The sequence below is a fragment of the Azohydromonas lata NBRC 102462 genome (genome assembly GCF_001571085.1).
Taxonomy (GTDB): Bacteria; Pseudomonadota; Gammaproteobacteria; order Burkholderiales; family Burkholderiaceae_C; genus Azohydromonas; species Azohydromonas lata.
Window position 1 is genome coordinate 1 of record NZ_BCTC01000020.1, and the last position, 56,324, is coordinate 56,324.

51 protein-coding genes and 3 tRNA genes (1 of these 54 running past the window's edge) are annotated in these 56,324 nt (G+C 67.9%); 38 read left to right on the plus strand and 16 right to left on the minus strand.

The genetic code is table 11. The annotated features are described in order from the left end of the window. The 10 genes from ALA01S_RS33930 to ALA01S_RS09615 all read left to right on the plus strand — a co-directional run. A partial coding sequence (locus ALA01S_RS33930; RefSeq protein ID WP_373862986.1) for a hypothetical protein occupies positions 1–335 on the plus strand: 335 nt, incomplete at its 5' end. 125 nt (positions 336–460) lie between these two features. Further along, entirely contained in the window at positions 461–961 is a 501-nt protein-coding gene (locus ALA01S_RS09575) for a molybdenum cofactor biosynthesis protein MoaE (RefSeq protein ID WP_066335276.1), read from the plus strand. 18 nt (positions 962–979) lie between these two features. Next, positions 980–1,375, plus strand: coding sequence for a fluoride efflux transporter CrcB (gene crcB, locus ALA01S_RS09580; protein WP_066335278.1), 396 nt, complete (start codon positions 980–982; stop codon positions 1,373–1,375). A gap of 6 nt (positions 1,376–1,381) precedes the next feature. Then, on the plus strand, positions 1,382–2,008 hold the full coding sequence (locus ALA01S_RS09585; RefSeq protein ID WP_084267391.1) for a flavin reductase family protein: 627 nt from the start codon (positions 1,382–1,384) through the stop codon (positions 2,006–2,008). A gap of 43 nt (positions 2,009–2,051) precedes the next feature. Beyond that, positions 2,052–3,317 (plus strand): acyl-CoA dehydrogenase family protein, encoded by a 1,266-nt coding sequence (locus ALA01S_RS09590; protein ID WP_066335281.1) that lies wholly within the window; start codon positions 2,052–2,054, stop codon positions 3,315–3,317. Between the two features lie 135 nt (positions 3,318–3,452). Then, positions 3,453–6,047, plus strand: a complete 2,595-nt coding sequence (gene clpB, locus ALA01S_RS09595) for an ATP-dependent chaperone ClpB (protein WP_066335282.1) — start codon at positions 3,453–3,455, stop codon at positions 6,045–6,047. A 164-nt stretch (positions 6,048–6,211) separates the two neighbouring features. Further along, positions 6,212–7,819, plus strand: coding sequence for an L-aspartate oxidase (gene nadB, locus ALA01S_RS09600; RefSeq protein ID WP_066335284.1), 1,608 nt, complete (start codon positions 6,212–6,214; stop codon positions 7,817–7,819). 96 nt (positions 7,820–7,915) lie between these two features. Continuing rightward, on the plus strand, positions 7,916–8,491 hold the full coding sequence (locus ALA01S_RS09605; RefSeq protein ID WP_066335285.1) for a nucleoside/nucleotide kinase family protein: 576 nt from the start codon (positions 7,916–7,918) through the stop codon (positions 8,489–8,491). 286 nt (positions 8,492–8,777) lie between these two features. Continuing rightward, positions 8,778–9,089: a hypothetical protein gene (locus tag ALA01S_RS09610; RefSeq protein ID WP_066335288.1), complete on the plus strand. Its 312-nt coding sequence runs from the start codon at positions 8,778–8,780 to the stop codon at positions 9,087–9,089. Positions 9,090–9,226: 137 nt separating this feature from the next. Next, positions 9,227–10,789, plus strand: coding sequence for an extracellular catalytic domain type 2 short-chain-length polyhydroxyalkanoate depolymerase (locus tag ALA01S_RS09615; RefSeq protein WP_169805887.1), 1,563 nt, complete (start codon positions 9,227–9,229; stop codon positions 10,787–10,789). Between the two features lie 16 nt (positions 10,790–10,805). Here ALA01S_RS09615 and ALA01S_RS09620 read toward each other — a convergent pair whose 3' ends face one another. After that, complete coding sequence (locus ALA01S_RS09620) at positions 10,806–11,582, minus strand: two pore domain potassium channel family protein (protein WP_238455746.1); 777 nt, start codon at positions 11,580–11,582, stop codon at positions 10,806–10,808. Positions 11,583–11,598: 16 nt separating this feature from the next. After that, complete coding sequence (gene nadA, locus ALA01S_RS09625; RefSeq protein ID WP_066335290.1) at positions 11,599–12,711, minus strand: quinolinate synthase NadA; 1,113 nt, start codon at positions 12,709–12,711, stop codon at positions 11,599–11,601. 150 nt (positions 12,712–12,861) lie between these two features. Here nadA and ALA01S_RS09630 point away from each other — a divergent pair, with 150 nt between their 5' ends. Both ALA01S_RS09630 and ALA01S_RS09635 read left to right on the plus strand, forming a co-directional pair. Next, positions 12,862–14,145, plus strand: a complete 1,284-nt coding sequence (locus ALA01S_RS09630; RefSeq protein WP_066335292.1) for an MFS transporter — start codon at positions 12,862–12,864, stop codon at positions 14,143–14,145. Positions 14,146–14,235: 90 nt separating this feature from the next. Then, complete coding sequence (locus tag ALA01S_RS09635) at positions 14,236–15,966, plus strand: thiamine pyrophosphate-binding protein (RefSeq protein WP_066335297.1); 1,731 nt, start codon at positions 14,236–14,238, stop codon at positions 15,964–15,966. A gap of 109 nt (positions 15,967–16,075) precedes the next feature. Here ALA01S_RS09635 and ALA01S_RS09640 read toward each other — a convergent pair whose 3' ends face one another. Beyond that, the gene (locus ALA01S_RS09640; protein ID WP_066335298.1) at positions 16,076–16,432 is read right to left on the minus strand and encodes a hypothetical protein; all 357 of its coding nucleotides are present in this window, start codon (positions 16,430–16,432) and stop codon (positions 16,076–16,078) included. Positions 16,433–16,597: 165 nt separating this feature from the next. On the opposite strand from ALA01S_RS09640, the gene rraA reads away from it, so the two are divergent. The 4 genes from rraA (at position 16,598) to soxZ (ending at position 18,244) form a co-directional block, all read left to right on the plus strand. Next, positions 16,598–17,104 carry a ribonuclease E activity regulator RraA gene (rraA, locus tag ALA01S_RS09645; RefSeq protein ID WP_066335301.1) on the plus strand — a complete coding sequence of 169 codons (507 nt, stop codon included), beginning with the start codon at positions 16,598–16,600 and terminating at the stop codon, positions 17,102–17,104. A 103-nt stretch (positions 17,105–17,207) separates the two neighbouring features. After that, a tRNA-Pro gene (locus tag ALA01S_RS09650) sits at positions 17,208–17,284 on the plus strand. 118 nt (positions 17,285–17,402) lie between these two features. Further along, positions 17,403–17,921: a thiosulfate oxidation carrier protein SoxY gene (locus tag ALA01S_RS09655; RefSeq protein WP_066335302.1), complete on the plus strand. Its 519-nt coding sequence runs from the start codon at positions 17,403–17,405 to the stop codon at positions 17,919–17,921. A gap of 14 nt (positions 17,922–17,935) precedes the next feature. Then, positions 17,936–18,244 (plus strand): thiosulfate oxidation carrier complex protein SoxZ, encoded by a 309-nt coding sequence (soxZ, locus tag ALA01S_RS09660; RefSeq protein WP_066335307.1) that lies wholly within the window; start codon positions 17,936–17,938, stop codon positions 18,242–18,244. A 21-nt stretch (positions 18,245–18,265) separates the two neighbouring features. Here soxZ and ALA01S_RS09665 read toward each other — a convergent pair whose 3' ends face one another. The 3 genes from ALA01S_RS09665 to ALA01S_RS09675 form a co-directional block, all read right to left on the minus strand. Next, complete coding sequence (locus tag ALA01S_RS09665) at positions 18,266–19,879, minus strand: MFS transporter (protein ID WP_066335309.1); 1,614 nt, start codon at positions 19,877–19,879, stop codon at positions 18,266–18,268. A gap of 11 nt (positions 19,880–19,890) precedes the next feature. After that, a tRNA-Arg gene (locus ALA01S_RS09670) sits at positions 19,891–19,967 on the minus strand. Between the two features lie 72 nt (positions 19,968–20,039). Next, positions 20,040–20,732 carry a glutathione binding-like protein gene (locus tag ALA01S_RS09675; protein ID WP_066335312.1) on the minus strand — a complete coding sequence of 231 codons (693 nt, stop codon included), beginning with the start codon at positions 20,730–20,732 and terminating at the stop codon, positions 20,040–20,042. Between the two features lie 51 nt (positions 20,733–20,783). Here ALA01S_RS09675 and ALA01S_RS09680 point away from each other — a divergent pair, with 51 nt between their 5' ends. Together ALA01S_RS09680 and ALA01S_RS09685 are read left to right on the plus strand one after the other, a co-directional pair. Then, positions 20,784–21,518 (plus strand): hypothetical protein, encoded by a 735-nt coding sequence (locus ALA01S_RS09680; protein WP_066335314.1) that lies wholly within the window; start codon positions 20,784–20,786, stop codon positions 21,516–21,518. A gap of 85 nt (positions 21,519–21,603) precedes the next feature. Further along, positions 21,604–22,668, plus strand: a complete 1,065-nt coding sequence (locus ALA01S_RS09685; RefSeq protein ID WP_157118871.1) for a hypothetical protein — start codon at positions 21,604–21,606, stop codon at positions 22,666–22,668. A gap of 15 nt (positions 22,669–22,683) precedes the next feature. Here the strand turns inward: ALA01S_RS09685 and ALA01S_RS09690 are convergent, their stop codons facing one another. Genes ALA01S_RS09690 through lptF form a run of 5 tightly spaced genes read right to left on the minus strand, consistent with a single transcriptional unit; the run spans position 22,684 to position 27,470 of the window. Next, complete coding sequence (locus ALA01S_RS09690; protein WP_238455747.1) at positions 22,684–23,865, minus strand: pyridoxal phosphate-dependent aminotransferase; 1,182 nt, start codon at positions 23,863–23,865, stop codon at positions 22,684–22,686. A 58-nt stretch (positions 23,866–23,923) separates the two neighbouring features. Then, positions 23,924–24,868, minus strand: a complete 945-nt coding sequence (locus ALA01S_RS09695) for a CysB family HTH-type transcriptional regulator (RefSeq protein WP_066335319.1) — start codon at positions 24,866–24,868, stop codon at positions 23,924–23,926. A gap of 15 nt (positions 24,869–24,883) precedes the next feature. Continuing rightward, complete coding sequence (locus ALA01S_RS09700; RefSeq protein WP_066335321.1) at positions 24,884–25,264, minus strand: sirohydrochlorin chelatase; 381 nt, start codon at positions 25,262–25,264, stop codon at positions 24,884–24,886. Further along, on the minus strand, positions 25,261–26,376 hold the full coding sequence (gene lptG, locus ALA01S_RS09705; protein WP_066335325.1) for an LPS export ABC transporter permease LptG: 1,116 nt from the start codon (positions 26,374–26,376) through the stop codon (positions 25,261–25,263). Before lptG ends, ALA01S_RS09700 begins: the two co-directional genes overlap by 4 nt. Further along, positions 26,373–27,470 (minus strand): LPS export ABC transporter permease LptF, encoded by a 1,098-nt coding sequence (lptF, locus tag ALA01S_RS09710; protein ID WP_066335326.1) that lies wholly within the window; start codon positions 27,468–27,470, stop codon positions 26,373–26,375. Before lptF ends, lptG begins: the two co-directional genes overlap by 4 nt. 27 nt (positions 27,471–27,497) lie before the next feature. On the opposite strand from lptF, the gene ALA01S_RS09715 reads away from it, so the two are divergent. From ALA01S_RS09715 to ALA01S_RS09730, 4 genes are all read left to right on the plus strand, one after another. Then, complete coding sequence (locus tag ALA01S_RS09715) at positions 27,498–28,970, plus strand: leucyl aminopeptidase (RefSeq protein WP_066335327.1); 1,473 nt, start codon at positions 27,498–27,500, stop codon at positions 28,968–28,970. A gap of 74 nt (positions 28,971–29,044) precedes the next feature. After that, positions 29,045–29,485, plus strand: coding sequence for a DNA polymerase III subunit chi (locus tag ALA01S_RS09720; RefSeq protein ID WP_238455748.1), 441 nt, complete (start codon positions 29,045–29,047; stop codon positions 29,483–29,485). A 132-nt stretch (positions 29,486–29,617) separates the two neighbouring features. Beyond that, entirely contained in the window at positions 29,618–30,760 is a 1,143-nt protein-coding gene (locus tag ALA01S_RS09725) for a branched-chain amino acid ABC transporter substrate-binding protein (protein ID WP_066335329.1), read from the plus strand. Between the two features lie 137 nt (positions 30,761–30,897). Next, on the plus strand, positions 30,898–31,212 hold the full coding sequence (locus ALA01S_RS09730) for a hypothetical protein (RefSeq protein ID WP_066335331.1): 315 nt from the start codon (positions 30,898–30,900) through the stop codon (positions 31,210–31,212). Positions 31,213–31,323: 111 nt separating this feature from the next. Here ALA01S_RS09730 and ALA01S_RS09735 read toward each other — a convergent pair. Then, positions 31,324–31,414 (minus strand) — tRNA-Ser (locus ALA01S_RS09735). A gap of 304 nt (positions 31,415–31,718) precedes the next feature. Between ALA01S_RS09735 and ALA01S_RS09740 the strand changes: the two genes are divergently transcribed. Continuing rightward, positions 31,719–33,980 (plus strand): arginine/lysine/ornithine decarboxylase, encoded by a 2,262-nt coding sequence (locus tag ALA01S_RS09740; RefSeq protein ID WP_066335332.1) that lies wholly within the window; start codon positions 31,719–31,721, stop codon positions 33,978–33,980. A 99-nt stretch (positions 33,981–34,079) separates the two neighbouring features. Here the strand turns inward: ALA01S_RS09740 and fabI are convergent, their stop codons facing one another. Then, positions 34,080–34,871 carry an enoyl-ACP reductase FabI gene (gene fabI / locus ALA01S_RS09745; protein ID WP_066335334.1) on the minus strand — a complete coding sequence of 264 codons (792 nt, stop codon included), beginning with the start codon at positions 34,869–34,871 and terminating at the stop codon, positions 34,080–34,082. Between the two features lie 232 nt (positions 34,872–35,103). Here fabI and rimP point away from each other — a divergent pair, with 232 nt between their 5' ends. The 12 genes from rimP (at position 35,104) to ALA01S_RS32745 (ending at position 49,150) form a co-directional block, all read left to right on the plus strand. Then, positions 35,104–35,778 (plus strand): ribosome maturation factor RimP, encoded by a 675-nt coding sequence (rimP, locus tag ALA01S_RS09750; RefSeq protein WP_066335416.1) that lies wholly within the window; start codon positions 35,104–35,106, stop codon positions 35,776–35,778. Continuing rightward, on the plus strand, positions 35,775–37,253 hold the full coding sequence (gene nusA, locus ALA01S_RS09755) for a transcription termination factor NusA (RefSeq protein WP_066335337.1): 1,479 nt from the start codon (positions 35,775–35,777) through the stop codon (positions 37,251–37,253). Before rimP ends, nusA begins: the two co-directional genes overlap by 4 nt. A gap of 59 nt (positions 37,254–37,312) precedes the next feature. Continuing rightward, positions 37,313–40,402, plus strand: a complete 3,090-nt coding sequence (gene infB / locus ALA01S_RS09760) for a translation initiation factor IF-2 (RefSeq protein ID WP_066335340.1) — start codon at positions 37,313–37,315, stop codon at positions 40,400–40,402. 71 nt (positions 40,403–40,473) lie between these two features. After that, a complete protein-coding gene (gene rbfA, locus ALA01S_RS09765; RefSeq protein ID WP_066335341.1) occupies positions 40,474–40,839 on the plus strand; it encodes a 30S ribosome-binding factor RbfA in 366 nt (121 codons plus the stop codon). A gap of 4 nt (positions 40,840–40,843) precedes the next feature. Further along, a complete protein-coding gene (truB, locus tag ALA01S_RS09770; protein ID WP_066335345.1) occupies positions 40,844–41,830 on the plus strand; it encodes a tRNA pseudouridine(55) synthase TruB in 987 nt (328 codons plus the stop codon). 13 nt (positions 41,831–41,843) lie between these two features. After that, positions 41,844–43,673 carry a translational GTPase TypA gene (gene typA / locus ALA01S_RS09775; RefSeq protein WP_066335346.1) on the plus strand — a complete coding sequence of 610 codons (1,830 nt, stop codon included), beginning with the start codon at positions 41,844–41,846 and terminating at the stop codon, positions 43,671–43,673. Positions 43,674–44,062: 389 nt separating this feature from the next. Next, positions 44,063–44,980: a DMT family transporter gene (locus ALA01S_RS09780; RefSeq protein WP_066335347.1), complete on the plus strand. Its 918-nt coding sequence runs from the start codon at positions 44,063–44,065 to the stop codon at positions 44,978–44,980. A 55-nt stretch (positions 44,981–45,035) separates the two neighbouring features. Then, positions 45,036–45,335, plus strand: a complete 300-nt coding sequence (locus tag ALA01S_RS09785) for a BrnT family toxin (protein WP_066335348.1) — start codon at positions 45,036–45,038, stop codon at positions 45,333–45,335. Beyond that, positions 45,289–45,582, plus strand: coding sequence for a BrnA antitoxin family protein (locus ALA01S_RS09790; protein ID WP_066335350.1), 294 nt, complete (start codon positions 45,289–45,291; stop codon positions 45,580–45,582). The genes ALA01S_RS09785 and ALA01S_RS09790 overlap by 47 nt, the downstream gene beginning before the upstream one ends. 129 nt (positions 45,583–45,711) lie before the next feature. Beyond that, the gene (dusA, locus tag ALA01S_RS09795; RefSeq protein WP_066335351.1) at positions 45,712–46,668 is read left to right on the plus strand and encodes a tRNA dihydrouridine(20/20a) synthase DusA; all 957 of its coding nucleotides are present in this window, start codon (positions 45,712–45,714) and stop codon (positions 46,666–46,668) included. Positions 46,669–46,941: 273 nt separating this feature from the next. Further along, complete coding sequence (locus ALA01S_RS09800) at positions 46,942–48,204, plus strand: phospholipase D-like domain-containing protein (RefSeq protein WP_066335353.1); 1,263 nt, start codon at positions 46,942–46,944, stop codon at positions 48,202–48,204. Between the two features lie 226 nt (positions 48,205–48,430). Further along, positions 48,431–49,150 (plus strand): hypothetical protein, encoded by a 720-nt coding sequence (locus ALA01S_RS32745; protein ID WP_157118872.1) that lies wholly within the window; start codon positions 48,431–48,433, stop codon positions 49,148–49,150. A gap of 41 nt (positions 49,151–49,191) precedes the next feature. Here the strand turns inward: ALA01S_RS32745 and ALA01S_RS09810 are convergent, their stop codons facing one another. Continuing rightward, positions 49,192–50,169 carry a DMT family transporter gene (locus ALA01S_RS09810; RefSeq protein WP_066335357.1) on the minus strand — a complete coding sequence of 326 codons (978 nt, stop codon included), beginning with the start codon at positions 50,167–50,169 and terminating at the stop codon, positions 49,192–49,194. 542 nt (positions 50,170–50,711) lie between these two features. Here ALA01S_RS09810 and ALA01S_RS09815 point away from each other — a divergent pair. The 3 genes from ALA01S_RS09815 to ALA01S_RS09825 are packed head-to-tail and all read left to right on the plus strand — an operon-like array spanning position 50,712 to position 54,336. Beyond that, the gene (locus tag ALA01S_RS09815; protein ID WP_238455750.1) at positions 50,712–51,125 is read left to right on the plus strand and encodes a carboxymuconolactone decarboxylase family protein; all 414 of its coding nucleotides are present in this window, start codon (positions 50,712–50,714) and stop codon (positions 51,123–51,125) included. Continuing rightward, positions 51,125–53,332, plus strand: a complete 2,208-nt coding sequence (locus ALA01S_RS09820) for a 4Fe-4S binding protein (protein ID WP_307189674.1) — start codon at positions 51,125–51,127, stop codon at positions 53,330–53,332. The genes ALA01S_RS09815 and ALA01S_RS09820 overlap by 1 nt, the downstream gene beginning before the upstream one ends. Positions 53,333–53,337: 5 nt before the next feature. Beyond that, complete coding sequence (locus ALA01S_RS09825) at positions 53,338–54,336, plus strand: FAD:protein FMN transferase (RefSeq protein WP_066335360.1); 999 nt, start codon at positions 53,338–53,340, stop codon at positions 54,334–54,336. Between the two features lie 82 nt (positions 54,337–54,418). On the opposite strand, the gene ALA01S_RS09830 is transcribed toward ALA01S_RS09825, so the two are convergent. Then, a complete protein-coding gene (locus ALA01S_RS09830; protein ID WP_066335362.1) occupies positions 54,419–55,765 on the minus strand; it encodes a glutamine synthetase family protein in 1,347 nt (448 codons plus the stop codon). Then, positions 55,762–56,324, minus strand: the 3' portion of a protein-coding gene (locus tag ALA01S_RS09835; RefSeq protein ID WP_066335364.1) for an aldehyde dehydrogenase. It continues 955 nt past the right edge of the window; the window shows 563 of its 1,518 coding nt (coding positions 956–1,518); its start codon lies off the right edge, out of view — the gene reads right to left on this strand; it ends in the stop codon at positions 55,762–55,764. The genes ALA01S_RS09830 and ALA01S_RS09835 overlap by 4 nt, the downstream gene beginning before the upstream one ends.

Here is a 56,324-nt window from a genome sequence, read left to right on the forward strand (position 1 = left end):
GTGCGGCGGGTGCGACGGCGCTCTCCGCGCCGCGCTCGGCCGCCGCCGTTGCGCAGGCAACCGCACCGGAGGGCGAGGGCCGGCAGGCCGCCGGTGCCCAGCCGCACCGCGTGCCGCCGCACCGTGAGCCGGAGGGGGGCCGTGGTGGCGACGCCGCCCCGGCGCAGGCCGGTGCCGCGCCGGACACGCTGCTGGCGAGCCTGCCGCCCACGCCGCTGGCGGCCTGCGTGTCGCAGGCGAAGTCGGCGCTGGAGCGCTGCATGCGCGAGCAGTGCGCCAAGGACGCCTGGCGCAGCCACGCGCTGTGCCGGCAGCCGCGGGAAGGCGTGGAGTAGGGAACTGGCCGCGCAACAACCGCCGCCAGGCGGCGGGCCAGGCCGCCGCCGCACTGTCGCCGCAGGGCTGCCGTTTGCCGCTTTTCGCCCAGTCACCCCCTAAAACGCGGTGCGACAATCCCGCCATGGCTTCCAACAGCAGCACCACGCCCCGCGTCCTGATCCAGGCCGAAGACTTCGACCTCGGCGCCGAGGTCCAGCGCCTGCGCGAGGGCGACCCCGGCGTGGGCGCGGTGGTCAGCTTCGTGGGCACGGTGCGCGAGGTCAGCGACGGCGCGGGCGTGAGCCTCATGGAGCTGGAGCACTACCCCGGCATGACCGAAAGCTCCATAGAAGCCATGGTCGATGAAGCCTTCAGGCGCTTCGACATCCGCGCCGCGCGCGTCATCCACCGCGTGGGCGCGCTTCAACCGCTGGACCAGATCGTGTTCGTGGCCGTCACGTCCGCCCACCGCGGCCAGGCCTTCCAGGCCTGCGAGTTCCTCATGGACTACCTCAAGACCCAGGCCCCGTTCTGGAAGAAGGAGCACACGCCCGCGGGCGCGCGCTGGGTCGATGCCCGCGTCAGCGACGACCAGGCGCTCGCGCGCTGGGGCATCAGCGCCGGCAACGCCGCGGCGGCCTGAGGCGGGGCCGGCGCACCGATGGTCTTCCCCGCGATCTCCCTGGCCCAAGTGCTGGCCGTCGCAGTCGGCGCGGCCGCGGGCGCGGTGGCGCGCTGGCTCACGTCGCTCTGGCTCAACAACGCCTGGTCCGGCTTCGCGCTGGGCACCCTGGCGGTGAACTGCTTGGGCGGGCTGCTCATAGGCGTGTCGCTGGCCGTGTTCGCCCGCGCGCCCAACGAGATGGCGCGGCTGCTGCTGGTCACCGGCTTCCTGGGCGGCTTCACCACGTTTTCCGCCTTCTCGGCCGAGTCGCTGTCGCTGCTGCTGGCCGGGCGGCTGGGCATGGCCGCCTTGCATTCCTTCGCCCATGTGATGGGCGCGCTGGCCTGCACGGCCCTGGGCCACGCGCTGGCGCGCTGGATGGTGAAGGCCTGAGATTCCATGACTGCATCCGCCAACTCCTCCACGACCCCGGTGGCCGACGCCGCCGTGGCGCCCGCTGTCCCGTCCGTGCCGGCCGCCGCCACCACTGCCGCCGAGCTGCCCGGCACGCCGCTGGCGGTTGAAATCGCCGGCGCCGTGGACATCACGCCGCAGGCGCTGCGCGGCGCGCTTGGGCGCTTCGCCACGGGCGTGGCCATCATCACCTGCGTCGATCCGGCCAACGGCGAGCGCGTGGGCCTCACCGCCAACTCCTTCAGCGCGCTGTCGCTGGAGCCGCCGCTGGTGCTGTGGTCGCTGCGCCAGGCCAGCGCCAGCCTCGCGGCCTTCCAGCACAGTGCCCACTTCGCCATCAACGTGCTGGCCGAGGCGCAGATCGACCTCTCGCGCCGCTTCTCCAGCGGCAAGGAGCCGGACAAGTTCGGCGCCGGCCAGTGGAGCGACGGCCTGGGCGGCGCGCCGGTGCTGGGCGGCAGCACGGCGGTGTTCGAGTGCGAGCGCGTGTCGGCCCAGGAGGCGGGCGACCATGTGCTCTTCGTCGGCCGCGTGCTGCGGCTGGCTGACGCGGTGCTGCCGCCGCTGCTGTTCCACGGCGGGCGCTACCACCTGTTGGGCGAGATTCTTTGATGCGGCGCCTCCTGCAGCAGGCGCGACGTGGAGGAGGTCGAAGATGGATACATCACGCAGCGCGGCTGATGACGCGCACATCGCGGGCGATGCCTCGCGCCTGACCCCGGCGCAGCGCGCCTGGGTGGCGCAGGCGGCCGAGCTGGGCCCGCGCTTCGCGGCCCGCGCGCCCGCGCACGACGCGCAGGCCAGCTTTCCGCGCGAGAACTTCCGCGACTTGCATGCGGCCGGGCTGCTCTCGCTGGCCGTGGACCCGCGCCACGGCGGCGCCGGGGCCGACCTGCTGGGTTGCGGCCTGGTCGCGGCCGAGCTGGGCCGCTGGTGCGGCGCCACGGCGCTGTGCTTCAGCTTGCACGTGAGCAACACGCTCTGGAGCGGGCTGGTGGGGGACTCCCTGTCCATGACCGGCGCCCAGCGCGCCGCGCACGAGGCGGCGCGCGCGCGGCACGAGTCGGCCATCGCCCGCGAGGGCCAGGTGTGGGCGCAGACCATTTCCGAAGGCGGCGCGGCCGACGCCGGCAAGGCGCCGTGGTCCACCGTGGCGCGGCGCGTGGAGGGCGGCTACGTGGTCAGCGGCCGCAAGGTGTTCGCCTCCATGGCCGGCGAGGCCGACGTGCACGGCCTGCTGTGCACGCTGCAGCGCCCGGCCGCGACGCAGGCCGATGCGCTCTTCCTGGCCGTGCCCAGCGACGCGCCGGGCTTGCGCGTGAGCGGCGAGTGGAACCCGCTGGGCATGCGCGGCACCGTCAGCCGCACGCTGGAGTTCCACGACGTGTTCGTCCCGGATGGCGACCGGGTGCTGCCCGAGGGCCTGTACTGCCAGGCCGCCGCCCGCTGGCCGGCGATGTTTTTGATGACCAGCCCGCCGTATCTCGGCCTGGCGCAGGCGGCGCACGACTTCACCGTGCGCTACCTGTGCGGCGAGGTGCCGGGGCTGCCGCCGGTGCAGCGGCGCATGTACCCCACCAAGCAGTTCGCCGTGGCGCAGATGCGGCTGAAGCTGGAGCAGATGCGCGCGCTGCTGCTGGCGTGCCTGGCCGAAGCCGGGCCGGACCCCGACCGCCACGCCCGGCTGCGCCTGCTCGCGGCGCAGCACACGGTGGTGGAGCAGTCGGCCGAGATCTGCCAGCTCGCGCTGCGCACCTGCGGCGGCCAGGCGCTCACCAAGAACCTGCCGCTGGAGCGGCTGCTGCGCGACGCGCGCTGCGGGGCCGTGATGCTGCCGTGGACGGCCGAGCTCTGCCTGGACCAGCTCGGCCGCGACAGCCTGTACTGGGCCGGCGAGGACGAGGAAGCGATAGACGGCTGAAGCCGGCAGGAAGGCCCCGGGCGGCACGCGCCGTGCCGCTGGTTCCATCGCAAACCGCGCTGCGTGAAACCCTGGCGCCGGCCTTGAAATCGCTCCACGCCGCCCAACCTCGTTGCGCAACGGAGGATTCATTCCATGCGAATCGACAAGCTCACCACCGCTTTCCAGCAAGCCCTGGCCGAGGCGCAGAGCCTGGCCGTCACCCAGGACAACCCCTACATCGAGCCCGCCCACCTGCTGGCGGCGATGCTGGCGCAGCCGGATGGCCCCAAGGCGCTGCTGGACCGCGCCGGCGCCAACACGGCCGGGCTCAAGACCGCCATGGACACCGCCATGCGCAACCTGCCCCAGGTGCAGGGCGGCGGCGGCCAGGTGCAGCCCGGGCGCGACCTCGTCTCGCTGCTGCAGTCCGCGGAGAAGGAAGCCAGCAAGCGCGGCGACCAGTTCATCGCCAGCGAAATGTTCCTGCTGGCGCTCTCGGACTCCAAGACGGACCTGGGCGCCATCGTTCGCGGCCATGGCCTCACGCGCAAGTCGCTGGAGGCCGCGATCGACGCCGTGCGCGGCGGCGCCAAGGTGGACTCCGCCGAGGCCGAAGGCCAGCGCGAGGCGCTCAAGAAATACACGCTGGACCTCACCGACCGCGCCCGCCAGGGCAAGCTCGACCCGGTGATCGGCCGCGACGACGAGATCCGCCGCGCCATCCAGGTGCTGCAGCGCCGCAGCAAGAACAACCCCGTGCTCATCGGCGAGCCCGGCGTGGGCAAGACGGCCATTGTGGAAGGGCTGGCGCAGCGCATCGTCAGCGGCGAGGTGCCGGACTCCCTGCGCGACAAGCGCGTGCTGGTGCTGGACATGGCCGGGCTGCTGGCCGGCGCCAAGTACCGCGGCGAGTTCGAGGAGCGCCTGAAGGCCGTGCTCAAGGAAGTCGCCGCCGACGAGGGCCGCATCATCCTGTTCATCGACGAGCTGCACACCATGGTGGGCGCGGGCAAGGCCGAGGGCGCCATCGACGCCGGCAACATGCTCAAGCCGGCGCTGGCCCGCGGCGAGCTGCACTGCATAGGCGCCACCACGCTGGACGAGTACCGCAAGTACATCGAGAAGGACGCCGCCCTGGAGCGCCGCTTCCAGAAGGTGCTGGTGGAGGAACCGTCGGTGGAGGCGACGATTGCCATCCTGCGCGGCCTGCAGGAGAAGTACGAGGTGCACCACGGCGTGGAGATCACCGACCCGGCCATCGTCGCCGCGGCCGAGCTCTCGCACCGCTACATCACCGACCGCTTCCTGCCGGACAAGGCCATCGACCTCATCGACGAGGCCGCGGCCAAGATCAAGATCGAGATCGACTCCAAGCCCGAGGCCATGGACCGGCTGGACCGCCGCCTCATCCAGCTCAAGATCGAGCGCGAGGCCGTCAAGAAGGAAAAGGACGAGGCCTCGCAGCGCCGCCTGGGCCTGATCGAGGACGAAATCCAGCGCCTGGAGCGCGAGTACGCCGACCTCGAAGAGCTGTGGAAGGCCGAGAAGGCCACCGCCCAGGGCTCGGCGCAGGTCAAGGAGGAGATCGACAAGATCCGCTTCCAGATCGAGGAGCTCAAGCGCAAGGGCGACTTCAACAAGGTGGCCGAGCTGCAGTACGGCAAGCTGCCGGAGCTGGAAAAGCGCTTGTCGGACGCGCAGGCCAAGGAGGCCGGCAAGGCCGCCGGCTCCGGCCCCAAGCTGCTGCGCACCATGGTGGGCGCCGAGGAGATCGCGGACGTGGTGGCCCGCGCCACGGGCATCCCCGTCTCCAAGCTCATGCAGGGCGAGCGCGACAAGCTGCTGCAGATGGAAGACAAGCTGCACGAGCGCGTGGTGGGCCAGGACGAGGCCATCCGCGCCGTGGCGGACGCCATCCGCCGCTCGCGCGCGGGCCTCTCGGACCCCAACCGGCCGCTGGGCAGCTTCCTCTTCCTGGGCCCCACCGGCGTGGGCAAGACCGAGCTGTGCAAGGCGCTGGCCACCTTCCTGTTCGACAGCGCCGACCACATGGTGCGCATCGACATGAGCGAGTTCATGGAGAAGCACTCCGTGAGCCGCCTCATCGGCGCGCCGCCGGGCTACGTGGGCTATGACGAGGGCGGCTACCTCACGGAGGCCGTGCGCCGCAAGCCGTACTCCGTGATCCTGCTGGACGAGGTGGAGAAGGCGCACCCGGACGTGTTCAACGTGCTGCTGCAGGTGCTCGACGATGGCCGCCTCACCGACGGCCAGGGCCGCACCGTGGACTTCAAGAACGCCGTGATCGTGATGACCAGCAACCTGGGCTCGCACCTGATCATGCAGATGGCGGGGCAGGACCCGGCGTTGATCCGCGAGGCGGTGTGGGCGGAGGTGAAGACGCACTTCCGGCCGGAGTTCCTCAACCGCATCGACGAGACGGTGGTGTTCCACGCGCTGGACCAGAAGCACATCGAGTCGATTGCGAAGATCCAGCTCAAGGCGCTGGAGCAGCGGCTGGAGCGGATGGACATGCGGCTGGACGTTTCGCCCGCGGCGCTGGGCGAGGTGGCCAAGGCGGGGTTCGATCCGGTGTTCGGCGCGCGGCCGCTCAAGCGCGCCATCCAGAGCCGCATCGAGAACCCGGTGGCCAAGCTCATCCTGGAAGGCCGCTTCGGCCCCAAGGACGTGATCCCGGTGGACGTGAACGAGGCGGGCGAGTTCAGCTTTGGGCGCACGGTGCACTGAGGCAGCGCGCCGACGCCGACAGGGAAGGGCCGGGCAACCGGCCCTTTTTCTTGCGCGGCGCTTGGCCCTCGCCTCTCCACGAAGCATTTGCTGTGGGTTGTGCTGACGGCCACCCCCGGGGCGCTTCGTAGAATCGACCCTCTTTGCAACACCCGCAGTGCGTGATGAACACCTCTTTCGATGCCCCGTCCGCTCCCGTCGTCATCGTGGGCGCCGGCCTGGCCGGGCTGGCGGTGGCGCTGCACCTGGCGCAAACGCGCCCGGTAGTGGTGCTGGCCAAGCGCGACATCCATGAAGCCGCCACCGCGTGGGCGCAGGGCGGCATCGTCGGCGTGCTGGGCAAGGACGACAGCATCGAGAGCCACGTGCACGACACCCAGGAAGCCGGCGCCGGCCTGGTGGACGAGCACACCGCCCGCTTCATCGCCGAGAACAGCGCCCGCGCCGTCGAATGGCTGGTCCAGCAGGGCGTGCCCTTCTCGCCGGACCCCGAAGGCCCGCTGGGCCTGCACCTCACGCGCGAAGGCGGCCACGCCGTGCGCCGCATCGCCCACGCGGCCGACGCCACGGGGCAGGCCATACACGACGCGCTGCTGGCCCAGATCCGCAAGCATCCCAACATCACCGTGCGCGAGCGCTGGATGGCGCTGGACCTCATCACCTCGCGCCACCTCAAGCGCGACGAGCCCGCCCGCTGCTACGGCATCTATGCCCTGGACATCGACACGCAGCGCGTGGAGACGCTGCAAGCCTCTGCCGTGGTGCTGGCCACCGGCGGCGTGGGCAAGGTCTACCGCTACACCAGCAACCCCGAGACGGCCACGGGCGACGGCATCGCCATGGCCTGGCGCGCGGGCTGCCGCGTGGGGAACATGGAGTTCATCCAGTTCCACCCGACCTGCCTGTACCACCCGCAGGACCGCACCTTCCTCATCACCGAGGCGCTGCGCGGGGAGGGCGGACACCTGAAGCTGCCCGACGGCACCCGCTTCATGGCGGCGCACGACCCGCGGCTGGAGCTGGCGCCGCGCGACGTGGTGGCCCGCGCCATCGACTTCGAGATGAAGAAGCACGGCCTGGACCACGTCTGGCTGGACGCCACGCACCTGGGCGAGAGCTTCCTCAAGGAGCACTTCCCGACCATCTACGCCCGGCTGCTGAGCCTGGGCATAGACATCACCCGGCAGCCCATCCCCGTGGTGCCCGCCGCGCACTACACCTGCGGCGGCGTGGTCACGGACCTGGACGGCCGCACCGACATGCCCGGCCTCTTCGCCGTGGGCGAGACCACCTACACCGGCCTGCACGGCGCCAATCGCCTGGCCAGCAACTCGCTGCTGGAGTGCGTGGTGGTGGGCCGCACCTGCGCCGAGCGCATCGAGCAGGACGCGCCGGAAACCCTGCCCGCGCTGCCCGCCTGGGACGAAAGCCAGGTGGAAAACGCCGACGAGCAGGTCGTCATCAGCCACAACTGGGATGAATTGCGCCTGGTGATGTGGAATTACGTGGGCATCGTCCGGACCAATAAGCGCCTGGAGCGCGCGCTGCACCGCATCCATTTGCTGCGCAGCGAAATCGACGAGTATTACGCCCATTTCCGCGTCACGCGCGACCTGCTCGAATTGCGCAACCTCGTGGAATGTGCCGAATTGATCGTGCGCTCGGCCCTCAAGCGCCACGAATCTCGCGGCCTGCATTTCTCGCGGGATTATCCCTATACCCTGCCGGTCAGTTTCCCGACGGTGCTGATTGGCGATCACCGCCGCAAGTGATCCTTATCAATCAGGCGGCCGGCCCAGGCGCTAAACTGGGCCGGTGATGCTGAAAACAGGCGGCAGGCCGCGGCCTGAAAGGGCCAGGAGATATTCATGAACATCATCATCGGTGGCGCGATGCGCACCGGCAAAACGCTGGTGGCGGATGCCTTGTCCCGCCGCACTGGTTTTCCCTATCTGGGTACGGACAGCCTCATTCTGGCGCTGCGCGACTGTTTCCCTGAAACGGCAGTGGCCCAAAAGGGCAAAAGCTTCGACGAGCTGTGCGAAGCTTTCATTCCCTTCCTGAACCGATACCTGCACCACGCCGGCGTGGCTGGCCGCGGCAGCCACATCGTCGAAGGGCATTTCATCAGGCCCAAGGACGTGTCCCAATTGGCGGCCAATACCTCGGCGGTATTCTTTGGTTATCCCGAGGCCGATCCACAGGAAAAGCTGCAGCAGCTCAAGACTTATGCTGCCGCGTCCTCGCAGGAAGGCGGGGAAGTTGACGAGGACGAAAAGCTGCTCAAGCAGATCAACCGGTGGATAGACTTGAGCCGGGATTTGCGCGATCAGTGCAATCAGTTTGACATTCTGTTCGTGGATACCAGCCACCAAGACGTCTCGCATTGCAATTCCAATATGGAGCTCCTGTATCGGGCTTTGGGTCTCAATATCAAGGCTTGAAAAAAATCCTCAAGTTTTTTCCATAAACTGCCGATATTGCCTGATGTAGTTCACGCAGTCGGCAGTACACGATGGCCCGAATTTTTGCAGTTGGCGCTATGTGCATCCAGCTTGTGCGCCCGGGCCTGGTGACGTTTCCAAAGGATGCCGTTCACGGCAGCCGCGCCGCGGACGTGAGCTTCGTGCTTTCGCCCAGCGGCAAACTGGTCAAGGTCAGGTTGCCTGCCAGGGTGCCTGAAGCGCCCGCAGCATCCGTGCACGGCCCAACGCATTGAGGAAACGTCCCGTGGAATTGCTGCTCATCATCGTGCTGGCCGGCCTGTGCTTCTGGCTGATGAAGCCGTTGCGCGATTGGTATGTCGTGGAGGTCAGCGCGCCGTCCGGCCACGGCGGCCTTCAATACGCCTTTAAAACACCCGACCAGGCGGAAACCGAGTTCGACCGCATGCGCCAGGAATTGAGAAATTCGGGTCGCAATGGGCAAATCTTCCTTTGGAAGGTGGAAGCGCGCAGCGGCATGCACGCCAGGAAAATTGATGGCGGCGGCAAAGAAGAGCAGTCCCGGCCGATTTTGTTGAAATTTGATGAAATTGCCTGAGGCGGCCAGTACCGGCTTCATGATTCAAGCGGAGCGAAATGGCGCTCCCCATTTCCTGTAAGCCCCCCGTCATTTGCATTGCCTAGTTTTGCCATGCCAACGCACAACGTGGTGCGCGGGTGAGCAGAAGCATGGCCTTGGCAGTCGTTTCCTTCCGCTGCCGTCAGCACGGCGGAAACGGTTGGCCTGCATATGAATTCAATGCAATACAGGGAAGAATCTTGAAAAAATTGAAAACCATGGCGTCCATCGCGGCGCTGGTTTGCGTTTCCTCTACCTGGGCCCAGCGCACGCAATTGCCGGCGCTCAACGTGGACAAGAATGAAATCTCGGTGTCCGGTTTGTCGTCCGGTGCCTACATGGCGGTGCAAATGCATTTTGCCCATTCCGCCACGTTCAGGCGCGGTGCCGGCGTGGTGGCCGGCGGGCCGCTGTTCTGCGCGGAAGGGGACGTCAATAACGCGCTGGGCCGTTGCATGAGTGCCAGCGCGCCCATCCCGCTGGACCATCTGGTCAAGAACGCGCAAGCCTGGGCTGCTGCCGGCAAACTGGACCCGCTGGCCCATTTGCAATCCAGCCCGGTCTATATGTTCTCCGGCCAGCACGACAACACGGTCAAGCCGGCCGTCATGAAGGATCTGGAGAGTTTCTACAGGCATTTCGTGACGCGGGCCCCGCTGGTATTGAACAACGGATCCCAGGCCGGCCACGCCATGGTGCTGGACGGGGAGGATGAATCCTGCCCCCTGAGCGTGCCGCCCTATATCGTCAAGTGCGGCATAGACTTGGCCGGCAACCTGCTCACGCATATTTACGGAAAACTGAATCCGCGCAACGATGGCCCGCTCACGGGCAGCGTGGTGGAATTCGACCAGAACGAAATCGGTGCCCAGCGCACGCGCGCCCACCTGGGCCATATGGCCGACTCCGGTTTTGCCTACGTGCCCGCGGATTGCGCCAATGGCGAATCGTGCAGGCTGCACGTGGTGTTCCATGGCTGTCACCAGAATGCATCGCAGATCGGCCCGCAATATGTGCTGGGCACGAACTACGTGCGCTGGGCGGACACGAACAACATGGTGGTGCTGTTCCCGCAAACGCGCATCACGGAATACAACGGCTGCTGGGACTGGTTCGGCTATACCGACAAGTCCAATTACGCCACCAAGGCCGGCTTGCAGGTGAATGCCGTCAAGACCATGGTGGACCATTTGAGCAGCGGCAAGCCGCTGTCCACGCTGGCCGCGCCGGCCGGCGTCACGGCCAGCGTGCTGGGAAATACTCGCGTCCGCATTGCCTGGAGTGCCGTCCCCGGTGCGCGCAAATACGAGGTGTATCGCAACGGCGGCCTGGTCAAAACCACGCTGGCACCGAATTCGGATTTCACGGAGTCGGAGTTGGCCTTCGGCACCGGCTACACCTGGACGGTGCGCGCGCTGGATGCCCATAACCAGCCCAGCCGCCATTCCGCGGCGGCCGGTGCCACCACCAGCGGACAAAAGCCGCAGTGCTTCGTCGCCACCAATCCCGAGCATGTGAAGCAGGGCCGCGCAGTCATCATTCCGGTCGGCACGCTGCAATATGCCTACGCCATAGGCACGCGTCAGCTCATGGGCCTGGTGGATGAAAAGAGCATGACCTCGCTGCGAGAAATTCCCGGCCTCATCCCGGGCAAGTTCGAGACGGCAACCTGCTTCTGAAAACGGGGTGTGCGATTCAGCGCGGATTCTTGGGCTGAATCGTGAACCCGATCAGCCTCGCCACCACGGTGGCGAGGTACATCACCCCCGTCATCATTTCCACGCTGGCAATGGCGCGTGCATGGGCGGATACTGCCACCACGGCGCCCATGCCGGTGCTGGACATGAGGGCGAAACTCAAGTGGTTCAATTCCGACCAGGTTTTGGCGACGGACGCCAGGTCGGCTGAAAACGCATGCGGCTGCAGCGCCTGCACCAGCACGAACAAATGCGTGAAGGCCCAAACGAAAAGTGTGAAGGTGGCGGCCGAGGCGAATAACTCGTCCACGGTCGTGCGCTGGTCGGCCATCATGTAGGCGATGAGGCTGCCGGCGGCATAAAAATAAAAGCCGGCTTCCAGCGCCGAGGACCAGGGCAACAAGAACGGCATGTCATGCGTGACCTGCAATACCAGCAGGACGATGACGGGCAGGGCTATCGTGACGCTGACCCACGTCAGCCCCGGCGTGCGCCGCACCATGCGCGTGGTGAGTATCAGTACGACGATGCCGAATATGTTGAAGACCGCGTGGCTGTAGCGCGCCTCCTCGATGAACGGGCCCAGCAGCACGCCCAGTATCTGCACGATCAACAAAATCGCCGAAGGGTGGCGGCGGGTGCGGACGATGAAGCGTTTGATCAAGCCGGCTCCTCGCTCTTGGTTTTCTCTCACCTTAGGGCGACAGGCCCCCGGCAAATGGCGGGCCGATAAAAAAAACGCCCGGACCAGCCAAGCCGCCCGGGCGTCGATCAAGGAGAAGTGAAAACCGTCAGGCCGCGCCGATGTTCTTCACGAACCCCCGCTGCGGCTGCGCCAGCGCGTGCGGGTTCTTGGCCACGAAGTCCAGCATGCGTTCGATGCAGCCGGCGGCCTGGGTGCGTATGGGTTCCGGCACGGTGATTTCGCCTACGCCCTGTTCCAGGCAGTCGATCACGCCCTGCAGCGCGTTCATCGCCATCCAGGGGCAGTGCGCGCAGCTCTTGCACGTGGCGCTGTTGCCGGCGGTGGGGGCCTCCAGCAGCGTCTTGCCCGGGGCCAACTGGCGCATGCGGTGCAGGATGCCGTTGTCGGTGGCGACGATGAAGGTCTGCTCCGGGCCTTCCACCACGGCTTTGAGGAGCTGCGAGGTCGAGCCCACCACGTCGGCCTGCGCCACCACGCTCTTGGGCGACTCGGGGTGCACCAGCACCAGGGCGTCGGGGTGCTGCTTCTTCAGCAGCTCCAGCTCTATGCCCTTGAATTCGTCGTGGACGATGCATTCGCCCGTCCACATCAGCATGTCGGCGCCGGTCTGCTCCTGGATGTAGCGGCCCAGGTGCCGGTCCGGCGCCCACAGGATCTTTTCGCCCTGGCTCTTGAGGTGCTCGACGATGGCCAGCGCGCAGGAGCTGGTGACCATCCAGTCGGCGCGGGCCTTCACGGCGGCGCTGGTGTTGGCGTAGACCACGACCTTGCGGTCGGGGTGCGCGTCGCAGAAGCGCGAGAAGTCGTCGGCCGGGCAGCCCAGGTCCAGCGAGCAGGTCGCGTCCAGGTCGGGCATGAGCACGCGCTTGTGCGGGGAGAGGATCTTGGCGCTCTCGCCCATGAAGCGAACGCCGGCCACCACCAGCGTCTGGCTCTCGTGGTCGCGGCCGAAGCGGGCCATCTCCAGCGAGTCGGCCACGAAGCCGCCGGTCTCCAGCGCCAGGTCCTGCAGGTCGCCGTCCACGTAGTAGTGCGCCACCAGCACGGCGTTGTGCTGCTTGAGCAGCGCCGCGGCGCGCGCCTTGCGCTCGTCACGCTGCGCCGGGGTCAGTGCCTCGGGCACCTTGGCCCAGGCATGGGCAACGCAGCTTTGGCCCGCAGCGTCCTGGCGGGTGTAGTCGAAAAGCACCTGGCTCATGGCTTGATCGGGGGAGGGGGCTGTCTGGGCAGCCTGGATGTTGGGGATTGAATTCGGGGCGCGATGGTAGCCCACGGATTGGGTCAGCACGGGCCGTGCCCATGCTGCCCACACCCGTCACCACTGTTTGGGATGTTTACCATCCCATGAATGAACTCCACCCGCCCCGAAATCAAGGCGTCCGGCGAGGAGGCTGCCCGCCGCCCAAGCGACGTGCGCACCATCTCGCTGGTGGGCCTGGCCCACGGCAGCTCGCACTTCTGCCACCTGCTGCTGCCGCCGCTGTTCCCCTTCTTCATCCGCGACTTCGGCCTCACCTACGCGGAGCTGGGCCTGGCGGTGACGCTGTTCTTCGCGATCTCCGGCATTGGGCAGGCACTGTCAGGCTTCCTGGTGGACCGGGTGGGGGCGCGGCCCATCCTGTTCGCGGCGCTAGCCAGCTTCGTGGCGGCGGCGCTGACGGCCGCCTCGGCCCACAGCTACTTCGGCCTGCTGCTGGCCGCGGCGCTGGCCGGCCTGGGCAACGCGCCTTTCCACCCGGTGGACTTCACCATCCTCAACAAGCGCGTGTCGTCCAAGCGGCTTGGGCATGCCTTCTCGGTGCACGGCATCAGCGGCAACCTGGGTTGGGCGGCCTCGCCGGTGTTCCTGCTGGGCCTGACGGAGCTGACCGGCTCCTGGCGTTGGGCCGAGGTGGGCGCGGCTTGCGTGGTGGCCAGCGTGATGCTGCTGCTGTGGTGGCAGCGCGACGCCATCGACGACAGGCAGGGCGCGTGGGCCCACGAGAAGGCCGCCGCCAAGCCCGGTGCCGCGCCGGCCAAGGAAGAGCACCCGCTGGCGTTCTTGAAGCTGCCCTCGGTGTGGCTGTGCTTCTCGTTCTTCTTCTTCTCGACCTGCGCGCTCAGCGCCATCCAGAGCTTCGCCAGCCCGGCGCTGCAGGAGATGACGGGGCTGCCCGTGTCGCGCACCTCGCTGGTGGTGACGGGCTTCATGCTCTGCGGCGCGCTGGGCATGGTGGCCGGCGGCTTCCTGGCGGCGCGGGCCGAGCGGCTGGAGAAGATCATCGGCTCCTGCCTGGTGGTGTCGGCGGCGGTGCTGTTGCTGGTGAGCACGGGCGTGGTGCCGGGCATGGGGGCGCTGGTGCTGGTGTCGCTGGCCGGCTTGGGCGTGGGCCTGGCCGGGCCCTCGCGCGACATGCTCATCAAGCGCGCCGCGCCGCCGGGGGCCACGGGGCGCGTCTACGGCACCGTGTATTCGGGGCTGGACCTGGGCTTCACCCTGGCCGCGCCCATCTTCGGCTGGCTGATGGACCACCACATGAACGGCGCCATTTTTCAAGGCTCTGCCCTCGCGCTGCTGGCCGGGGTGCTGTCGGCCGCCGCCGTGGGCCTGCGCATCGCGCCGCGCCGCGCGGCGGCCAAGGCCACGGCCTGAAGCGGCCAACGAAGGTGATCCGCACGCGTGCCGCTTGAATCGCGCGAGGCGGGTGCCTTTTCTTTCCTGACGCATGGGGGAGCAGCACGCATGAACGCAAGCGCTGAGAGCAGGCCCGCCCGCCCGGGCGGCCATCTGCTGGTGGAGGCCCTGGTGGCGCAGGGCGTGGACACGGTGTTCGGCGTGCCGGGCGAGAGTTTCCTGGCGGCGCTGGACGGGTTTCACCAGCACGGCGAGGCCATCCGCTTCGTCGCCTGCCGCCACGAGGGCGGCGCGGCCTTCATGGCCGAGGCGCAGGGCAAGCTCACCGGCCGCCCGGGCGTGTGCTTCGTCACCCGCGGCCCCGGCGCCACCAACGCGGCCATTGGCGTGCACACGGCCTTCCAGGACAGCACGCCGCTGCTGCTGCTCGTGGGCCAGGTGGCGCGCGACCAGCGCGACCGCGAGGCTTTCCAGGAGCTGGACTACCGCCAGGTGTTCGGTCCGGGCACTTTGGGCATGGCCAAGTGGGTGGCGGAAGTGGAGGACGTGCAGCGGCTGGCCGAGTACGTCGCCCGCGCCTTCCACGTGGCCCTGCAGGGGCGGCCGGGGCCGGTGGTGCTGGCGCTGCCCGAGGACGTCTTGAGTGCCCCGGCCACGGCCCCCGTGCTGCCGCGCGTGGAGCCGGCGCAGGCCTGGCCCGCGCCGGGGGCGCTGCGCGGGTTGCGCACGCTGCTGCTGCAGTCGAGGAAGCCGCTGGTGATCGCGGGCGGCAGCGGCTGGACGGCCGAGTCGGTGCAGGCGCTGCAGCGCTTTGCCGAGAACTGGAATTTGCCCGTGGGCTGCGGCTTCCGCTTCCAGGACACCTTCGACAACCGCCATCCCAACTACGCGGGCGACGTGGGCATCGCCATCAACCCGCGGCTGGCGCAGCGGGTGCGCGACTCGGACCTGCTCATCGCCGTGGGCGTGCGCTTGGGCGAGATGACGACGGGCGGCTACACGCTCATCGAAGCGCCCCGGCCCAAGCAGAAGCTGGTGCACCTGCACGCGGGCGCGGAGGAGTTGGGCCGGGTCTACGCGGCCGACCTGATGCTGCAGTGCTCGCTGGCCGCGGCCGGCAAGGCGCTGGAGACGCTGACCGCGCCGCCGCAACTGCCGTGGGCCGACTGGACCGCCGGCGCCGCCGCCGACCTGGAGGCCAACCGCGTGCCCCACGCCGTGGCGCCGCTGGACATGGCGCAGGTGGTGCTGGCGCTGGAGCGGCTGGCGCCCGCGGACAGCCTCTACACCAACGGCGCGGGCAACTACAGCGGCTGGCTGCACCGCTACATGCGCTACCGCGGTCTGCAGCACTTCGGCCGCACGCAGCTCGCGCCCACGGCCGGCGCCATGGGCTACGGCTTTCCGGCGGCGGTGGCGGCGGCGCTGCTGTATCCGGAACGCACCGCCATCAACCTGGCGGGGGACGGCGACTTCCTGATGACCAGCCAGGAGATGGCCACGGCCATGGCCTATGGGGCCAACCGCGGGGCGGGGCGGCTGGTCAGCATCGTGGTGGACAACGGCAGCTACGGGACCATCCGCATGCACCAGGAGCGCCACTACCCGGGGCGCGTGAGCGGCAGCGACCTCTTCAACCCCGATTTCGCCGCCCTGGCGCGCAGCTACGGCTGGCGCGCGGCGCGGGTGGAGTGCACGCAAGCCTTCGAGCCGGCGTTGCTTGAGGCGCTGTCCGACGGGCCGCCCATGCTGCTGCACCTGAAGCTGGATACGGACGTGAGCACCAGCCGCAGCACCTTGTCGGAGATACGGGCGGCGGCAGTGAAAGGAAAGGGCTGATCAGCTCACGGCCCCGCCCAAAAGAAAAAACGGCCGCTTCTGCGGCCGTTCGCTGTTTTCACCTGAACCCAAGGGCCGCAGCCCCGGGCCGGGCATCAGCCTGTCAACGTCACTCGTCGCGGCGTTGCTGGGAGCGGTCCTGTTGGGTGGACTGCTGGCCCGCCTGCGAGCCGCGCTGGCTGGACTGGTCCTGCTGGCCCTGGCGCTGGCTCGACTGGTCTTGCTGACCCAAGCCGCCGCGCTGCGACTGATCCTGTTGGCCGCTGCGCTGGTCTTGCTGCGAGCCCTGCTGCCCGCCCTGCTGGCCCGACTGTGACTGCTGGCCCATGCCACCGGTCTGGCTTTGCTGGCCCTGGCGCTGGCTGTCCTGGCTCTGTTGACCTTGCTTCTGGCCCTGCTGACCTTGCTGGCCCTGCTGGTTGCCTTGCTGGTTCTGTTGGCTCTGGTTGCGGTCTTGAGAGGTCATGTCGACTCCTTGGTAGTCATCGGCCGGCGGGATTGCCGACGAAGCCTTATCGGCAATCCCAGTGCCCACGAACACGGGGATGACAAGGCAGCCGCGCGCCTGAGCTTTTGGCGCATGTCCACATGCTAGGCTGCCGCGCGCCAGAACTTTCCCCAGGAGGAGCCCTTGATCGACCCCGTGAAAACCTACGTCACCTGCGACATCTGCGACGAGCGCAAGGCCCAGGCCGGCGACGCGCTGCGCGTGCTGCCGCCGGTGTTCCGCGACTTTGGCGGCAAAACCGCCTTCAGCGGCCCGGCGGTGACGGTGAAGTGCTTCGAGGACAACACCTTCGTCAAGGCCGCCGTGGACAGCCCAGGCAACGGCTGCGTGCTGGTGGTGGACGGCGGGGGCTCGCTGCGCAAGGCGTTGTTGGGCGGCAACCTGGGCCGCTCGGCCGAGAAAAATGGCTGGGCGGGCGTCGTCATCGACGGCTGCGTGCGCGACGTGGCCGAGCTCGCCACCTACGGCATCGGCATTCGCGCCCTGGCTTCCATGCCGCTGCCCACCGAGAAGCGCAACGAGGGCCAGCGCGACGTCCCCGTCACCATTCAGGGCGTGCCCGTGCGCCCGGGCGACTGGATCGTGGCCGACGCTGACGGCACCCTGGTGCTGTCGCAGCCGCCGCAATAAGGCCCAGCGGACGGGGCGGGCGTCGCCCCGAGGCGACATCACCACGACGTTCGCCTGCCGCCGGGCGCGACACCCCGTGGCGGGCGGCTACAATATCCCTCTTCGGGGTGTAGCGCAGCCTGGTAGCGCAACTGCTTTGGGAGCAGTGGGTCGGATGTTCGAATCATCTCACCCCGACCAATTTTTCTTTTCACATCAATGCCTTGGAACGCTTTTGGCTCATCGGCCGGGAGTTTCCAGGGCGTTTTTGTATCCGCGCTCCATGCAGGCGGCCCGTGTCAAAACGCACCAAGGTGGGATGTTGTTTTCACAAGGTATCTCCAGCGATTTCGGCAAGGACGGCAAGGAACGCAGGCGGGCCCTTTGCTCCGCGGCGCGGGCGCTGGGCCTGTTCGTTCTGGCCGGCGTGATCACCGAGGTGGACGCGCAGGCGCAGTCCGCCGCCTGGGCCTCGGCCTGGGATGCGGCGTTCGACAGCCGTGATTTCAAGGGCGCGCTGCGCGCGTTGGGCGGCGAGGGCGCCGCGGTGCAGGGCCAGGTGCGGCTCGATGGCCCGGACGTGGCCGAGAACGGCGCGGTCGTGCCCTTCACCGTCACCACGGCGCTGCCGGGCGTGACGCTCGTGGCGCTGCTGGTGGAGCACAACCCGGGGCCGCTGTCGGCGGTGTTCCAACTGCCGCCCGGCACCGAGGCCTTCGTGTCCACCCGGCTCAAGATGGCCGAAAGCTCCGCCGTGCACGCGCTGGTGCGGGCGGCGGACGGGTTTTATCTGGCGCGGCGCGATGTGCGCGTTATCCAGGGCGGCTGCGCCGGCTGACAAGGAAACCAGCCATGGGACAACCGAGCCGCATGCGGGCCGTGGAGAACGGCGGCATCGTGGAGCTGCGCCTGCTGATGAACCACGTGATGGAAAGCGGCCAGCGCCGCGACGCCGCGGGCGTGCTGGTGCCGGCGCACCACATCGAGCGGCTGGAAGTCGAGTGCGGCGGGCGCACCGTGCTGCAGGCGCGGCTGGGGCCCTCGGTGTCGCGCGATCCTTACTTGCAACTGCGCTTTCGCGGCGCCAAGGGCGAGCGGCTGGTGGTGCGCTGGGTGGACAACCGCGGCGACTCGCGCAGCGACGAGGCCACGGTCGGCTGAGCAGGGCCGCCCGGCGCGCCGTCAGTCCGCCATCGTCTCGCCCACGTAGCGGCGCACGCGCGGCGGCGCGTCGCCGCGGTGGAAGGCCAGGCGGCGCTCGCGCAGTTGGCGGTCGGAGGCGGTGATGCGGTCCATGCGCCGCTGGTGCTCGACCCAGGACTCGTCGAGGAAGTACTCGACGTGGCGCGTGGGGTCGGTGCTGTCGTGCAGCAGGCCCCAGCTCAGCGCGCCTTGGCGCAGCCGCGCGCGGCGGCTCTCGCGCATGACCTCGGTGAAGGCGGCGGCGTCGTCCTCGGCCACGAAGTACTCGATGGTCACCATCACCGGGCCGGCTTCCGGCGGGATGTAGAAGGCCGGGGGCGGCTCGATCTTGGCGGGATGCGGCGTGAGGTCTTCCGGCGGCAGGGATTCCAGCCGGTGGCGGCGCAGCAGCGCGACCATCGCCACCGCCGTGACCGCGGCGGCCAGCAGGCTGGTGCGCACGTCGGTGTGGCTGGCCACGTAGCCCCACAGCGCCGCGCCCACCGCGTTGCCCGCCATCAGCGCCATCTGGTAGATGGACATGCCGCGCGCGCGCACCCAGTTGGGCAGCGTGAGCTGGGCGGTGATGGTCAGCGAGTTGGCCACTGAAATCCACGCCGCGCCGGCCAGCACCATGGTGGGCGCGGCCACCCACACGTTGGGCGCCAGCGCCACGCCCACCATGGCCGCGGCGTTGATGAGCGTGCCGTACTCGACGAGCTGGTCGCGGTCCCAGCGTGCGCGCAACTGCGGCAGCGACAGCGCCGCCGCAATGGCGCCCGCACCCATGCAGGCCAGAAGCAGCGTGAACGTCCCCGCGCCGCCGCCTTCCAGGCGCTGGGCCTGCAGCGGCAGCAGCGCGATCAGCGCCGTGGCCTGCAGGAAGAACACGAACACCCGGAGCAGCACCACGCGCATGCCCGGCGACTGGCGCACGTGCTGCACGCCCACGCGCATGGCGCCCACGAAGCGCTCGCCCGGCAGCGCCGAGTGCCGCGGCTCGTAGCGCCAGCGCCACACGAGATAGCTCGCCACCAGCGACAGCGCCGCGTTGAGCGCGAACACCCAGGCGCTGCCCAGGCTGGCGATGATGGCGCCCGCCGCGATGGGGCCGGCGATGCGCGAGGCGTTCATGGCCACGCCGTTGAGCGCCAGCGCCGCGCTGAGCTCGCGCTTGCCCACGATCTCCGGGACGATGGCCGCGAACACCGGCCAGCGCATGGCCAGCCCAATGCCGTTGGTGAACACCAGCGCCAGCAGCAGCGGCGCCGAGAGCTGTCCGGCCATGGACACGGTGGCCAGCACCACGCCCACCACCGCCACCCACAGCTGCGTGAACATGAACCAGTGGCGGCGGTTGACGATGTCGGCCAGCGCGCCGCTGGGCAGGCCCAGCAGGAACACCGGCAACGTGGAGGCCGACTGCACCAGCGCCACCATGGCGGGATCGCTGCTCAGCGAGGTCATGACCCAGGCCGCGGCCACGTCGTTCATCCACAGGCACACGTTGGCCGTGAGCCAGGCGCTCCACAACATGCGGAACACCGGAAGACGCAAGGGGGCGAGGGCGCCGGAGGGGGCTTCTTGAGGAACTTCGGAAGCGGAGGGCTGCATGAAGGCGCGTATGGCCTGCCCGGAGGGACTCGAACCCCCGACCTGCTGCTTAGAAGGCAGCTGCTCTATCCAGTTGAGCTACGGGCAGTGCAGAAGTTGAATTGTAAGCAGTGGCGAGGGCGCTTCGCGCCGCGCCGGTAAGGCAATCGTTGCGCCCGGCTCAGCGCCGGGCGTATTGCTTGGCGCCGAACAGGGCTTCGCGGGCCTTGTCGTCCATCTGCGGCTGGCGGCGGTCGGCCAGCACCTCCACGCCGCGCTGCACGGCGGGGCGGGCGGCTATCTCGTCGAACCAGCCTTTGAGGTGCGGATAGTCGTTCCAGGCTATGCCCTGGTTCTTCCAGGAGCGCAGCCAGGGAAAGACGGCGATGTCGGCAATCGTGTACTCGTTGCCGGCGATGTAGCGGTGGCGGGCGATCTGGCGGTCCATCACGCCGTACAGGCGCTTGGCCTCGTTGGTGTAGCGCTCCACGGCGTAATCGATCTTCTGCGGCGCATAGATGCGGAAGTGGTGCGCCTGGCCCAGCATGGGGCCCACGCCGCCCATCTGGAACATCAGCCACTGCAGCGTTTCGTACTTGCCGCGGGTGTCGGCGGGCAGCAGCTTGCCGGTCTTGCCGGCCAGGTACAGCAAGATGGCGCCGGACTCGAACAGCGACATGGGCCGGCCGTCGGGGCCGTCGGGATCCACGAGGGCGGGAATCTTGTTGTTTGGGCTGATGGCCAGGAACTCGGCGCTGAACTGGTCGCCCGCGCCTATGTCCACGGCGTGCGCCCGGTAGGGCAGCCCGCACTCTTCCAGCATGATGTGAACCTTGTGGCCGTTGGGCGTGGGCCACGAATACACTTCGATCATCTTTGCTGTCTCCACGCGTCAAAACGGGCGCCTGATTGTGCGCCAGCCCTCATGCTCGACGCCTTCAAGCATTGGTTCTCACGCCGCGCCGGCTTGCCCGGCGAGCGTGCGCTGGCCGATTGGGCCCACGCGCTGGGACATCACTTCAAGCGCAGCCGCGACGCCGACGGTTTCATCGTCGAAGCGCACGATGGTTCCTGGCGGCTGGAGTGGGGCCCGTCGCAGCGCCGCTACATCCAGGGCCAGGAATTGCGGCTGCGCGCACCGCTGACCGGCGGTGCCGGCCTGCAGATGCTGCTGCTCACGCGCGGCCTGCTGGATCTGCTGGAAAAGCAGGTGTTCGAGCAATACACCCAGGAGCTGCAGACGCGCATTGACCTGGCCACGCCGGACGAGATGCGCTGGCTGGTGCTGCATCCCAAGCTGCCCGCGGCCGAGTTGCATGCATTGCGCGGGCACTACGGCGGCGTTGGGCAGCCCCTGGAAGCGCTGGCGAGCTGGGTCAGCGGCCCGCTGGGCACGGCGCTGGCGGAGTGGGCGGCGCGCTCGTCCAGCAGCGGGCCGCTGCTGTTCATCGTCCAGCGCGAGCGGCTGACGCTGCGCACCGCGCTGCCGCGGCCGGACACGCAACCCATCGCCGAGCTGCTGCGCCTCTTTGAAGTGGCGCGCCGCGAAGCCCAGCGCGTGGCCGCGCAATGGCACGTGCCGGGCATGGAAGATCCCGCCGCTTCGCTGTGGCCGCACTCGGCCGATGGCCCGGACACGCCTGTCGGCCCTGTGCGCTGAAGGCCGACTGGCGGTGCAGGCTCCCCGCGCCTGCACCTCCCCCCGTGCTAGAGTGCCCCGCATATCGGTATGCCCGGAGGGAGGGATGTCCCGAATATTGCTGTTTATCAGCCTTGCCGCCGCCGCCTGCGTGGCGTGGGCAGCGCCTTCAAACGCGCTGGCCCTTGCGGCCTATGGCAAGGCTTCGACCGTTGCTGCATTGCAGCCCGGTACCGCTGACAAGCTCCAGCAGCGCCTGCGCGACCTGGAGGACAAGGTGCTGCAACTGCAGCAGCAGTCCCAGCACGACCAGGAAGCCCTGGAAGAAGGCCGGCGCCGCCAGGCGGAGCTGGAGGCGGCTGCGCACGCCATGCCCTGGCTGTTGGGCCTGGTGGTGGCGCTGGCCGCCGTGGCCGTTGCGCTGGCGTGGCGCGTGCAGTCGCTCACGCGTCGCCGCCAGGAGGCCTGGTGGGATACCTCGGCGCCCATGGCCCTGGACATCGAGGCGCCGCGCGACGAGGCGCCCAACACCGCCGCGGTCGTCTTCAACGAGCCGGCCGCGCAGCACGACGCGCCCACGCGCCCGCCGCTGTCCGCGCCGCTGGCCACCGCGGTGCTTTCCGTGGACGAGCAGTTGGCGTTGTCGCAACAGGTGTCGCTGCTGTGTGCCCTGGGCCAGGACGACAAGGCCGTGGAGCTGCTGCTGTCGCGCATGGAGCAGGGTGGCCGCACGCCCTGGCTGCTGCTCAAGCTGTTGTCGCTGTACCAGCGTGATGGCCAGCGCGCGGCTTACGACAAGCTCGCGCGCCAGGTGGCGGTGCGCTTCGGCTGCACGCTGCCGGCCTGGGACGCTCCGGCGCAGCCCGGCCTGGACGGCGACCCCGCGCTGCTGCAGACGCTGCAGCAGTCCTGGGAATCACCCGTGGACGCGCTGCAGGCGCTGGCCAAGCTGCTGCTCAAGCCGCAAGCCTTGCCGTCGCTGGCGGCTTGCGAAGACATGCTGCTGCTCTACCGCGTGGCGCATGAGCGCCACCGCCAGGAAGTCGCCTCCTGCGGCGAGGTGGACCTGCTGTTGCCGCTGGCGCCGTCGGCCGACGGCGGCAAGGCTCTGGCGGGCGCGCCGTCGCTGTTCGTCCCGGGCCTGCGCGCGGAGCTGCAGCCCGCACCCTGACGCCCCGGCTTGGCGCTACAGCCTGGCCAGGCGTTGCAGGGCCTGGTGCAGCGTTTCGTCCTTCTTGGCAAAGCAAAAGCGCACCACGCGCTGCTCGAAGCCGTCGGCGTAGAAGGCCGACAACGGGATGGCCGCCACGCCGATCTCCGCGGTGAGGAAGCGGCAGAAGTCCGCTTCCGGCAGGTCGCTCAAGGCCGAGTAGTCCACGCACTGGAAGTAGCTGCCTTCGCTTTGCAGCGGGCGCAGCCGCGTGGCTTGCAGGCCCTGGCGGAAGAGGTCGCGCTTGCGCTGGTAGAAGGCGCCGAGCTCCAGGTAGGGCTTGGGGTCGGCCATGTAGCGCGCCAAGCCATGCTGCATGGGCGTGTTGACCGTGAACACGTTGAACTGGTGCACCTTGCGGAACTCGGCCGACAGCGGCGCGGGCGCCGCCACGAAGCCCACTTTCCAGCCGGTGACGTGGTAGGTCTTGCCGAAGCTGGAGACGATGAAGGCACGCGCGGCCAGCGCCGGCACGTTGGCCGCGCTGACGTGCTCGCGGCCGTCGTAGACCATGTGCTCGTAGACCTCGTCGCTGAGCAGCAGCACGTCGGTCGGGCGCAGCATCTCGGCGAGTTGCTGCAACTCCTCGCGCGTCCAGACGCTGGCGCCCGGGTTGTGCGGCGTGTTGACGATGACGAGCCGCGTGCGCGGCGTGAGCGCCGCGGCGATGCGCGCCATGTCCGGCCGGAAGCTGCCCGGCGTCAGCGGCACGCGCACCACGGTGCCGCCGGCCAGCTCGATGTTGGGACCGTAGCTGTCGTAGCAAGGCTCCAGGACGATGACTTCGTCGCCCGGGTGCACGCAGCACAGGATGGCGGTGAGGATGCCTTGCGTGGCGCCGGCCGTGACGGTGATCTCGGTGTCGCCGTCATAGCGGTGGCCGTACAGGGCCTGCACCTTGTCGGCGATGGCCGTGCGCAGCGCCGGCACGCCGGCCATGGGCGGGTACTGGTTGAGGCCGCCGCGCATGGCCTCGGCCACCGCGTCCACCAGGCGCGGATCGCCCTCGAAGTCCGGGAAGCCCTGGCCCAAGTTGACCGCGCCGTGCGCCTGCGCCAGGGCCGACATCACGGTGAAGATGGTGGTGCCGACCTGCGGCAGCCGGCTTTGCAACGCCGGCGTGCGCGGCGTGCCGTCCATGGGAGGGTGGTGCTGCATGGAAAGTCTTTCCGCGTGGTGCCGCCCGCGTGCGTGTGCCGTGGACGGCTTTGAAAGCTCAGAGGTCGTAATCCTCGCCGTCGCCGGCCATGGCGCGCTGTATGAGCGCGCGGGTGAGGCGGTCCGACAGCAGCTCGGCAAAGGTGTAGACGAAGTTGCGCAGGTAGGCGCCGCGCTTGAAGGCCACGCGCGAGACGTTCATGCCGAAGAGGTGGCCGGCCGGGCGCGCCACCAGATCGCCGCCGGGCGGATCGTCGCGCACGGCCATCTCGGCCAGGATGCCCACCCCCAAGCCCAGCCGCACGTAGGTCTTGATCACGTCGGAGTCGATGGCCTCCAGCACGATCTCCGGCTGCAGCCGCCGCTGGGCAAAGGCCTGGTCGATGCGCTTGCGCCCGGTGAAGGCCGGCTGGTAGGACACCAGCGGCTCGCGCGCGAGCTGCTCCAGCGTGGGCCGCTCGACGCCGGCCAGCGGGTGCGATGCCGGCACCACGATGACGTGCTGCCATTCGTAGCAGGGCAGCGTCACGAGGTCGCCATACTCGGACAGCGACTCGGTGGCCAGGCCGATGTCGGCGCTGTCGTCCAGCAGCATCTGCGCGACCTGCTCCGGCGTGCCCTGGTGCAGGCTCACGCTCACCTTGGGATGGCGTTTCCTGAGCAGTGCCACGGGCTCGGGCAACACGTAGCGCGCCTGGGTGTGCGTGGTGGCGATGGACAGCCGCCCCGCGTCCTGCTTGCCGAACTCTTCGCCTATGCGCTTGAGGTTGCCCACCTCGCGCAGGATGATGTCCACCGCCTGCAGCACCTGGTGGCCGGGCTCGGTGACGCGCTTGAGCCGCTTGCCGTGGCGGGCAAAGATGTCCACGCCCAGCTCCTCTTCGAGCTCCAGGATGGCCTTGCTGATGCCGGGCTGCGAGGTGTGCAGCGCCTTGGCGGTCTCGGTGAGGTTGAGGCCGCGACGAACGGCCTCCTGGACGAAGCGGAACTGGTGCAGGTTCACGGCGGCATCGCCTCCTCAGGTTGGCAGCAGGGCCAGCGCGGCGCCGGCCATGGCCTGCACCACGTCCGGCAATTCGCCCACGGCCGGGTGCAGCTCGAAGCACACGCCTGCATGCTCGGCGCGCAGGGCCTGCAGCAGCCGCGGCAAGTCCTTGCGCACGTGGCCGCCGGCGCCCAGGAACAGCGGCAGCACGTCCACCCGCGTGCAGCCCGCCTGCACCAGCCGCGCGGCGGCCGTGGCCAGGTCAGGCGCCATGAATTCCAGGTAAGCCAGCTCCACCGGCGTGCCGGGGCGCTGGGCCTGCACGGACTGCGCCACCGCCTCGAAGGGCCGCGCCCATTCGGGGTCGCGCGCGCCGTGGGCAAACAGCAAAAGCCCGGTGGAGGAGGTGTTCATCGGTACCGCACAAGCCAGGTGAACGCTGCCAGGGACAACAGCAGGTAGAAGATGCTGGGCGCCGCGGCGGTGAGCCAGGGCGTCCACTCGCGCAGCAGGCCCAAGTGGCCCGCGACGTTGTTGAGCAGCACGAAGCTGATGCCCAGCATGATGCCGCCGAAGACCTTGTAGCTCAGCCCGCCGGCGCGGGCGTGCAGGTAGGCGAATGGCAGCGCCAGCGCCACCATCACCAGGCAGGCGAAGGGATAGAAGGCCTTGCGCCAAAAGCGTATGGCGTGGCGCTGCGCCGCCTGCTCCTGGTTGGAGAGGTGGGCCGCGTAGCGCCACAGCTCCAGCGTGCTCATGGTGTCTATGGGCAGCACGGCGGCCGCCACCACGTCCGAGCCCAGGTTGCTTTCCCAGCGCATCTCAGGCATTTGTTGCACAAGCACCCGAGCTTGCGCGTCCGCCACGGTGGCTGCCGGCCAGGTGGTGCGCTGCACGTCCTGCAGCGTCCAGACCTCGTGGGCGTCTATGCGCGCGTAGGCCGCGGCGATGCGCTCCATGAGCCGGCCTTGCTCGTCGAACTCGAAGATGCGAACGCCTTCGAGCGTGCCGTCCGGCGCCAGCCGCTGCACGTTGAGCGAGACTTGGTGCGTGCCCTGGGGCGTGCTGCGGCGCTCGCGCAGCCAGGCGCCGGTGGCACCCAGGTCGTGCCCGCCGCTGGCCTGCGCCTTGGTCCGCACGGCGTAGCTTTCGCTGGCCGGCACCACGAAATCGCCCACCACGAAGGTGAGCACCGCGAAGGCTGCGCCCAATACCGCCAGCAGCGACAACGCCCGCCCGGGGCCCAGGCCGCCGGTGCGCAGAATGGTGAACTCGCTGGCCTGCGCCATGCGCGCCATCGAGAAGATGGTGCCTATGAGCACGGCAATGGGCAGCAGCTCGTAGAGATGGCCGGGCATCTCCAGCAGGCTGGACAGCAGCGCCATCGGCAGCGTGTAGCCGCGGCGGCCCACGTCCTCCAACTCACCGACGAAGTCGATGAAGAAGAACAGCGACAGGAACGCCAGCGCCACGAAGCTGACGGCGCTGACGATGTCGCGGTAGAGCAGTCGGCGCACCGTCCTCATGCGCGCCTCCCCATGCGCAGCAGGCGCGGTGCGGCCACGCCCAGTTCACGCCAGCGCAACAGGCCCAGTGCCAGCAGGAAGGCCGCACCGTGCAGGCCCAGCAGCGCACCGGAGAGCCCCATGCGGCCACCGCCCACCCAGGCTTGCGTGAGATTGATCAGGTTGTAGTACACGACGAAGCCCAGCAGGGCAAACAGCAGGTTCCAGTTGCTGGCGCGGCGCGGGTTGGTGGCCGACAGTCCGATGCCCAGCAGCAGCAGGTTGCCCGCGCCCAGCAGCAGGCCAAAGCGCCAGGCCAGCTCGGCGAGTTGGCGCGCGCCGGGCTGGCGCAGCAGGTCTATGGTGCGCATGGTCTTGGGCGAGTGCTCCTGTGCGCTGCGCACCTCGTGCTCGTCCACGACCACGCGGTAGGTGTCGAAGCGCGAGAGCGTGAGCGCGCCGGTGGCGCGGTCGGTCTCGTTGCGCTGGCCTTCCTCCAACACCAGCACGCGGCGCTGCTCCTCGCTCTCGATGTGGCCGCCATGCGCCGACACCACGGTCTCGCGCTTGGGGTCGTTGGACAGGACGAACACGTTGCGCGCGCGAGTGTTGTCGTTGTCGCCGTCGCGCTCCACGAAGAACACGCGGCTGCCATCGCGCGAGACCTGGAACACGCCCGGCGCCACGCGCGAGAGGTCGCTGCGTTCCTGGTAGCGCTCGCGCAGCTCCGCGCTCATGCGGTTGCCCCAGGGCCAGACCACCAGCACCAGCAGCGCAATGACCAGCAGCACCGGCCAGCTCGTCTGCAGCACCGGACGCACGAAGCGAGAGAGGCCCACGCCGCTGGCGAACCAGATGGCCATCTCGCTGTCGCGGTACATGCGCCCAAGCGTGGCCACCACGGCGATGAACAGCGACAGCGCCAGCATCGTGGGCAGGTGGCCCAGCGCGGTGTAGCCCAGCAGCAGCACCACGTCCTGCGGTGCCACCGATCCTCCCGCGGCCAGGCCCAGGGTGCGTATGAGCATCATCGTCAGCACGATGGTCAGGATCACGACCAGCGTGGCGCCGAAGCTGCGCGCCAGCTCTCGGCGCACGGTGGTATGGAATAACATCTGGCGATCAACGAACTTGGCGTCATTATGGACTTGCGATCCCTCGTTCCCGGCACGGCCGGCCTGGCCGGCGTGGCCGCGGATGCTCTGGTGCTGGTGCTGGCCGGCGGTCAGGCGCAGACGCTGGAGCCTCCACTGGCGGCGCTGCTGTCGGAGAGCGTGAAGGCGGGCGATTTCGAATTCAAGGCGGGGCGAACGCTGTACCTGCACCGCCCCGCGGGCCTGAAGGCGCCGCGCCTGGTGCTGGCCGCAGCGGCCGACGCTTCGCCCAAGGCTTTCAAGGCCGCGGTGGCCGCGGCGCTGTCCGCGCTCAAGCCGCTGGGCGTGCGCCACGCCGCGGTGGCTTTGGCCGCCGCGCCCTTGAGCGAGGCCGGCGTGCTGGACGACAGGCATGCGGAAGTGCTTGCGCTGGCCGTGTCCGAAGCCACCTATCTGTACCGCCACACCAAGCCCAGCGCGGGTGATGGTTCCAAGCTGCAAAAGGTGTCGCTGGTGAGCGACAAGGCCACGGCCAATGCCATCAAGAAGGGCTTGGCGCGCGGGCAGGCCATAGGCGAGGGCGTGACGCTGGCGCGTGAATGCGCCAACCGTCCGGGCAACCACGCCACGCCCACTTTCCTGGCCGAGCAGGCGCAGGCGCTGGCGGCGCAGTACGGCTTCAAGGTCGAGGTGCTGGGCCGCAAGGAGGTCGAGAAGCTGGGCATGGGCGCCTTCATCGGCGTGGCCCAGGGCTCGGAGGAGCCGCTTCGCTTCATCGTGTTGCGCTACGAAGGCGCTCCGCGCGCGTCGGCGCCGCTGGTGCTGGTGGGCAAGGGCATCACTTTCGACAGCGGCGGCATCTCCATCAAGCCTGCGGCCGAGATGGATGAGATGAAGTTCGACATGTCCGGCGCCGCCAGCGTGCTGGGCACTTTCCGCGCCATAGGCGAGATCGGGCCCAAGGTGAACGTGGTGGGCCTGATTGCCGCCTGCGAGAACCTGCCCAGTGGCCGCTCCATCAAGCCCGGCGACGTGCTGCGCTCCATGGCGGGCCACACCATTGAAGTGCTCAACACCGACGCCGAAGGGCGCCTGGTGCTTTGCGATGCGCTGACCTACGCCGAGCGCTTCAAGCCCGCGGCGGTGGTGGACATCGCCACGCTCACCGGCGCCTGCGTGATCGCGCTGGGCGCGCAGCGCTCGGGCCTCTTCTGCCCCGACGACGAGTTGGCTGCGAAGTTGCTGCAGGCCGGCGAGTCGGCGCTCGATCCGGCCTGGCGCATGCCCATGGACGACGAGTACGACGAAGGGCTCAAGAGCAACTTCGCCGACATGGCCAACGTGGGCCCGCGCGCCGGCGGCGCCATCACGGCCGCCATGTTCCTCAAGCGCTTCACCAAGGCCTACCGTTGGGCGCATCTGGACATTGCCGGCACGGCGTGGAAGGGCGGCGCCGCCAAGGGCGCCACCGGCCGTCCCGTGGCGTTGCTCACGCACTTCGTGCTCTCGCACACGCGCTGACCGACTGTGGTGCCGGGTTTGTTGAAGCCGGTGTGCCGTGAGGCCACCGGCTTGTTGTTCAGAGGGTTGAAGTGATGGCGTTGTCGGAAGTGGCCTTCCACACCGGCGTGGGCGACAAGATCGGCTATTGCTGCCGGCTGTTGCGCAAGGCCTACAGGCAGCAGGCACGCATGGTGGTTGCGGGTGATGCCGAAATGCTCACGCGGCTGGACCAGGCGCTGTGGCTGTTCGACGTGCGCTCCTTCATTCCGCACCGCCGGCTGGCCGCGGGGCAGGCCGTGCCGCCGGCGTTGCTGCGCACACCCATCTGGCTCATGGAGCCCGGGGCGCGGCCGCCGGTGCAGGGCATTCTTTTGAACCTGGGTCCGGCCGCGGTGCCGGAGTTTGAAAGCTACGAGCGGCTCATCGAGGTCGTTGGGTTGGACGAGGCGGATCGCCTGGCCGCACGCCGGCGCTGGCGCGCTTACGAGGCGCAAGGACTGCGCATCACGCATCACGCCCAGGAAGGGCAGTGAAGCTGGTTTACTGGTAATCCCTCAACAGTTTGTTTGCTGTTTGGTCAACCGATGTCCGCTTTATTTGCGTTATTGTTCCTCCCGCTGAAACTGTTACCAGTTCCGACTTTCCTACCCCCTCGGAGGTTCTGAATGCGATTCCAAGTCAATGTGGTTCTTGCCGCTGCCGCGGTGCTGTTTGCTGGCGGCGTCAGCGCGCAAGAACTGGTGGTGAAAATTGGCCATGTCGCTCCTACCAGCGGTCCGATTGCCCACCTGGGCAAGGACAACGAGCTGGGTGCCCGCATGGCGGTAGACGAGCTCAACGCCAAGGGCGTGACCATCGGCGGCAAGAAGGCCAAGTTCGAACTGCTGGCTGAAGACGATGCCGCTGACCCCAAGCAGGGCACGGCCGCTGCGCAGAAGCTGGTGGACAGCAAGGTCAACGGCGTCGTGGGCCACCTGAACTCCGGCACCACCATCCCGGCCTCCAAGATCTACAGCGATGCCGGCATCCCGCAGATCAGCCCCTCGGCCACCAACCCCAAGTACACCAAGCAAGGCTTCAAGACGGCCTTCCGCGTCGTGGCCAACGACGAGCACCTGGGCGGCACGCTGGGCAAGTACGCCGTGAACCAGCTCAAGGGCAAGGCGATCGCCGTCATCGATGACCGCACCGCCTATGGCCAGGGCGTGGCCGACGAGTTCGAGAAGGGCGTCAAGGCCGCCGGTGGCAAGACCGTGGGCCGCGAGTTCACCAACGACAAGGCCACGGACTTCACCGCCATCCTGACCAGCATCAAGGGCAAGAAGCCCGATATCGTCTTCTTCGGCGGCATGGACGCCGTGGCCGGGCCGATGCTGCGCCAGATGAAGCAACTGGGCATCACCGCCAAGCTCATGGGCGGCGACGGCATCTGCACGGGCGAGCTGCCCAAGCTGGCCGCGGGCTCCATGGCTGACGAGCAGGTCGTCTGCGCCGAGGCCGGTGGCGTCGAAGGCGAGCAGAAGGCGGGCATGGACAAGTTCAAGATCGACTTCAAGAAGAAGTTCAACGCCGACGTGCAGATCTACGCGCCCTACGTGTACGACGCCGTGATGGTGATGGCTGACGCTATGGTCAAGGCCGGCTCCGCCGAGCCCGCCAAGTACCTGCCGGTGCTGGCCAAGACCAGCGGCTACAAGGGCGTGACGGGCACCATCGCCTTCGACGAGAAGGGCGACATCAAGAACGGCGCCCTGACCATGTACACCTACAAGGGCGGCAACCGCCAGCAGATCGCCGTGGTGCGCTGATCCGTCAGCGTTTTCCCGCGAAAAAGCGCCCGCAGCCGCGGGCGCTTTTTTTTCGGCACGGGCCTTGCCAAGTGGGCGATTGCAGGCCGGCGGGCAGCGTGAAAGCATTGGGCGCGAGCGTCGGTCGGAGGATTTTCATGGCATTGCGCACCTTGCTCTACCGCTATTTCTTCTTCGGCTGGCTGTTCCGCGACGCCAGCAGCGGCACGCCGCTGGAGCGGGCTGCGGCCTGGCGGCACAACCGGAACCAGGCGCGCTGGCTCCCGACCTACATGCGGCGCTGGATGTTTTGCGGCGCGCTGTTCTATCTGGTGGGCTTGTTTGTGGAAAGCGTTGTCGGCGCGCCGCTGCTGTCGTCGCTGTTCTACGTCACCGGGCTCATGAGCGTGCCGGGCAACGCCGTGATGGTCGTGGCCTGGATAGGCTTCAAGGCGCTGTCCGGTCCTTTTTGACGGGCGGGCCAAGGTAGTCGCCGCAACCGCGCCTTCGTATTCATTTCACGCGCACCCAGCGCAAAAAGCACAACGGGCCCACGAAGGGCCCGTTGTGCTGCTTGATACGGCTGGCGGAGGGAGCGGGATTCGAACCCGCGGTGGGCTATTAACCCACACACGCTTTCCAGGCGTGCGACTTAAACCGCTCATCCATCCCTCCGCGGATGGTTTCGGTTGCTGACCACCGAAGCCTTGCATTCTAGTCCAGGATTTCAGATTTTTCGAGCTTTCAACAGCGATTCGCAAAAAAGATTTGCGATGCGCCGGTTTGCGTCCGCCCGCAGGCGGCTCAGGGGGCGCATGGGGTGGTGTTGATGCGGAGCTCGAAAGCCATCCCGTGGCATAGGCGGGCTTTTTGATTGCTGCATTGTCGCGAAGGGGATGTCGAGCAGGCAGAACTGTCACGCTCAGCGCCTACACTTCGCGGTTTTCCTGAAGGACCAATGCCCGGGAGGGCTGCCCGCATGCTGCGTTACCGTTTCCCCATCTTCATCATCGACGAGGACTTCCGTTCGGAGAACACGTCCGGCCTGGGCATCAGGGCGCTGGCGCAGGCGATCGAAAAGGAAGGCTTCGAGGTGCTGGGCGTCACCAGCTATGGTGACCTGAGCCAGTTCGCGCAGCAGCAAAGCCGCGCCAGTGCTTTTATCCTGTCCATAGACGACGAGGAGTTCACCGCCGCCGAGGACGAGGAGGACACCGCGGTTCAGAACCTGCGCAAGTTCATCACCGAGATCCGCTTTCGCAACGCCGACATTCCCATCTACCTGTACGGCGAGACGCGCACCTCGCAGCACATCCCCAACGACATCCTGCGCGAGCTCCACGGCTTCATTCACATGTTCGAGGACACGCCGGAGTTCGTGGCCCGCCACATCATCCGCGAGGCCAAGAGCTACCTCGACGGGCTGGCGCCGCCGTTCTTCCGTGCCCTGGTGGACTATGCGCAAGACGGCTCCTACTCCTGGCACTGCCCGGGCCACTCCGGCGGCGTGGCCTTCCTGAAAAGCCCGGTGGGGCAGATGTTCCACCAGTTCTTCGGCGAGAACATGCTGCGCGCGGACGTGTGCAACGCCGTGGACGAGCTGGGTCAGTTGCTGGACCACACCGGCCCCGTGGCCGCCAGCGAGCGCAACGCGGCGCGCATCTTCAACGCCGACCACTGCTTCTTCGTCACCAACGGCACCAGCACATCCAACAAGATGGTGTGGCACCACACGGTGGCGCCGGGTGACGTGGTGGTGGTGGACCGCAACTGCCACAAGAGCATCCTGCACTCCATCATCATGACGGGCGCCGTGCCGGTGTTCCTCACGCCCACGCGCAATCATTACGGGATCATCGGCCCCATTCCGCAAAGCGAGTTCAGCCGCGAGTCCATACAGAAGAAGATCGCTGCCAACCCGCTGCTCGACGGCGTTGATGCTTCGGCCGTGCGCCCGCGCATCCTTACGCTCACGCAGAGCACCTACGACGGCGTGCTCTACAACACCGAGACCATCAAGGGGATGCTGGACGGCTGGATAGACACCATCCACTTCGACGAGGCCTGGTTGCCGCACGCGGCCTTCCACGGCTTCTACGGCTCCTACCACGCGATGGGCAAGAAGCGCGCGCGGCCCAAGCAGTCCATGGTTTATGCCACGCAGAGCACGCACAAGCTGCTGGCCGGCTTGTCGCAGGCCTCGCAGGTGCTGGTGCAGGACTCGCAGACGCAAAAGCTCGACCGCCACCTCTTCAACGAGGCGTACCTGATGCACACCTCCACGTCGCCGCAGTACGCGATCATCGCGTCTTGCGACGTGGCCGCGGCCATGATGGAGCCCCCGGGCGGCACGGCGCTGGTGGAGGAGAGCCTGCGCGAGGCCATGGACTTCCGCCGCGCCATGCTCAAGGTGGACAAGGACTTCGGCCACGACTGGTGGTTCAAGGTCTGGGGGCCGGAGCGCCCGCTGTCGGCCAACGGCATTGGGCAGAGCGCGGACTGGATGCTGGAGGCCAACGAGGAGTGGCACGGCTTTGGCAATCTGGCGCCGGGCTTCAACATGCTCGACCCCATCAAGAGCACCATCATCACGCCGGGCCTGGACGTCAACGGCAAGTTCGACACCAGCGGCATTCCCGCGTCCATCGTCACCAAGTTCCTGGCCGAGCACGGCGTGGTGGTGGAGAAGACGGGGCTGTACTCGTTCTTCATCATGTTCACCATCGGCATCACCAAGGGCCGCTGGAACACGCTGCTGACCGCGCTGCAGCAGTTCAAGGATGATTACGACCGCAACCAGCCGATGTGGCGCATCCTGCCGGAGTTTTGCGCCGCCCATCCGCGCTACGAGCGTATGGGGCTGCGCGATCTCTGCCAGGCCATCCACGGCATGTACGCCCAGGGCGACGTGGCGCGACTGACCACCGAGATGTATCTGTCCGATCTGCAGCCGGCCATGAAGCCTGCCGATGCCTATGCCCGCATTGCGCACCGCGACACCGAGCGCGTGGAGGTCGATGCGCTGGAAGGGCGCATCACGACGTCGCTGGTGACGCCGTACCCGCCGGGCATTCCGCTGCTGATTCCGGGCGAGCGTTTCAACCGCAAGATCGTGGACTATCTGCGCTTCGTCCGCTCGTTCAACGAGGCTTTCCCGGGCTTCGGCACGGACGTGCACGGGTTGGTGGAAGAGGAAGTGGACAGCGTGCGCCGCTACTACGTGGATTGCGTGCGCAACTGAACGGGCAGGCCTGCTTTGCCATGAAAAACGGCGCCCCGCGGGGCGCCGTTTTTTTGGGGTGTCCTGGCCGCGTGCGGCCGGGACGGTGAAGCGGGTCAATCAGCCGCGGGGTGAGCGCTCGCCGCCCATGACTTGGCTGAAGCCGCCGTCTACATAGGTGATCTCGGCGCTGATACCCGACGCCAGGTCGGACATGAGGAAAGCTGCTGCGTTGCCGACGTCGTCGATGGTGACGTTGCGGCGCAGCGGGGCATTGGTTTCCACGATGTCCAGGATGTTGCCGAAGCCCTTGATGCCCGAGGCTGCCAGCGTCTTGATGGGGCCGGCCGAGATGCCGTTGACGCGCACGCCGCGCGAACCCAAGCTGGACGCCAGATAGCGCACGCTGGCTTCCAGCGACGCCTTGGCCAGGCCCATGGTGTTGTAGCAGGGCACGTAGCGAACGGCGCCCAAGTAGCTCAGCGTCAGCAGGGCGCTGTTCTGGCGCAGCATGGGAGCGGCAGCCTTGGCCATGGCGGGGAAGCTGTAAGCCGAAATATCGTGCGCGATGCGGAAAGCCTCGCGCGAGAGGCCGTCCAGGAAGTCGTGGGAGATCGCTTCTCGCGGCGCAAAGCCGATGGAATGCACGAAACCGTCGAACTCGGGCCAGTGCTGGGACAGGTCGGTGAAGAGGCCGGTGATTTGCGCGTCGTCGGCCACGTCGCAGTCAAAGACCAGCTTGGAGTCGAACTCCTCCGCAAACTTGGAAATGCGCTCCTGGAAGCGCTCGCCAACGTAACTGAAAGCAAGCTCCGCGCCTTCGCGGTGGCAGGCGCGGGCGATGCCATAGGCAATCGAGCGGTTGGACAGCAATCCCGTGATCAACAGCCGCTTGCCGGCAAGAAATCCCATGGTGGCTCCGAGAGGTCAAAAACGGGCGGGATTCTCGCACGCAGCTTGCTTCACTCATTTGAGTTCAACCGGTCACTTGCCGGTACAGCTCTTGCAGAGTACAATCCGCTTCTCGCTGAATACCTAAACGGGCGGATCTTCCAGCCCTTTTTTTTTGCTTGATCGAATTTCACTTCCCTCACCGTTGCAACCACAGGAGGCCGCAGGTGGCGCCAGCCGCATGCGGAACAGCATGAACTGGCAGGCAGCCATTGAGCGCACCGTTACGGGCCTGGGCTATGAGCTCGTGGAGGTCGAGCGCGCTACGCGCGGCCTGTTGCGCGTGACCATTGACCGCGTGCCCGGGCATGCGTATCCCGGCGCGCCGTCCGAGTCCGTGACGGTGGATGACTGTGAGGCCGTGACCCGCCAGTTGCAGTATGTGCTGGAAGTGGAGAACGCCGACTACGCGCGGCTGGAAGTCTCCTCGCCGGGGCTGGATCGCCCGCTCAAGCGCGAGGCCGACTATGCCCGTTTTGCCGGTGAATTGGTTGAGATCACGCTGAAGATGCCTTTCCAGGGGCGGCGCAAGTACCGCGGCTTGCTGCAGTCCCGCCTCGCGGAAGCCCCCCTCGAGGCCACGCCGGCCGGTGCTCAAGGCGCTGAGGTCGCGGCGCCCGCCGGTTGGCGGCTGGTATTGCAGGACGAAGCGCCGGCGGCGCGCAAGAGCGGCGGCAAGGCCGTGCGCTCCAATGCCAAGGCGCGCGCCAAGCCGAAGGACGACGAGGACGCGCCGGTGCAGGTGCTGGACTTCGCCTTCGACGAAGTGCGTGAGGCCCGGCTGGTGCCGGTGGTGGATTTCAAGGGCCGGCGGGCCCAGGCTGCGCAGCCGCAAGAGCCGCAGCAGGACGGAGGACGCACAGAATGAACCGCGAAATGTTGATGCTGGTGGATGCCATCTCGCGCGAGAAGAGCGTCGAGCGCGACGTGGTCTTCGGCGCCGTGGAAGCGGCCCTGGCCTCGGCGACCAAGAAGCTGCACGGCGGCGAGGTGGACATCCGCGTGGCCATTGACCGTGACACCGGTGAGTACGAGACCTTCCGCCGCTGGCTGGTCGTCCCCGACAGCGCCGGGCTGCAGAACCCCGATGCCGAGGAACTGCTCTCCGATGCGCGCGACCGCATTGCCGACATCGAAGAGGGCGACTACATCGAGGAGCCCATCGAGTCCGTCACGATCGGCCGCATCGGCGCGCAGGCTGCCAAGCAGGTGATCCTGCAGAAGATCCGCGACGCCGAGCGCGAGCAGCTGCTCAATGACTTCCTCGCCCGCGGCGAGAAGATCATGGTGGGCACCGTCAAGCGGCTGGACAAGGGCGACATCATCGTCGAGAGCGGCCGCGTCGAAGGCCGGCTCAAGCGCGGCGAGATGATCCCGAAGGAAAACCTGCGCACGGGCGACCGCGTGCGGGCCTTCATCGCCGGCATCGATCCGACCGTGCGCGGGCCGCAGATCATGCTCTCGCGCGCCGCGCCGGGTTTCATGATGGAACTGTTCGCCCAGGAAGTGCCTGAGATCGAGCAGGGCCTGCTGGAGATCAAGAACGCGGCGCGCGACCCGGGCAGCCGCGCCAAGATCGCCGTGCTCTCGCACGACAAGCGCGTGGACCCCATCGGCACCTGCGTGGGCGTGCGCGGCTCGCGCGTGAACGCCGTGACCAACGAGCTCGCCGGTGAGCGCGTGGACATCGTCTTGTGGTCCGAGGATCCGGCCCAATTTGTGATTGGTGCGCTGGCGCCGGCCAACGTGCAGTCCATCGTGGTGGACGAGGAGCGCCACGCCATGGACGTGGTGGTGGACGAGGAAAACCTCGCCATCGCCATCGGCCGCGGTGGCCAGAACGTGCGTCTGGCTTCGGATCTCACCGGCTGGCGCATCAACATCATGACGGCGGAGGAATCGCTGGCCAAGCAGGCCACCGAGACCGAAAAGCTGCGCCGTCTGTTCGTGGAGAAGCTCGACGTGGACGAGGAGGTCGCCGACATCCTCATCGCCGAGGGCTTCGCCAGCCTCGAAGAAGTGGCTTACGTCCCCATGCAGGAAATGCTGGAGATCGAAGCATTCGACGAGGACACCGTGGGTGAGCTGCGCAAGCGCGCCAAGGATGCGCTGCTGACCCTGGAGATCGCCCGTGAGGAAGCCGTGGAAGAGGTGTCGCAGGACCTGCGCGACCTCGACGGCCTCACGGCCGAAGTGATTGCCAAGCTGGCCGACGGCGGTGTGCATACCCGTGACGACCTGGCCGACCTGGCCGTTGATGAACTGACTGATATGACCGGCCTGGACGACGTGGCGGCCAAGGCTCTGATCATGAAGGCGCGTGAACATTGGTTCAACGCCTGATCACCGTCCCTGACCACGCCCGCCAAGACCGCATCGCCCAGCAAGCAAGGATTTCCATAATGGCCGTGACAACCGTCGCTCAGTTCGCCGCCCAGCTCAATCGCCCGGCGTCGACACTGCTCGAGCAACTGCAGTCCGCCGGTGTCAGCAAGCGCTCCACCGACGACGCGCTCACCGATGCCGACAAAGAGCGGCTGCTGGCTCATTTGCGCAGCAGCCACGGGACCGGCGGAGGCGACCGCAAGAAGATCACGCTGACCAGCCGCAGCACCAGCGAGATCAAGCAGGCCGACGCCTCCGGCAAGGCCCGCACCATTCAGGTCGAAGTGCGCAAGAAGCGCACCTTCGTCAAGCCCGACGAGGCGAGCGCGCCCGAGATGAGCGCCGAGGAACTGGCCCGCCGCGAGGAAGAGGCCCGCGCCCAGGCCGAGGCTCTGCGCCGCCAGGAGGAGGAGCTCGCCGAGCGCCGCCGCCAGCGCGAAGCCGAGGAAAAGCGCCAGCGCGAGGAGGCCGAGGCCGCCCGCCGCCAGCGCGAGGCCGAGGAAGCCGCCGCCCGCGAGCGCGAGGCCGCTGTCGCCGCGCAGGCGGCCCAAGCCGCTCAAGCTGCCCAAGCCGCCGAGGCGGTCACTGCCGCCAAGTCTGCCCGCGAGCAGGCTGCCGCCCGCGCCGCTGCCGAAGCCGCCGCGCTGCAGGCCGCCTCGCGCCGCCAGATGGCCGCGCGCCATGCCCCGCGCACGCCCGCCGGTGGCCGCAATGCCGCCGCTGCGGCGCCGGCTCCCGCTGCCGCGGCTCCCGCGCCGGCTGCCGCTGCGCCCGCCCCGGTGCAGGCACCTGCTCCCGCGCCCGCTGCGCCGGCTCCCGTGGCCGCCGCGCCTGCGCCGGCCGCTGCCGCCCCGGCGCCCGCCGAGCCGCCCAAGCCCGCGCTGCGCGTGGTGAAGGCTGCCGAAGTGGCCGATGCCGAGAAGCAGCGCCTGGCCGACCTGGAGCGCCGCCGCAAGGCCGCCGAGGCCGAGGCCGCCGCCATCCGCGCCATGATGAATGCACCCAAGAAGGTGCTCGTGGCCAAGAAGGAGGAGCCCAAGCCGGCGCCCGCGCCCATCAAGGGCACCATCCACAAGCCCGCGGCCAAGCCCGGTGCGCCGGCGCCCGCGCAGGCCACGGCCGCTGCGGGTGCGGCCAAGCCCGGCGACAAGAAGTCGGTCAAGTCCGAGAAGCTGTCCTCCAGCTGGGCCGACGACGCCGCCAAGAAGCGCGGCGCCGTCAAGGGCCGGACCGAGGCGGGTGCCTCGGCCGGTGGCGCTCGCCCCGGCTGGCGCTCGCCCCGTGGCGGTCGCCGTGGCGGTGATCGCGACGAGCGCGGCGGTTCCAACTTCGTGGCGCCCAACGAGCCGCAAGTGCAGGAAGTGCACGTGCCTGAGACCATCAGCGTGGCCGACCTCGCTCACAAGATGAGCGTCAAGGCCTCCGAGGTCATCAAGCAGCTCATGAAGCTGGGCCAGATGGTCACCATCAACCAGCAGCTGGACCAGGAGACCGCGATGATCCTGGTCGAGGAAATGGGCCACAAGGCCTTTGCCGCGAAGCTGGACGATCCGGAAGCCTTCCTGGAAGAAGACGCCGCCACCAGCACCGCCGAGCAAAAGCCCCGCGCCCCCGTGGTCACCGTCATGGGCCACGTGGACCACGGCAAGACCTCGCTGCTGGACTACATCCGCCGCTCCCGCGTGGCCGCGGGCGAAGCCGGCGGCATCACGCAGCACATCGGCGCCTACCACGTCGAAACGCCGCGTGGCGTCATCACCTTCCTGGACACCCCGGGCCACGAAGCCTTCACGGCCATGCGTGCCCGCGGCGCCAAGGCCACCGACATCGTCATCCTGGTGGTGGCGGCTGACGACGGCGTGATGCCCCAGACCAAGGAAGCCATCCACCACGCCAAGGCCGCAGGCGTGCCGTTGGTGGTGGCGATCAACAAGATCGACAAGCCCGACTCCAACCTGGAGCGCGTGCGCAGCGAGCTGGTGGCCGAGCAGGTCGTGCCGGAAGAGTTCGGCGGCGATTCGCCCTTCGTCTCCGTCTCGGCCCGCACCGGCCAGGGCATCGACGACCTGCTGGAGCAGGTGCTGCTGCAGGCCGAAGTGCTGGAGCTCAAGGCTGCCGAGGACACGCTGGCCAAGGGCCTGGTGATCGAAGCCCGCCTGGACAAGGGCCGCGGCCCCGTGGCCACCGTGCTGGTGCAAAGCGGCACCCTCAAGAAGGGCGACGTGGTGCTGGCCGGCTCCAGCTATGGCCGCGTGCGCGCCATGCTGGACGAGGACGGCAAGGCCACCGAGGCCGCCGGTCCGTCCATCCCGGTCGAGATCCAGGGCCTGACCGAGGTGCCCCAGGCCGGTGACGAGTTCATGGTGCTGGCCGACGAGCGCCGCGCCCGTGAAATCGCCACCTTCCGCCAGGGCAAGTACCGCGACGTCAAGCTGGCCAAGCAGCAGGCCGCCAAGCTGGAGAACATGTTCGAGCAGATGGGCGCCGGCGACGTGCAGACGCTGCCGCTGATCATCAAGGCCGACGTTCAAGGTTCTCAGGAGGCGCTGGCTTCTTCGCTGCTCAAGCTCTCGACCGACGAGGTCAAGGTGCAGATCGTCCACGCGGCGGTGGGCGGCATCAGCGAAAGCGACGTCAACCTGGCCATCGCCTCCAAGGCGGTGATCGTGGGCTTCAACGTCCGTGCCGACGCCGGTGCGCGCAAGCTCTCCGAGAACAACGGCGTGGACCTGCGCTACTACAACATCATCTATGACGCCGTGGACGAGATCCGTGCCGCGATGTCCGGGATGCTGGCGCCGGAGCAGAAGGAAGAGGCCCTGGGCACGGCGGAGATCCGCACCGTGTTCGTCGCCTCCAAGATCGGCACGGTGGCGGGCTGCATGGTCACCTCCGGCCTGGTGCGCCGCAACGCGCGCTTCCGCCTGCTGCGCGAGAACGTGGTCATCTACACGGGCGAGATCGAGTCGGTGCGCCGCATGAAGGACGACGTGCGCGAGGTCAAGGAAGGCTTCGAGTGCGGCATCAAGCTCAAGAACTACAACGACATCGCCGAAGGCGATCAGATCGAAGTGTTCGAGATCAAGGAAGTGGCGCGCACGCTGTAAACCGGCTGTCCGTCCCTTCCTGAACGCAGCCCCGCCCTCGATGGGCGGGGTTCGCACTTCAGGAGTGCCCCATGCGACACAAGAGAAGCATCCCCAACCGCAGTTTTCGCATCGCCGACCAGATCCAGCGCGACGTGGCCGTGCTCGTGCGCGAGCTGAAGGACCCTCGCGTGGGCATGGTCACCATCAATGCCGTCGAGGTCACGCCCGACTACGCGCACGCCAAGGTGTTCTTCTCCTTGCTGGTGGGTGACCCGCAGGAAACGCAGGCCGCGCTGAACGAGGCCGCCGGCTTCCTGCGCAACTCGCTCTTCAAGCGGCTGCAGATCCACACCGTGCCCACGCTGCACTTCCAGTTCGACCGCACCACCGAGCGCGCGGCCGAGTTGGGCGCGCTCATCGCGCAGGCCAACGCCACGCGGGCCAAAGAGGATTGACCCGATGAGCGGCGCTCCGCGCACCCCCCGCCAACCTCGCCGTGCCCTGCACGGCGTGTTGTTGCTGGACAAGCCGCTGGGCTGGTCCAGCAACGACGCGCTGCAGAAGGTCAAGTGGCTGCTGCGGGCCGAGAAGGCCGGCCACACCGGCACGCTGGACCCGCTGGCCACCGGCCTCTTGCCGCTGTGCTTCGGCGCGGCGACCAAGTTTTCGCAGGTCAGCCTGGAGGCCGACAAGCGCTACACCGCCACGCTGAAGCTGGGCCAGGTGACGAGCACCGGCGACGCCGAGGGCGAGATCGTCAGCGAGCGCCCCGTGGCCGTGGACCAGGCGCTGCTGGACGCCGCCCTCGCGCGCCTGACCGGCCCCATCGAGCAGGTGCCGCCCATGCACTCCGCGCTCAAGAAGGACGGCAAGGCGCTGTACGAGTACGCGCGCGCCGGCATCGAGGTCGAGCGCGCGCCGCGGCAGGTCACGATTCACGCCATTGACATCCTGAGCCGGCAGGCTGACGCCCTGGTTCTGGACGTGCGCTGCAGCAAGGGCACCTACATCCGCACGCTGGCGCAAGACCTGGGCGAGCTGCTCGGCTGTGGTGCGCACCTCTCGGCGCTGCGCCGCACCGGCAGCGGCGCGCTGACGGTGTCGCGCTCCATCACTCTGGAGGCGCTGCAGGCACTGGACGAGCGTGCCCGCCTGGCGCTGCTGCAGCCGCCGGACGCGCTGGTGGTGGACTGGCCCGCAATTCGCTTGCCGGCGGAGGAGGCCGGGCGCTTCCTCTCCGGGTTGCGCCGCCGTGTCAGCCATGCCGACGCGCCGGCCGTTCGCGTCTACGGCCCCGAGCCGCAGGCCTTCTTGGGCACCGGGCTGGTGCGTGGTGGTGAGCTGATCGCACAGCGGCTGCTCAGTCCGCCTGAAGTCCAGTCCCTGCTGAATGTTTCCCCAGGCGCCGCGGCGCCGCAGGCCCAAGAGGCCGCACTGAATCCCTGAAAGAGCGTTCTTTATGAGCACCCAGATTCGCAACATCGCCATCATCGCGCACGTCGACCATGGCAAGACCACGATGGTCGACCAGCTCCTGCGCCAGTCCGGCACCTTTGCCGAGCACGAAAAGGTCGTGGACACCGTGATGGACAGCAACGCGATCGAACGCGAGCGCGGCATCACCATCCTGGCCAAGAACTGCGCCGTGAGCTGGGAAGGCACGCACATCAACATCGTGGACACCCCGGGCCACGCCGACTTCGGCGGCGAGGTGGAGCGCGCCCTGTCCATGGTGGACGGCGTGGTGCTGCTCATCGACGCGCAAGAGGGCCCCATGCCCCAGACGCGCTTCGTGACCAAGAAGGCGCTGGCCCTGGGCCTCAAGCCCATCGTGGTGGTCAACAAAGTCGACAAGCCCGGCGCCAATTGCGACAAGGTGATCAACGCCGCCTTCGACCTGTTCGACAAGCTCGGCGCCACCGACGAGCAGCTCGACTTCCCCGTGGTCTACGCCTCCGGCATCAACGGCTGGACGTCGCTGGAAGAGGGCACGCCGGGCGAGCAGTGGGGCCCCGACATGTCGGCCCTGTTCAACACCATCCTCAAGCACGTGCCTGCGCACCAGGGCGACCCCGACGCCCCGCTGCAGCTGCAGATCTCGGCGCTGGACTACAACAGCTTCGTGGGCCGCATCGGCGTGGGCCGCGTCAACGCCGGCAAGATCAAGCCGGCCATGGACGTGCTGGTGATGGAAGGCCCGGACGGCAAGTCCATCAAGGGCCGCGTCAACCAGGTGCTGACCTTCCAGGGCCTGGACCGGATCCAGGTGACTGAAGCCGGCCCGGGCGACATCGTGCTGATCAACGGCATCGAGGACATCGGCATCGGCGTGACGGTCACCGACCCGGCCAACCCGGCGCCGCTGCCCATGCTCAAGATCGACGAGCCGACGCTGACCATGAACTTCTGCGTCAACAACTCGCCGCTGGCGGGCCGCGAAGGCAAGTACGTCACCAGCCGCCAGATCTGGGACCGCCTGCAGAAGGAACTGCAGAGCAACGTCGCGCTGCGCGTGAAGGAAACGGACGAGGACGGCATCTTCGAAGTCGCCGGCCGGGGCGAGCTGCACCTGACCATCCTGCTGGAGAACATGCGCCGCGAGGGCTACGAGCTGGCCGTCTCCAAGCCGCGCGTGGTGTTCCGCGAGATCGACGGCGTGAAGATGGAGCCCATCGAGCTGGTGACGGCCGACATCGAGGAAGGCCACCAGGGCGGCGTGATGCAGGCGCTGGGCGAGCGCAAGGGCGAGCTGGTGAACATGGAGCCGGACGGCCGTGGCCGCGTGCGCCTGGAGTACCGCATCCCGGCGCGGGGCCTGATCGGCTTCTCCAACGAGTTCCTGAACCTCACGCGCGGCTCCGGCCTGATCAGCAGCCTCTTCGACGGCTACGAGCCCTTCAAGGGTGACGTGGGCGGCCGCAAGAACGGCGTGCTGATCTCCATGGACGACGGTGAAATCTTCACCTACGCCCTGGGCAAGCTCGACGACCGTGGCCGCATGTTCGTCAAGGCCGGCGACCCGGTGTACGAGGGCATGATCGTGGGCGTGCACAACCGCGACAACGACCTGGTGGTCAACGCCACGCGCACCAAGCAGCTGACCAACTTCCGCGTGAGCGGCAAGGAAGACGCCATCAAGATCACGCCCCCGATCGACTGCACGCTGGAGTACGGCGTGGAGTTCATCGAGGACGACGAGCTGGTGGAAATCACCCCGAAGTCGATCCGCCTGCGCAAGCGCCACCTGAAGGAACACGACCGCAAGCGTGCGCAGCGCGAAGGGGCATAACGCCCGCCGCGCCAGCGCATGGCGCAGAGGCTTCGTCTCTCCTTCGCCCTCTACCTCGTCATTCCCGCGAAGGCGGGAATCCAGGCGGCCCCACGCTGGAGCGTAGAGAGAACGCAGGAGTGCAGGCATTTCTGACTCGGTACGCCGACGGATGAGCTTGCGGCCGGCTTGGGGGCTGCCTGGATTCCCGCCTGCGCGGGAATGACGGATTGGGGTGCCTGCGCGGTCGGCTTCGGCCGCCGGTCAGCCACCTCGAAATGACGCATGGGCCGCCTTCCGCGGCCCTCTTTCATTGGGCGCCTTGTCTGCTGCGATGGGGCGTCTTGCTTGTTGGGCTCACTTCCAACACGTTTTCCCGGCTTTTTCTTTCTTTTGGAGCCGTCCGCGCCATGACCCACCGCCAAGGCATCGCCACCATGCTGCTGGTCACCCTGCTGTGGAGCATTGCGGGCGTGGTGACGCGGCACCTGGACAGCGCGGCCAGCTTCGAGGTCACCTTCTGGCGCAGCGCCTTCAACGCCGTGGCGCTGGGCGTGTTGCTGGCCGTGCTGCGCGGCCCGCGCGCCGTGTGGGCCACGCTGCGAGGGGGTGGGCGCGCGCTGTGGCTCTCCGGTCTGTGCTGGAGCGTGATGTTCACCGCCTTCATGGTGGCGCTCACGCTCACGACGGTGGCCAATGTGCTGGTGACCATGGCGCTGGGCCCGCTGTTCACGGCGCTGCTGTCGCGCTTCGTGCTGCACCACCGGCTTGCCACGCGCACGTGGCTCGCCATCTTTCTGGCCGGCGCGGGCATCGCCTGGATGTACGGCAATGAGCTGCTGCACAGCGACGCGCGGGCGCTGGCCGGCATCGCCGTGGCGCTGGCCGTGCCCGTGGCCGCGGCCACCAACTGGACGGCGCTGCAGTACAGCCGCCGCCACGGCGCCGACCAGGCCGGTGGCGGCGACATGCTGCCCGCCGTGCTCATCGGCGCGCTGATCTCCGCCGCCACCACGCTGCCGCTGGCCGCGCCGTTCCAGGCCACGGCCGCCGACCTGGGCTGGCTGGCGATGTTGGGCGCGCTGCAACTGGCCGTGCCCTGCCTGCTGTGCGTGGCCGTTTCGCGCGTGCTGCACGCGCCGGAAATGTCGCTGCTGGGCCTGCTGGAAGTGCTGTTCGGCGTGCTGTGGGCCTGGTTGGGCGCGGGCGAGACGCCGGCGCCCTCGGTGCTGGCCGGCGGGACGGTGGTGCTGGGCGCGCTGGCCTTGGATGCGGCGCTGGGGATGCGGCAGGGCGGGGCGGTGGAAGGCGCGCGGGCACGGGCCTGAATCGTTTTCAATTCTTGTATTGGCAGAAATATGCCCATGATCGGACAATGTGCCGATGCGCTTCGAGTTCGATCCCGCCAAGGCTGCAGCCAATCTGGCCAAGCATGGCGTGTCGCTGGCTGATGCGGAATTGCTGAAGTGGGACTGGCTCTGGTGCCGTCCGGATGCACGCCGGGACTACGGTGAGCTGCGCGAAATCGGCTTCGCGCCGCTCGGCGACCGGGTGTTTTGTGTGGTGTTCGTGCAGCGAGGCGATGTCTACCGCATCGTCAGCCTGCGCAAGGCCAATTCAAGAGAGGTGGTGGACTATGACCAAGCACTCCAGGAATTTCGGGTTTCTGATCCCGACGCCTGACGAGGACGCTGCCATTGCCGCTGGCATCGCCGCTGACCCTGACAGCTACGAGTTCAGCAGCGAGGAGATGAAGACGCTGCGCCCACGCCGCCCTGGGCGGCCCCCTTCCGGCAAGGTCCGCCCAACGCTGAACATGCGCGTGGACGCCGACGTGCTGGAGGCCTTCAAAGCCACTGGCCCCGGCTGGCAGACCCGCATTCATGCCCTGCTGCGTGAAGCCGTGGACAAGGGCTTGTTGAAGAAATAGCCGCCGCCCGGCGGCGGGCAGCCTGGCCCGGGGACAATCCGGCCCGTGAACTCCGCAGCCTCCACCCCCATTTCCGCCGCTACCGCCGCTACCGCCGCCGCGAACCCCTGGCGCCTGTCCGTCGCTCCCATGCTGGACTGGACTGACCGCCACTGCCGCTACTTCCACCGCCTCATCACGCGCCACACCCGGCTCTACACCGAGATGGTGACCACCGGCGCGCTGCTGCACGGCGACCGCCCGCGCCACCTGGACTTCAACCCCGAGGAGCACCCGCTCGCGCTGCAGCTCGGCGGCAGCGAGCCGGCCGACCTCGCCGCCTGCGCCAAGCTCGCCCAGGACTGGGGCTACGACGAGGTCAACCTCAACTGCGGCTGCCCCAGCGAGCGCGTGCAGCGCGGCGCCTTCGGCGCCTGCCTGATGAACGAGGCCCCGCTCGTGGCCGATGGCGTCAAGGCCATGCGCGACGTGGTGGACATCCCCGTCACCGTCAAGCACCGCATCGGCATCGACCGCATCGAGTCCTACGACTTCGTGCGCGACTTCGTGGGCACCGTGGCCGAGGCGGGCTGCGAGGTCTTCATCGTCCACGCCCGCAACGCCTGGCTCCAGGGCCTGAGCCCCAAGGAAAACCGCGACATCCCGCCGCTGCGCTACGAGTTCGTCTACCGGCTCAAGCGCGACTTCCCGGCGCTCACCATCGCCCTCAACGGCGGCGTGGGCAGCGACGAGCAGATCGCCGAGCACCTGCGCCACGTGGACGGCGTGATGGTGGGCCGCCAGGCCTACCACGAGCCCTGGAGCATGGCCGACTGGGACGCGCGCTTCTTCGGCGACGCCCCCGCCACGCCGCACGACCGGGCCGCCATCGAGGCGCTCATGGTCGAGTACATGGCCCGCCAGGCACCCAAGGGCGTGGCCTGGGCCCACGTCGCCCGCCACATGCTGGGCCTGTGGAACGGCATGCCCGGCGCGCGCCGCTGGCGCCAGGTGTGGAGCGACCACCGCCTCAAGGGCCAGCCGCCGCACGAGGTCTGGCGCCAAGCGCAGCGGCCCGCCGCGCAGCCGTCGGCCGCGCTCGCCTAAGTCCTTGCTGAATCCGCTCTGAGCCGGCGCCGCACGCACGTTTGCGGCCGGTTTCGTGCGCCAGGGGACGCCTTCCCCATCCATCCAGGGGCCTGGGCGGGCCCGGCGCCTGCCTGGGTCCGTCTCAGTCGGACCGGCGCGCGTGGACGCGCCGTGAACCCGCAGCCACGCCGCCGCGGCAGCCCGCCGCGGGGTGGGCGATGGAGAAGGCAACATGAAAAAAACCGAAGCGGCCCGTCCACGCCGCTGCCGGCGCACATGAGGCGCCGCACCATGTGGACCATCCTCCTTAGCGTTCTGGCAACGCTGCTGGTGGCCTTCGTCGCCATGAACCTCATGTCCGGCGAAAAGCGCATCCAGGAACAGCTCGAACGCCTCTACGACACCGGTGACCCCCAGTTCCGCCGCTCCATGAGCGTGTTGCTGGGCCCGCCCATGCTGGAAGGCAACCGGGTGCAGGCGCTGCTCAACGGCGAGCAGATCTTCCCGGCCATGCTGGGCGCCATCCAGGGCGCGCGCGAGAGCATCACCTTCGAGACCTTCATCTACTGGTCCGGCGACATCGGCGACCGCTTCGCCGAGGCGCTGGCCGAGCGCTCGCGCGCGGGCGTCAAGGTGCACGTGCTGCTGGACTGGGTGGGCACCATGAAGATGGAGGAGCGCTACCTGAAGCAGATGCACGACGCCGGCGTGGAGGTCGAGCGCTACCACAAGCCCCACTGGTCGCACCTGGCGCGGCTGAACCAGCGCACGCACCGCAAGCTGCTGGTGGTGGACGGGCGCGTGGGCTTCACCGGCGGCGTGGGCATCGCCGACGAGTGGGACGGCCACGCGCAGGACGAGAAGCACTGGCGCGACACGCACTTCCGCGTCGAAGGCCCGGTGGTGGCGCAGATGCAGGCCGTCTTCACCGACAACTGGATCAAGGCCACGGGCCGCGTGCTGCACGGCGAGCGCTACTTCCCGGCGCTTGGGCCCGCGGACGGCCAGCCCGCGCAGATGTTCAGCAGCTCGCCCACGGGCGGCAGCGAGAGCATGCACCTCATGTACCTCATGGCCATCACGGCGGCGAGGCACACCATCCACCTCTCCAGCAGCTACTTCGTCCCGGACGACCTGGCCGTGCAGGCCCTGGCCGACGCCGCCCGGCGCGGCGTGAAGGTGCGCATCATCACGCCCGGCCCGCTGATAGACGCCGACACCGTGCGCCGCGCCTCGCGTGCGCGCTGGGGCCCGTTGCTGGAGGCGGGCGTGGAAATGGCGGAGTACCAGCCCACCATGTTCCATTGCAAGGTGCTGGTGGTGGACTCGCTGCTGGTGTCCGTGGGCTCCACCAACTTCGACAACCGCAGCTTCCGCCTCAACGACGAGGCCAACCTCAACGTGCTGGACACCGCTTTTGCTCAGCGGCTGGTGGACGTGTTCGAGGCCGATTGGGCGCGCAGCCGCCCGGTGACGCTGGAGGCATGGCGTGGGCGCCCGCTGCAGGAAAAGCTCATCGAGCACGCGGCCGCGCTGCTGCGGACGCAGTTGTAGCGGCGCGCGCGGGCGGCGCCCACCGCCGGTGCGTCTTCCACCTGCCTGATCCCGCTCAGGTTATTTCCCCTGGGCTGAATAAGGGAATGGTCCCTCAATGCGTGAACTAGGTCACATGAGGGCGGTGAGCTGATGCGGTGCGAAAGGGCAGCGGCATCAAAATTCATGTGGCCGGGACGCCATTATTCGCTCAATTTTTCCCGGTCAGATCGATTTGGAGTGTTCCGTGATTTTGTCTCCCCGCCTGGTTCCCGCGCTCATGGTTTCTATTTTGGCCGCGGGATGTGCGACGGCTCCCAATAAAACCCCACTGTCGGCCGAGTCCAAGCAGAAAATCAAGACGGTCGCGTTGGTTGCCGTGCCCGAGCCTGAAAAGTACCCTTTGAATCCCGGTCAATTGCCGGGTGGCGCCTTGCTTTATGCCTTTGGTGCTCTTGGCGGTGCGGTGTTGGGCGGCATTGAATCGTCCCGGTATGAGACGGCAACCAACGAATTCACGACGGCCATCAAACCTACCCAGCCTGCCATTGCTCAGCATTGGAACGAGAGCTTCCTGTTGTCTCTGCAATCCAAGGGATATCAGGTGACGATGGTGCCGGAATTGCCCATGAAAAAGGATACGCAGGAAGCTGATTGTGCCAGCATTGCCGGAAAATACGATGCGGTAGTAGTCAGCAGTATTTCGTCTGGCTATGCCGTGTCCGATGCCGTCCAGCCGGTTTCGTATGCCAAGGTCAAGATGCTTTCAAGCGATTGCGGCGAAACCTATTTCTCGGACGCTTTTTCCTATTCCACCAAGCCCATGCCGAGAGCGACGCATTCCCAGAGCGATGCACGCTTCAATTTCCCAAGCCGTGAGACGCTGCTTTCCAACCCTGAACTGGCCAAAGAAGCCATGCGCACCGGCGTCGGCACGGTGGCCCGGCAGGCGGCGTCGGCTCTGTAACCCGGGTGAAGCCGCCGCAGCGTCCGCAGCGCCCACGCCGCTTACCCCACTTTGTCGGCCGCTGGCGCCGAGGGGTGTTTTGCACTGTTGGAGGCGGCGCCCGGCACCACGCGCGAGGGCCAGGTCGCCAGCAGCAGCCCGGCCAGGGCCAGCGCGCAGGCCAGCGCGTGCGCGGCCGTCACGTGTTCGCCCAGGAGCAGCACGCCGATGGCGGCGGCTGAGAGCGGCAGCATCACCGTGAACACCCCGGCCTGCTGCGCCGGCACGCGTTTGAGGCCCTGCATCCACAGCCAGACGCTGACCATGCTGGCCGCCAGCGCATAGAACACCAGCAGCCCCCACGAGCCGGCCGACACCTGGGTGAAATCGAAGGACAGCGCCTGCCACAGGCCCAGCGGCGTCACCAGCGCCAGGCCCCAGGCGTTGATGAGCGCGCTGATGCGCCGCGGTGACAGGCTGGCCGTGAGCCGCTTGCCGATCACCACGTAGCTCGCCTCGCAGAACACTGCCGCCAGCAGCAGCACGTAGCCCCACCACGGCGCCGAGGCCGTGCCCGGCGCGTTGCGCGCGAAGGCCAGCAGCGCGATGCCGCCCACCGCGCAGGCGATGCCCGCGGCCGAGCGCGGCGTGATGCGCTCCTTGAGCATCACCCACGAAAGAAACGCCACCGCCGCCGGGATGCCCGCCATGGTCACGCCCGCGGCCAGCGCCGAAGTCGCCTGCACGCCAAAGAGCATGCAGATGGAAAACAGGAAGTTGCCGAACAGGCTTTGCGCGAACAGCAGCCGCTTCTCGGCGGGGCCGAGCGTGGGCTCATCGGCCGGCTTGCGCATCCACCCCGCCATGGCCACCGCCGCGATGCCGAAGCGCAGCCACGCCAGCAGGAACACCGGGAACACCGCCACCAGCAGTTTCGACAGGCCGACGTAGCTGCCGACCAGGGTCATGCTGGCGGCGAGGAAGAGGCAGGAAACGAGGGGAAGGTGGGCCGGCTGGCGGGGGGACTGCGATGGGGACATCGGGTGCTGCGTAGCGGGGAACTGCGGGCAGGCAGTGTGCCCCAGAGAGCAGTGGACCACGTCACGCCGCAAAGGCCGGCTTCAAATAAATGTCAAAGCGGGAATGCAAAGTCCTGCAGGACCCATTTTTCCTGGCCTGCTTGGCCATGGGTCAGTTTTATTTGACATGCCTCAAATTCCAGTCAAGGTGTTGCTCCTGGAGCAGCGTGAGACAAGGAAAAGCCGTGGCGGCGTCGGCTTCTGTGCGGCCCGACAGCGTTGATGCTTCAGCTTGGCACTGTTTCTGATTCACGCTCCACATTAATTAGGGTTTTCACTGGCGATGTTCTTGAGCCCTGTCCCTTAATGGCTGGGTTTTTGGGAATGCTGTTTTGAAGGGGGCTTTTGCCGAAACCGTGTAGTATTTGTTGCTTGATGTATCTGTTGGCAATAAAGGATGGACTGAAGGTTTTGCAAAGCGCACCAAGACGGATTGCAAATGGGTCCGCGCTTGGCGTGGACGGTATTTTTATGCCGATAAAACAGGGGGATGGAAATTGAACATGATGTGTGAAGTGCCATTGTGCGATGAGCGTTTCAAGAAGGGCTGGGAGAAAATCAAGGAGATAGACCAGGGGATTTTGCAGGATTTCTATAAGAGCCTTCTCGACATATCTCCTGACTTTGCGCGCCAGCTGGTGCAATTTCCTTTCGGCGATGTTTATTCCCGCCCGGCACTGGACAGCAGGCGGCGGGAACTGGCCATCGTCTCGGCCATTGCCGCGCTGGGGCATGCGCAGCCGCAACTGCGGCTGCACCTGCATGCCGCCATCAAGGTCGGCTGCACCCGCGACGAATTGATCGAAGTCCTCATGATGACCGCCGTCTACAGCGGTTTCCCCGCGGCGCTGAATGCTTTTGCCACTTTCGGCTCGGTCTTGAAGGAAGTCGAAGCTCCGTGCAAGGAGAGCGCGTGATGCAGTTGCTCTCCTTGGGCACGAGCTGGCGCGGCCGTGTGGCGGCACGTGCCGGCCTGATGCGCACCGCCTGCTCTTGGTGGATGGCCCTGGTGGCCGTTCTGCTGGGCTGGGCTGGGCTGCTCTGTGCGACGCCGGCCCATGCCGGCGTGATGAACCGCGAGCTGATGGAGAAAGCCTTTCCGTCGCCACTGATCGTCGGCGAAAAGGACCGCGACCTGCCGGTCTGGCCCATCCTGAAACAGGACGCCACCTCCACGCCGGTCATCGCCTACGTTTTCGAATCCATCGATCTGGCGCCCATCCCGGGTTTCTCCGGCACGCCCTACAACCTCCTGGTTGCGATCACCACCAAGGGCGAATTCATGGACGTGCGGGTGCTGTCGCAGCACGAGCCGGTATTTCTCGACGGCTTGGGGGAAGGCCCCATGCACCGCTTCGTAGACCAGTACAAGGGCCTGTCGCTGAAGCAGAACATCAAGATCGGCTCCAACCTCAACAGCGGCGGCAAGGCCGGCAGCGCAAACGTCTACATCGACGGCGTGGCCAAGGCCACCGCCTCGGTGCGCATCCTCAACCAGAGCCTGCTGGCGGCCTCGCTGAAGGTGGCGCGGGCCAAGATGGGTTATGCCGAAGGCCGCGACCCCGACCTCGTGGCGCACCTCAGACCTGACGTTTTCGAGTCGATGGGCTGGGACGAGATGGTCAAGGCGGGCCTGATCACACGCAAGACCTTCCGCAATCGTGATGTGGAAGCGGCCTTCAAGGGCACCGTGGGCGAGGGCCTGGACGAGCAAGGCACCAGGCGCGGGGACGACAGCTTCGTCGACGTGTATTTCGCCTACCTGAACGTGCCGTCCGTGGGCCGCAACCTGCTGACGCCGGCGGGCTGGAAATTCATGCAGTCGCGGCTGGAGGAGGGGGACCATGCCCTGCTGCTGGTCGCCAGCGGCCGTTATTCGATGCTGGGCGAGGATTTCGTCCGCGGTGCCGTCCCCGACCGCTTGACGCTGCAGCAGCAGAACCTGCCGCTGGAAATCCGCGACCTGGACCTGGACGTGGATCTGAAACTGCCGCCATCGCTGCGCTCGGCCGAGTGGCGGGCCTTCCGCGTCATCGCGCCGGCCGGGCTCGATCCGGCCCAGGCGCTGAATTTCAACCTGCACGTCACGCGCAGCAAGGGCCAGATTTATCCGGAGCGGGTCACCAGGGCCTTGGGGTTCGATGCCCAATTGCCCGCCAAATATTTCGAGGCGGCCAGCAGCAACGACAAGACCTGGCGCACGAGTTGGCGCACGCGCGTCGGCGAAGTGGCGCTGCTGGCCATTGGCCTGGGCGTCCTGGCCTGGGCGCTGCGCAACCAGCTGTGGCTGTCGCAGAACCCGCGCCGGCTGGCCTTTTTCCGCACTGGCTATCTGCTGTTCACCGTGGCCTTCATCGGCTGGTATGCGCAGGGGCAGTTGTCCATTGTCAACATCACCGCCCTGGTGCAGGCCGTGATGGCCGGGCGCAACCTGGACTTCTTCCTGTACGACCCGATGACGGTCAGCCTGTGGGCCTTCGTCGCCATCACGTTCTTCGTGTGGGGGCGCGGTACTTTCTGCGGCTGGCTCTGTCCCTTTGGCGCCCTGCAGGAGCTGGTGAGCAAGGTGGTGAAGCCGCTGCGCCTGCCGCAATGGCGCATATCGGAGCGGGCCGACGCGCAGCTCAAGAAGATCAAGTACGCCGTGCTGGCCGCCATCGTGGTGACGGCCTGCGTTTCAGTGCCCTGGACCGACCGTCTGGTCGAGGTCGAGCCCTTCAAGACGAGCATCACGCTGGTATTCGCCCGTGACTGGCCTTTCGTGGCCTGGGCTGGCGGCCTGCTGGCGCTGAGTGCGTTCGTCTACAAGGGTTACTGCCGTTATCTCTGCCCGCTGGGGGCGGGCATGGCGATTTTCGGGCGCCTGCGCCGCTTCGACTGGATCGCGCGGCGCACGGAATGCGGCACGCCCTGCCAGCGCTGCCGCAATGACTGCGCGTACAAGGCCATCCCGAAATCCGGGGACATCAACTACAACGAATGCTTCCAGTGCCTGGATTGCGTGGCCATTTTCCAGAGCGAACAGCTGTGCGTGCCGCTGATTGCCATGAACAGGAAGGCCGCCCGCCAGATTCCCATCGCGGCGGCGGTGGAAAAAGAAACCGTGGCACCGGTCCAAGGATGAATCCCATGAAGCGTCGTGTATTTCTCCAATCCAGCCTGGGCCTGGGTGCTCTGGGAGGCTTGGGCCCCGCCGGCGCGGCGATGCCGGCCACCGCCCCGCTGCAATGGCGTGAGCGCAGCCTGGTCGGCTTTGGCACGGTGTTGTCCTTGCGGGTGGCCCACGCCAAAGCGGCCCAAGCCGATCAGGCGCTGGACGCCGCCGTGCGGGTCGTCCGCCATGTCGAGGATCAGATGAGCCTGTTCAACCCGGACAGCGCCGTCAGCCGCCTCAACCGCGACGGCGTGCTGCGCGATCCGCACCCAGACCTGCTCCAGGTGTTCCAACTGGCTCAAGGCATCTCGGCGCGCAGCAGCGGAGCCTTCGACGTCACGGTGCAGCCCCTGTGGACCGTGTTCGAAGCGGCCCAGCGCCGGGGCACGCTGCCGTCGGCCACGGCCGTCGCGCAGGCGCGGGCTGCCGTCGGCTGGCGCAGGCTGCGGGTGTCGCCCCAGGAGATCCGCCTGGGCGGGCCCGGCATGGCGGTCACGCTCAACGGTATCGCGCAGGGCTTTGCGGCGGACCTGGTGCGTTCCGGGCTGGAGAGCCGCGGCATCCGGCATGCGCTGATCAACACGGGCGAATGGTCGGCCCTGGGCCGTCCTGAACCGGATCGCCCCTGGCTGCTGGGCATTGCCGACCCGCATGAGGCTCAAGCCCTCCTGGGCCGGCTGGCCATGGACGGGCGCAGCGTCGCGACCTCGTCGGACAGCGAAACCTTCTTCAGCGCCGACCATCGGCACCACCATGTGTTCGATCCGCGCACCGGCTACTCCCCGACCGGCCTGTCCAGCGTCACGGTCGCGGCGCCGAGTTGCGCCCTGGCGGACGCGCTGACCAAGGTGATGCTCAACGCCGGTCGGCAGGAGGCGCTGCGCCTGGCGCGGGAGTGGCAGGTGGACGTGCTGGTGGTGGACAAGGCGGGGAGGTGGGAGGCCAGCGAGGGCTTGAAGCTGCAAAAGGCCTGAAAACTTATCGCCCCAGGCACCGGCGCGTCGCCCGGAAAGCGTTTGGCTTTCCGGGCGACTTCATTGGGACTCCGTGCTCAATTCAAAACGCATCCGCATACCTCTCCAACTCCCACGCGCTCACATGACGCGTGTATTCCGCCCATTCCTCCCGCTTGATCCGCACGAACTCGTGCACCAGGGCGGGTGACAGCGCCTTGACCAATATCTCGTCGGCTTCCAGCGCATCCAGCGCCTGGGCCAGGCTGTGCGGCACGGCGCGCAGGGCGAGTTCGGAAATCACTTGCGGCGGGGCGTCCAGCAGGTCCAGGTCCACGTCGGGGCCGGGGTCCAGGCGGCGTTCCAGCCCGTCCAGCCCGGCGGCCACCAGCCCGGCCAGCATCAGGTACGGGTTGGCGCTCGCATCCGGCAGCCGCCATTCGAAAAGGCCGTGCAGCGTGCGCACCAGCGCCGTGCGGTTGTCCAGGCCGTGCGCGATGAACTTGGGCGCGTCGCCGGCACCATAGGTCGTTGGGCCCAGGCGCTTGTAGGAGTTCACCGTGGGCGCGGCCAGGGCGCACAGCGCCGCGCTGTGCGCCAGCATGCCGCCCACGAAGTGCCGCCCCATCAGCGACAGCGGGCGCCCGCGGTCCACCGCGCCGTCGGGCAGGTGCGGCGTGAACAGGCTCACCGCGTCCACGCCTTCGCCCTCCCGCAGCGACACATGCACGTGCATGTCGCTGCCGGGCTGCTCCGCGAACGGCTTGGGCATCAGCGAAAACAGCATGCCGTGCTGCTGCGCGATGGCGTGCGCCGCCTGCTTGAAGAGCATGAACTGGTCGGCACAGGCCAGCGCATCTACCGGGCCGAAGTCGATCTGGTACTGCCCGGGCCCCCCGGCATGCTCCAGTTGCAGCACGTCCACGCCGCAGCGCTCCAGCGCCTCGCGCAGCTCGTGCAGGTAGCCGGCCTGGCGCGGCAGCGTCTTGAGGTCGTAGCTGGGCTTGTCCAGCCGCTCGTGGGCGTCGGCCGGAACGAGCAACTCGCCCTCGCGGCGCAGCAGGAAGAACTCCGGCTCCAGGCCCACGCGCAAGTGCCAGCCCTGCGCCGCCAGCGGCGCCAGCGCCCGGCGCAGCGCCTGGCGCGGGTCGGCATCGAAGGGCTCGTTGGCCACGAAGCCGTCGGCCACGATGCGCGCCACGCCCGGCAGCCAGGGCAGGGCCAGGATGGACGTCGCCTGCCCGCGCGCGTGGTAGCGCGCCCGCTGGCCCGTGCGCGGCAGCGCGCCGCCCCAGACGGCTGAGCCTGCAAAGCCGGCGCCGTCGGTGAGCACGTCGTCCAGGTGCGCCAGCGGCACGAACTTCCCGCGCGCCGCCCCATGCAGGTCGGTGAACTGCACCAGCAGGGTGTGTATGCCCTGCTTCTTCAGCCGCTCGCGCAGGTCTCTCATGCGTTGCCTCCGTCGTTGGCCGGGTCTATGCGCACCCAGGTGGTCTTGAGCTCGGTGTACTTGTCGAAGGCGTGCATCGACTTGTCGCGCCCGTTGCCGCTTTGCTTGAAGCCGCCGAAGGGCACGGTGATGTCGTCCTCGTCGTACTGGTTGACGTGCACGGTGCCGGCGCGCAGCGCGCGCGCCACGCGGTGGGCGCGGCTCAGGTGGTCGCTCCACACGCTGGCCTGCAGGCCGTAGGGCGTGTCGTTGGCCAGGCGCACGGCCTCGGCCTCGTCCCGGAAGCGCAGCACGGCCTGCACCGGCCCAAAGATTTCCTCCTGCGCGATGCGCATGCTGCTGTGCACGCCGTCGAAGAGGGTGGGCTCGACGTAGTAGCCGCCGCTCTCAAGCCGCACCTGCCGCCCGCCGGCCAGCAGCCGCGCGCCTTGCTCCTGCCCGGCCTGGATGTAGCCCAGCACGGTGCGCAATTGCTGCTCGTCCACGATGGCGCCCATGGCCGTGCCCGGCGCCAGCGGGTCGCCCGGGGCGTAGCGCGGGGCCTGGGCCGCCAGCAGCG

Bases quoted from the DNA above. Each gene is read 5' to 3' on its own strand.
- ALA01S_RS09830 (WP_066335362.1), bottom strand. From the start codon at position 55,765: ATGAGAGACCTGCGCGAGCGGCTGAAGAAGCAGGGCATACACACCCTG.
- ALA01S_RS09785 (WP_066335348.1), top strand. From the start codon at position 45,036: ATGCGCTTCGAGTTCGATCCCGCCAAGGCTGCAGCCAATCTGGCCAAG.
- ALA01S_RS09810 (WP_066335357.1), bottom strand. From the start codon at position 50,169: ATGTCCCCATCGCAGTCCCCCCGCCAGCCGGCCCACCTTCCCCTCGTT.
- typA (WP_066335346.1), top strand. From the start codon at position 41,844: ATGAGCACCCAGATTCGCAACATCGCCATCATCGCGCACGTCGACCAT.
- clpB (WP_066335282.1), top strand. From the start codon at position 3,453: ATGCGAATCGACAAGCTCACCACCGCTTTCCAGCAAGCCCTGGCCGAG.
- ALA01S_RS09715 (WP_066335327.1), top strand. From the start codon at position 27,498: ATGGACTTGCGATCCCTCGTTCCCGGCACGGCCGGCCTGGCCGGCGTG.
- ALA01S_RS09825 (WP_066335360.1), top strand. From the start codon at position 53,338: ATGAAGCGTCGTGTATTTCTCCAATCCAGCCTGGGCCTGGGTGCTCTG.
- crcB (WP_066335278.1), top strand. From the start codon at position 980: ATGGTCTTCCCCGCGATCTCCCTGGCCCAAGTGCTGGCCGTCGCAGTC.
- rbfA (WP_066335341.1), top strand. From the start codon at position 40,474: ATGCGACACAAGAGAAGCATCCCCAACCGCAGTTTTCGCATCGCCGAC.
- nusA (WP_066335337.1), top strand. From the start codon at position 35,775: ATGAACCGCGAAATGTTGATGCTGGTGGATGCCATCTCGCGCGAGAAG.
- ALA01S_RS09720 (WP_238455748.1), top strand. From the start codon at position 29,045: ATGGCGTTGTCGGAAGTGGCCTTCCACACCGGCGTGGGCGACAAGATC.
- infB (WP_066335340.1), top strand. From the start codon at position 37,313: ATGGCCGTGACAACCGTCGCTCAGTTCGCCGCCCAGCTCAATCGCCCG.
- ALA01S_RS09780 (WP_066335347.1), top strand. From the start codon at position 44,063: ATGACCCACCGCCAAGGCATCGCCACCATGCTGCTGGTCACCCTGCTG.
- ALA01S_RS09685 (WP_157118871.1), top strand. From the start codon at position 21,604: ATGTCCCGAATATTGCTGTTTATCAGCCTTGCCGCCGCCGCCTGCGTG.
- dusA (WP_066335351.1), top strand. From the start codon at position 45,712: ATGCTGGACTGGACTGACCGCCACTGCCGCTACTTCCACCGCCTCATC.
- ALA01S_RS09730 (WP_066335331.1), top strand. From the start codon at position 30,898: ATGGCATTGCGCACCTTGCTCTACCGCTATTTCTTCTTCGGCTGGCTG.
- ALA01S_RS09800 (WP_066335353.1), top strand. From the start codon at position 46,942: ATGTGGACCATCCTCCTTAGCGTTCTGGCAACGCTGCTGGTGGCCTTC.
- ALA01S_RS09725 (WP_066335329.1), top strand. From the start codon at position 29,618: ATGCGATTCCAAGTCAATGTGGTTCTTGCCGCTGCCGCGGTGCTGTTT.
- fabI (WP_066335334.1), bottom strand. From the start codon at position 34,871: ATGGGATTTCTTGCCGGCAAGCGGCTGTTGATCACGGGATTGCTGTCC.
- ALA01S_RS09700 (WP_066335321.1), bottom strand. From the start codon at position 25,264: ATGAACACCTCCTCCACCGGGCTTTTGCTGTTTGCCCACGGCGCGCGC.
- ALA01S_RS09680 (WP_066335314.1), top strand. From the start codon at position 20,784: ATGCTCGACGCCTTCAAGCATTGGTTCTCACGCCGCGCCGGCTTGCCC.
- ALA01S_RS09820 (WP_307189674.1), top strand. From the start codon at position 51,125: ATGCAGTTGCTCTCCTTGGGCACGAGCTGGCGCGGCCGTGTGGCGGCA.
- ALA01S_RS09655 (WP_066335302.1), top strand. From the start codon at position 17,403: ATGTTGTTTTCACAAGGTATCTCCAGCGATTTCGGCAAGGACGGCAAG.
- ALA01S_RS09630 (WP_066335292.1), top strand. From the start codon at position 12,862: ATGAACTCCACCCGCCCCGAAATCAAGGCGTCCGGCGAGGAGGCTGCC.
- ALA01S_RS09575 (WP_066335276.1), top strand. From the start codon at position 461: ATGGCTTCCAACAGCAGCACCACGCCCCGCGTCCTGATCCAGGCCGAA.
- nadA (WP_066335290.1), bottom strand. From the start codon at position 12,711: ATGAGCCAGGTGCTTTTCGACTACACCCGCCAGGACGCTGCGGGCCAA.
- soxZ (WP_066335307.1), top strand. From the start codon at position 17,936: ATGGGACAACCGAGCCGCATGCGGGCCGTGGAGAACGGCGGCATCGTG.
- ALA01S_RS09790 (WP_066335350.1), top strand. From the start codon at position 45,289: ATGACCAAGCACTCCAGGAATTTCGGGTTTCTGATCCCGACGCCTGAC.
- ALA01S_RS09635 (WP_066335297.1), top strand. From the start codon at position 14,236: ATGAACGCAAGCGCTGAGAGCAGGCCCGCCCGCCCGGGCGGCCATCTG.
- ALA01S_RS09590 (WP_066335281.1), top strand. From the start codon at position 2,052: ATGGATACATCACGCAGCGCGGCTGATGACGCGCACATCGCGGGCGAT.
- lptG (WP_066335325.1), bottom strand. From the start codon at position 26,376: ATGAGGACGGTGCGCCGACTGCTCTACCGCGACATCGTCAGCGCCGTC.
- rimP (WP_066335416.1), top strand. From the start codon at position 35,104: ATGAACTGGCAGGCAGCCATTGAGCGCACCGTTACGGGCCTGGGCTAT.
- ALA01S_RS09640 (WP_066335298.1), bottom strand. From the start codon at position 16,432: ATGACCTCTCAAGACCGCAACCAGAGCCAACAGAACCAGCAAGGCAAC.
- truB (WP_066335345.1), top strand. From the start codon at position 40,844: ATGAGCGGCGCTCCGCGCACCCCCCGCCAACCTCGCCGTGCCCTGCAC.
- ALA01S_RS09605 (WP_066335285.1), top strand. From the start codon at position 7,916: ATGAACATCATCATCGGTGGCGCGATGCGCACCGGCAAAACGCTGGTG.
- ALA01S_RS09665 (WP_066335309.1), bottom strand. From the start codon at position 19,879: ATGCAGCCCTCCGCTTCCGAAGTTCCTCAAGAAGCCCCCTCCGGCGCC.
- ALA01S_RS09740 (WP_066335332.1), top strand. From the start codon at position 31,719: ATGCTGCGTTACCGTTTCCCCATCTTCATCATCGACGAGGACTTCCGT.
- ALA01S_RS09675 (WP_066335312.1), bottom strand. From the start codon at position 20,732: ATGATCGAAGTGTATTCGTGGCCCACGCCCAACGGCCACAAGGTTCAC.
- ALA01S_RS09690 (WP_238455747.1), bottom strand. From the start codon at position 23,865: ATGCAGCACCACCCTCCCATGGACGGCACGCCGCGCACGCCGGCGTTG.
- lptF (WP_066335326.1), bottom strand. From the start codon at position 27,470: ATGTTATTCCATACCACCGTGCGCCGAGAGCTGGCGCGCAGCTTCGGC.
- nadB (WP_066335284.1), top strand. From the start codon at position 6,212: ATGAACACCTCTTTCGATGCCCCGTCCGCTCCCGTCGTCATCGTGGGC.
- ALA01S_RS09815 (WP_238455750.1), top strand. From the start codon at position 50,712: ATGATGTGTGAAGTGCCATTGTGCGATGAGCGTTTCAAGAAGGGCTGG.
- ALA01S_RS09585 (WP_084267391.1), top strand. From the start codon at position 1,382: ATGACTGCATCCGCCAACTCCTCCACGACCCCGGTGGCCGACGCCGCC.